The sequence below is a fragment of the Bacillus sp. NPDC094106 genome (assembly GCF_044764345.1).
In the GTDB taxonomy this organism is placed as follows: domain Bacteria; phylum Bacillota; class Bacilli; order Bacillales; family Bacillaceae_G; genus Bacillus_A.
Window position 1 is genome coordinate 171,748 of sequence record NZ_JBIWHY010000008.1, and the last position, 57,671, is coordinate 229,418.

A 57,671-nucleotide genomic window follows, 5' to 3' on the forward strand; every position below is an offset into this window, starting at 1 on the left:
TCGTATATGTCTTCGTGTTCAAGATGATGGAGACAGCAGGGAAATGATAAAAATTCCAGATGCATCTAAAATTAATGTGCCAGGTCGTGGATATCTACAAGTTGGGAACAATGAAATTTTAGAACTTTTTCAGTCTGCATGGAGTGGTGCACCTTATAATCCAGAAGAGAAAAAAGTTGTTCAACATGTTGACTTTACAAAAATAAAGTTAAATGGCGAACGAATAAAAAGTAAAAAGCGTTCAAAACCATTGACAAATGGTCCGAAACAATTACAAGCATTAATTGACTATATTCAATTAAAGGCAGAACAAGAAAATATAAATCCGCTTCCGGGTCCATGGTTACCTCCGCTTCCGGAAACTTTACTATTGGACAGGTTTTATTCTATAACCGATTGGAATAAAAGTCAGTGGGAGATGGGAGAGCACGAGAAATATCAACCGATTGTAGGATTGATTGATGATGTTGCAAATCAGGCACAATATCCACTGAAGTTAAATTTATTGGAAGGGCATATGAATGTATATGGTATGCCGGGTACGGGGAAAACAACATTTATTCAAACAGTTATTATGTCTCTAGCATTATCTCATTCACCAGAAGAAGTGAATTTTTATATTGTTGATTTTAGTAGAATGTTTTTAGATTTTGCTACATTACCTCATGTAGGCGGAGTAGTACAAGAAGGTGAGCCAGAGAAAATAAAACGATTATTTAGCTTTATTAAGAAAGAGCTGTTGCATAGGAAAGAAAAGTTCGCAACCCTAGGAGCAAAATCTTTTGAAACGTATAAACGTCTTTCTGGAGAAGTATTACCAGCTATGGTTATCATAATTGATGGATATGCCCGATTTAAAAATGAACATGAAAAAGAAAATGATTTATTAGAGCAACTTCTACGGGAAGCAGCTACTTATGGTTTGTATTTTCATATCATGTTGAACCAAACGAGTGATATGTTTGATCGATATCGAAATAATATCTCACTAACAGTTTCATTTGAATTACAAGATTCTTCGGAATACCAGTTCTTAGTTGGAAAGTCAAGTTTTCCATTAACTGATGTACCGCCTGGACGTGGACTTGTGAAAGGACAACCACCTGAATTATTCCAAGCTGCTTTGCCTTTTGTAGGAGAAAGTGAATTTGAATACACCGCTCAGCTGAAAAAAATAATGAAGAAAATGAGGGATGTTTGGACTGGAACCGATGCAAAACCAATTCCAATGGTACCCCAAGTGGTTTCATTGCGGAAGATGCTTGAAGATGAGCAAGGAGCTTGCATTGGAATAGAAACAAATGAAATTGAAGCTCATCGTATTGTACTAGAGGAAATGAATAATATCGTTATTGCTGGCAGAATGGAGAGCGGAAAAACATCATTTTTACAAACAATTCTTTTATCGATGGCTAATTATTATACATCCGAGCAACTTGAAATTTATACAGTTGATTTAACTGGAAAATCAATGGGTATAGCTACTATGAATTATATACCGCATGTGAAACAATCAGTTATAGATGGACAGCAATTTACAAAAATGTTGGAAGAGCTTCTGGAAAGAGTAAATGAGCGTAAAGATATGGTTCCACAATTAGGAGAGGTAATTTCTGATTCGCCTAACAATTCGCGTATTGTAATTATGATTGATGATCTAGAACAAGTATTAAGTTATGTATCAATGGAGTTCCAAACGAAAGGCATATTAGAGAAATTAGTAGAGCAGGCGAGAAATAAAGGTGTGCATTTTATTGTAGCTGGTACGACTTCTAATTTAAATAGCTATGGACATGAACAGTGGTTTAGTCATATTAGGAAGAGAAGTGTCGGGTACTTATTAGGTACAACAGACAATAGTGAGTTATATTTCTTTAACGCGAGATTACATCACACTGAAATGGATCAAGAATTAGCAGCCGGTGAAGGGTATTTTATTAAGAGAAAGCCAGTGAAGGTGAAAATTGCATATGAACCGCTTAATGTAGTAGCTGAAATGATGAAATCTCTACAATAAACTATAATTCTATAATTTTAAAAAGGTGAAATTAAGAGAATTTTTATATTTTTTGTAAAAAACTATTTATTTTTATATAGAATTTAATATATAATTTTATTGTTCACAATTTTCCTGAAAACGAAAGGGGATTAAAAAGTATGCATATTAAAATTACACCAGAACAAATGAAAGACATCGCTAATCATTTCACTAGAGCATCTCAAGAAGCTCAAGCACAAATTCGTGATTTAGACAACCAAATTAACTTCTTAGGTGAAAATTGGGCAGGTAATACACAACGTAAGTTCAGAGAAGAATTCGATAATTCTAAAATTAGTATGCAAGAGTATATTCGTATTATCGAGGGGATTGCTTCTGAACTGAATCGTATTGCTAATAAATTCGAAACAGTTGATAATACATATTGATTTGCAAAGGAAGAAAAGGCCAGGATTTGTGAGGGCACTGAAAAAGTTCCTTAAAAAAGAAAAAGAAGATAACTACCTACTTATATATATAGGGTTATCTTCTTTTTGATTTCTGTATATTGATGAAAGTTCTGTTGTTTACTCAAAGTAGACACTTTTTCAGCAGCCTTGGATCTGTTCCTGGCCTTTTCTTACAATAATAAGTACATGAGAGTAAGGGGATAGCATGGTTTTTCGACCGGAAGTAGGAGAAAGCATCACTTTAAATAGAAAACAATATCGATTTACGAAACATCCAGCTGTGTTTGGGATTGATATTCCTTATGGACAAGAAGGAAGGCAAGGAATTGTATATCAATTACAAAATGATCAAACTGGTGAAAAGATTGCTTTAAAAGTTTTCAAAAATCGGTATCGAGAGGAAAAACATAAATTAGAATTTTTGAATACACTTTCAAAAATGACAGGGTTTCAAGTAGGATCTCGGTATATTGTAACAAAAAGCGAACATGCCGAGGTAATTGAAATATCAGAGGATCTTGTAAATGCAATTGTTATGCCTTGGATTCATGGACCAACGTGGGCTGATATATTACAAGAACAAAGGCCCCTTGGAAAACAAGATTGTTTTAAGCTTATGAAAGCCTTTTTGAAAATATTAAAAAAAATGGAAGATGAGCAGCTTGCTCATAACGATTTGTCTTCCAGCAATATTCTTATTCCATATTTAACTGAAGAACAAATGATAGATCAATACATCATTGAGTTGGTAGATATTGAGCAAATGTATGGACCTAAAATAGAGCGACCTTCCCTATTACCAGCAGGATCAGCCGGATATGCACCAATATACTTACAAAAAGGAGTGTGGCAAAAAGAAGCTGATCGCTTCTCTGGAGCTATTTTACTATCTGAAATGTTAGCTTGGTGTGATGAAGATATTCGGAAGCAAAAATGGGCAGATGCAAGTTATTTTAAAGCAGAGGAAATGCAAACGTCATGTGAAAGGTATAATTTGCTGTTACACTCTTTGCAAACCAATTGGGGGACTCGTGTTACAAGCTTATTGCAGCAGGCATGGGAAAGTAATCGTTTTGAAGAATGTCCAAGTTTTACAGAGTGGCATGAAGTCTTAAGTGATTTAGAGGAAGTTATTGAACACGATAAAGAAACAAGTCAGCAAGTATCAAACTCTGTTTTTTTATCGAAATGTTTGGAAATTGCACGATTATTTGAAGAAAAAGGAATGCCCCAAGCAGCTTTATATGAGTACACAGCGATTAGTAGCCTTGAACATGTAACGAAAGCTTTAAAAGAAGAGCTAAAAACACTAATAGAATCGTTGCAAGAACAGCCGCATCAAGATAATAAAAAATCCATATTACAATGCTATTTGGAATTAGCGACTCAATTGGAGCTGGAAAATCATACAAGTATGGCTTGTTTTGCTTATAAACGGATCATGCAATTTCCAAACCTTGATCAAGCACTTGTAAGTGAAATACAGCAAATCATTAAAGAATTAGAGTCTAAAGAGGAAAACGGTTCCGAACAATTAGCAGCTAGTCTACATGAAAAGGTGCCAAATAGTATTTTGCAAAATAGAAAGAAGAAAAATAATCAAGTAGATTATGACATTGATGATGAGATTTTAAATGCTAAACCATCTAATCAGCCCTTAACGTTAGCTACATATGAACAAGAAACAGAACCATCTTCTTTTGTAAAGTGGTGGAGAAAGAATAAACGTAACATTATTATTGTTGGCTCCACTTTTTTGGTAATTGGAGGCGGTGGGTTTGCCTATTACCTATATTCAACAAATACAAAGTATCAAGCCTATATGGAGAATGGGCGCAAGGCATATGCAAGTAGTAACTATAAAGTAGCGGAAGAGAATGTTGTGAAAGCTCTTACGGTAAAAGAGAAGGGAGAAGCATATTTACAGCTAGCAACCATTTATATCGCAGAGGGAAAAAATAAAATAGCAATTGATTACTTAACAAAATTAGTGAAAGATCGGGAAATTGATGAAACAAATAAAGAGATGCTGTATTTATTAGCTTCTGCAAATTTCCGCATTAAAAATTATAAAGAAGCAGTACCGTATTATGAAAAGGTAATAAATGAAAAAGGACAAGACATTGGAGCTTATGAAAGTGATGCAATGAGAGATCTGGCTGTTAGCCTTATGAAAATTGGAGAGTTTGAAAAAGCAGAAGATACCATCGTTAAGATGAAGACAGAAACAACCAAGGAAAAAGCAACAGTGTCTTATTTAAAAGGACAATTATGTGAAGTTACAGGACAACTAGATAAAGCGGAAAAATTTTTAAAAGAAGCAATTCAATTGGATCAAAAGAAAACGACGTATTATATTGAACTATCAAACCTATATGTTTTATGGAATAAGACGAATTTAATTGATAGTTCAAAAAAGGAAAAAAACTATCAAGAAGCAATTCAATATTTAGATTCAGCCATAACAAAAAACAAACAAGATGTTGAGTTATTAAATCAACTGGGTACCGTATATTATGAATTTGGACAGTTTTATGAAACTCGTGATGCTGGAAAAGGTGGAGAAGTGTATAAACAGGCTTTACACGTTTATAACGAATTACTGAATCTAGGAATTCGCGATAGTAACGTTCTTGTAAACTTAGGGATATTACACGATAAAACAGGGCAGGGAACAGAAGCAGATCGTTATTTTGCGGAAGCATTAGCAAAGAATGATGAAGACCCGCATGTCAATTTTATATACGGGATGTTTAAGATCAAACAGAAACAATATGAAGACGCTAGCCGTTTTTTAAAGAAAACCGTTCAAGCGAATGAAAATGAAGCAGAAGTAAAAGCTGCGCAGGAAAAACTAGCGGAACTTAAAAGTAATGGTTGGATTCAATAAGTAAAGGGAGAGATACGGGAAATGGATAGTAAGACAGGGAAGAAAGTTGCCATCTCAGCTATGGCGTGTGCGTTATTAGGAACATCAGGTTATATCGTATATGATAAAGGCTTTGCAAAAGAGAATAAGGAACCAGTAAAACTTGCGAGTAATACAGAGAAAAAAGAAGATCGGATAACTGGAAATAATAATGGATTTCCTTCTATGTTTTCGAATAGCTCAGAAGAAGCAGGGAAAAAAGAAAACAAGGCTGATGGGGAAAAAGGAAAAGTAAATTTAACTGACCTTTTGAGTAATAATAAATCCCCAATTACACCAATTGTGTATAATCCGAACGAAATACAAGTAGAAAAGAAAGAGCCTGAAATAAAATTGGACGGTAATACGAAACCGGGAGAGAATCCTATGCCGGCTGTGGTAACACCTACACCGATACCGATGAATACTGGAGATAATAAAGGCGTGGATAATAAACCTGGTGAGATTGTAACTCCACCTATTGAAGGAGAGAAACCACCAATTGTTATACCTAATGGAAATGAGGGTCAGAATGGTGGGAACCAAGGTGGAAACAATGGTCATACTGGAGGAAATGGAAACAGCACTGGAAATCAGGAAGAGAATGGCGGAAAAGATGAGGATACACCAAACCATGGAGATGCAAGACCAGCTAAACCAGATGTCATAATAAGTATTTCCCCATATACAGGAGATAAAATGATATCTTGGTACATAAAAGAAACAAATGAAACATATAGCACGGTGTTCTTTAGTGATTTTTATGATCAGGAACAAAAAGAAGAGCAATTAAAGAATTTATCAAACAGTACGGAACAAAAAGATTTAGTATTGCTTTCGCAAACGAATACAATTTCTAGCTCAAAATTAAAAGCACAAGCATTATTAGGAAAGCAAAATTTAGACCAAATTTTAACTAGGAAGCATTCAGATGAAAATATGTTATTCTACATTCGAAATCAAATGAATGTATTAAACAGTAATATGGCTACTGCACCAGAGCTGGATCGATTTGTTAATAATAAAGAAGAAGAAATCAAGCAGTTATCTGTAGATATATTTAATGCTGCGCAAATGGATGAACGTGCTTGGAGATCAAATCCTGCTAGCGCAAGTTCTTTCAATAAAGCTTTAAGTAAATATTATTTATTAACATCCTTATTAAAAGGTGTTGATCCACAGGTTGAAAAAGAGTCGAAAGAACGTATCCAAAGTATGTTCGATATGATAATTGAACGTGAAATGAAAGAAATGGCAGGAAGAGACGTACAGAAAGAATCAGCAATAAAAACGGAAAAAACAAATAAAGAGCAGACTGTGAGCCAAGAAAATAAAAAAGAACAGGCTGCAAAACAAGAAGATAAAAAGAAAGATGAGCAAGAAAAAGATATAAAAGCTGCACAATCGAGTACAGTTGAGGATGCAATTGTGACGATCAAGGAATATATAGATAATGAGCAAAAAAGAGATTATAAGAAAGCCATTACGTTGGCTGATCAATGGATTGACTATACAGCTCACACAGATGAACAAATGGCGCAGCTACAAGAGCTATTAGGAAAGGCAGTAAATGCTTTAGTTATCCAATCTAATGAAGTCGCAAATCCACTAGATGCGCTTCAAAATTATCACTTCCTTACAAATGTGAATCATTTGTCAAGCGATCAAAAAAATAAAGCAAATGAACAGGCTATGGCACTTGTGTTTGAAGTAAAGGCAAATGATGCCGCTGCAGAAAATGCTTATTATGATGCGGTTATGTATATGGCAAATTCTATCCGCAATAATAATTCATCTGAGCGTGCAATGATAAATTTAGTGAATTATACAAAAACATTGCGAGGCCAGGCTGATGGAGCTTGGGATGAAATACACGGGACATCAGATTGGAAGGAAAAAGGGGAACAAAAAGTATTTCCTGCATATCGATTAATCTCTCAACTTTCGGATATCGATAGTCGAATTGGGAAAGATGAGCGGATGATTCCTCAAATACAATATGCTACTGGAAAGATGGAAGGCATTGAACTATTGACTTATGCGCTTCAAGTATATACAAAACCAAACGAAGAGTATAATGCTTTGTATTATTTCGGCCAAGCTTATGCTCGTGGGGAATATGATTTTGCTAGCTATGAAAAATTGTTAAATAAACTAATGGAAAAAGCAGAAGTTGATGAAGCAAAACAATATACAGAAGCATTAAAGTTGTATCAACTAATCTATCAAACACCAGGTTCAACAGATCAACATATGAAATATAAAAATAAAGAATCATTAAAACAACGTATTGAATATTTAAATGATTATTATATAGCAAATGAAATGTATAAGAAGTATGAACAATCGAAAAACAACGAGGAACTTGCTACAGCAATTGCGCATTTACATCGTGCAATTGCGACAGGACATCCAGATAAGACTTTACTACGAAACATGTCACAAACATTATTAGATAATGCAAATGTTAGTTTTAAAGCGAGCCACCATGATCAAGCATATAACTATTACGCTTTCTTAGCTGATGGAAAGAATTATCCAAATATCCCATCAGATATTCGTGAAAAAGCAGTTGAAGGATTAAAACAGTACAAATAGAATGCTGGAAGTTCACCATTTTTTAGATGGTGAACTTCTAAATGAAAATGAAGGAATGTTTTATACATCAATTAAAATACTGACTTTAGGTGGGAGAGAGTATCTGGCCATGCATAGAAGCGGTCAGGGCCTTTTTCTGCCACATACGAAGTAAAAACAGAAAGAACAAACGAGTGTAGGTTACTTTGTATTCTGCATAGCAGGGATTTAGATGTCGAAAAATTAAAATGGATTTATGTAGAAGGAGGTTTACGATGGATATAAGTCGTTTTACCGCGTTAGCTAACATGTATAGTGAAGCTGCAAGTAAAGTAATTGAATCCCAAAACCAGTTAAAGGCATCAGTTGAATCAAATGGAGAGAAGTGGGTCGGAGAAAAAAGAGAAAAGTTTGATCAAAAATATCAAGAGATTCAATTAGCATATAGTAATTATGCGCAAGAATTAATGAATACAAGCGCTGCATTGCGAAGTGCTGCGATCCAAATAGAAAAAATATATAACGAATTAGTACACGGAAAATAAAGGTGTTAACTGGGGAGGGAAATGAATATGGGAAGAGATATTTCGATTGATGTAAATAGTGTTCAAACGATGGCAAATGATTTTGTTAAAGAAATGACGTACATAGAAAATCTATCAAAGAATTTAAGAAGTCAAATGAATGAAGTTGTTTCAATGGCATATTACAGTCCGTATTTTCAAAATTGCATAACCGGGTTAGTTTCCCAAAATGCCACTACACATCAGGCAGAAAATAACTTAGTAAATAAAATATCAAAAACAGAATCATATGCTAGAAAGACAGCTGATCAATTTGAAGAAGCAGATAGTATGTTGGCGAAGTTATTGAAATTTAATGAACTATGGGGAAATTTCACTGCAGCTGGTACTACATCTTTACTAACGCTAGCAGCATCAAGGACGGGGTTTCCTAAGTTTGTGAAAGAAGGTGTAAAATGGAGTGTGCAATATCAGGATGATTATATGCGAGCAATAAGTAAAATTGAAAATTCTAGATTTAAAAATTATGTTCGTTTTTGGTTGAATCCCTTAAGTTTAGGAAAAAAGTATAAAGATTATCATGTAGGAGATTTCATTGCAAAAAACCTAACGAATTTTTATCCAAAGGTAATTGTCGACTATAGTAATGCAGCTGAGAACGTTAAAAAGGGTTATAAAAGTGATGGATTCAAAAGTACAATGAAAACAGCAATGAAAACCGATGCGGAAAGTCTTTTGAAAACTGGAGCTAAATTTGCAAAATCTAATGCTATTTCTGGAGTATTGGTTACGGCCGCAGGAGAAACGGTTGGATTAGGAATGAATGTTTTTGACAACTACCGAAAATATGGTGGAAATGAAGCTGTATTAAAACGAGAAAATGCAAAAGCGGTTGGAAGAGCGGTAAATAATACAATTGTCGGTGGTGGCGTTATTGCAGCTGGTGGAGTAATTGGAGGAACGATTGGGACATTTATTGGGGGACCAGTTGGTACAGTAGTTGGAGCGGCAGCAGGATCTTTTCTTGCAGGATTTGTATCGGATAAAATTGCCTCAAAAACAGCTGGATTTGCTGAAAATATGGCTTTGAAATTTAAAGAACCAATCCATTCAGCTATTGAAATGACAGGTTCTACATTGAAAAAAGCAGGGGATTTTGTAAATAAAGTGGAAGATTCAGCTAAGTCTTTAGTAAATAAGGGGAAAAATTTCTTTAAGAAATTTGCATTTTAATATCAAAAATGAACAAGAACGGGATGGGATAGTATATGAAAGCCATATCATTAACAGTTGATGAACTAATATATTGTTTTTACAGTGAAGGGTTATTTGAAAATGGGATAGCATTAAAACAAACTTTTTTTGGAGATATGTCAGATGAATGTTTAGAAGTTGTATTTCAAGCGGCTTGTCGATCATTATTGTCGAAAGATTACATTAGTTATGAAAACCATAAGTTTAAGGTGAAAGAGAAAATTGCAAAAATTATTTCGTCTTTACACTATTCAGAGTCTTCTTTGAAAATATCCAAATTTGTAGACAGCGAAAATCAAGAAACTACGTCCATTCATATTGGTGAAAATGGGATGATTCAGCACACATTGCTATATGATAGTCAAATCCATACGTTTTCTATTATAGGTGAAGACGAAGTCCAATCAATAGTTGGGGAGTATTTAAACGTTACAACACATGATGTTCAAGAAGAATCCATTTTAACCTTCACAGAAGAAGAATTCGATGAAATGTTGAATATAGTGGATCGTGATCCACAATCTTTATATGGATTTCTACAACGCTTTGGCAAAGATATGAGATACATAGCAGCATTTTCAACAGACGTTTGTAAAAATAAAGGGTTTATGAATAGTATAGTCGTTTTTGAATTTAACGAAAAGAGAGAGCCGGTAGTAAAAAATGCATACTTTTTTGTTGAAGGAAGCGAAAATACTTGGATTATTACAAAAAACAATGTAGATCAGAAATTTGAAGTGAGAGAGTGTAATCAAAATGTAATTGGTACATATGTAAAGAAAGACATGGATATGTATAAACGCAATGTAGTGCAGTCAAAATAGAGAGGATTAGGAAATGAACGATAAATCGATAAAAAAAACGAATAATGGCATTGAGGTTACATTTAGTAATTTTGATGCAGGATGTGCTATTATTTGTGGTTTCATTATGGTAGCAGTGGGAATTTATCTTTTTATAGGCCCTTCAGATGAGCATTGGTTGTTAAGAATTCCTTATTTTATTATGGGGATCATTACATTATCCTTCTTTGGAAGTATTTTAATGAAAATTTTAACGGTTGTGATTAGAAGAAAGACATTACTTACAATAACTTCAAATGGAATTGTTTGTAAAAAAAGAGTCGTATATTTTTCAGAAATTGAAAATATGTATATTGGTTGGCATAATAAAAGGCTACGAGGATTAGTTTTTAAAGATTTAATTATTTATACAAAAAGTGGAGAAAAGTTCTTTGTTTGTACATATAACATAAGTGATACTGAGATTCAGGCAGCTATAGAGCAATATGTGCTACCTTATGTAGATAAATATTGTCTCGCAAGATGGGAAAATCAAATGGGGAATCCTACTAAATATATGAAAAAAGAAGATTAAATAATAGAGAGGAAGCTACTATTCATTTTTTCTTTTTATAGAAATTTTAGTGTTTTTTGCCGGGAGTGCTTTAATGGATGCTAAATCTTCATATTACAAGATAAGGGGGGATTGTATATGCTTGATGAGTTATTAGAAAGTATGTTTGATGCCGAAAATGATTCGAAATATTATACTATTGCAGGTATATTAGGTAATGAGGGGTTTTGTGAGAAAAAGGTGACGATTCAAAAGGGAATGCTTTCATTTTATACAAAGGAATTTTCGGTTGATCAAGAAATAGAAGGAAAACATTTTCAAGCTCGAAGTTATGAACATGCAGTAATACTTTCATGGGTAACAAGTCAAAATGAAGTAACAGGTATGTGCATTCATGAAAAAGAAATAGATCGCGTATCAAGAAAAGTGATTAAGGTGAAGGGAAAAGATGCTTATATTATTAATACGAAAAGAAGTGATTATTGCATTATTAAACAAGAATGATTTAACAAATCGATGGAAAAGGTAGGTGAGAAAAGTGAAGTATCTAGAATCGGTAACAAATACAGTATTAGCACAAGTGGTAAGAGTACTTGACTGGAATATTGATAAATATAGTCATGGGAAAATATATATGGATTTAGGGAAATATGATATGCGGCAGTCAATCATTGCATTACAGGAAGGTTGTTACGATGCCAAAAACGGGAATTTTCAAGTAGAAAATGAAACGTACGTTTCGTCGTTTTATGTGCAATGTGATAAGAAAGAAGAAGGTGCACTTATTTTTTCTTATTTAGTAGAAAATGACGTTGTAACTGGTAAATATATAGAGGGAAAATCGATTAAACAATTATATAGAGAGATAATGGAGATAAATGGGGTTAAGGGTTATTTAATTAACACGCATGACAAAGATTATTTTCTTATTAAATAATGATAGCGTATTTTATGATTTAAGTATAATGGAATATCCTATGTACTTATTGAAAAAGAAATTGAAAAGTATGTGTTTATATATACATCAATTAAAAAAACGACATTCGCCCCTCTTTTTAGGAGGGAGAGAGCATCTGGCCATGCATAGAAGCGGTCAGGGCCTTTTTCTGCCACATGCGAAGTAAGAACAGAAAGAGCAAACGAGTGGAGGTTACTTTTTATTCTGCATAGCAGGGATTTAGATGTTGAAAAATTAAAATGTATATAGATGTGAAAATCATGAAACGTTTTTGAAGTATATGATCCGAAATTTGTAAATTATAAAAGCAGGGAAATGAATATACGTGAAATAAGCCAAGGTTAAGGTACCTTAGCTTATTTCCATGTATAAAGAAGTGCTTATTAAAATGTGCAGTTTGCAGTTAGAGGAATGAATCATCCTGCTCCAGGTGATAAATAAAGCTGATACAGGGGGAGTTGCTGCCCTATGTGTATAGCAACTATTAATAAGAAAAATGATTATTCATTCTCAACATATTAAATGTAGCTTATTCATATAAATAGTAGAGTGTTTAGGAGATAAGGGGGGACTCTTATGTCTACAGATCAACCTGCTCCTGGCGACTTTGTTATGGACCCTCAACGTGCTATGCTCTTACCTCCAGAATTGAAAGCAGCACCATCCGAATCATTAACAGAACAACTATTTATTGAAAGGTCTTTAACTGAAAATCGATTTTGGTTACGAATTATGATGGAACACTCTCGTTTTATTGCTTCTTTGCTTGATCAATCCGAGCGAAATTTGGAGATGATTTTGAGGTTTTACTCAATCAAGCTCGGGATGTTGAGTCAATGTTATATAAGAAAGAACCAACATACCCGATTATTGGGAAAATGAATAAAGATAGTGAAAATGCGACTGTTGAATTAAGAAACTTCAAAAAGGCAGGTTTAGAGCGCATTCAAACATGTCAAATTCGAAATGTAATTAATCTATTATTAGCTGATCATGTTACACGAGCAGCTGAACATTTTTTATTTATGATTCACGTTTTAGAACAACGGTTAAAACAAAAATAAGCGGAACAATCTACTCAATAGTTAAATATAGTAGAGAAAAGCCTTTTATACGTTTTTTATTACACCTGGGTGAGGTGCTTTTTTCGTGTAAATAACATGTACACTGCAACTCAATAATTTTGATATTAATAAAATTTAAATTCCTGAAAAAACTTCAAAAAGAACATTAGTTCGTGTATAATAAATACGAACTAATGTTCTTTTTTGTTTGAGCATAATTTGTTTGCAAAAGTTACGCAGTGTTAATACAAACGCACCATATGTTCAAATCTATACAACAGATATGGAAGACATTCATTAGTCTTATGTTAAGGAATGTTGTTTATATAATAGTGAGTACTGCAAGATAGAGAAACAAACGAGTAAGGGGACATAGATCATGAGTAATGCAAAAATGCCAAAAGAAAAAGAAATGGTAACATGGACTCCGTTTGCAGGGATACCAGAACGATTTATTAGTATACGAAAGATACTAGAGGAACAAATGAAAGTGCCACGACCAATATTAACTCAAGATGCGAAAGATAGAATTGAAGATAAGTTGTTAACTTCGTTGTTATCGGAAGAAGAAATATTGATTACATATTATGAAGATGGTTATGTGCTTACAAATTATATAACTGTGATACATATCAATCCTATGAAGCAGACTGTAACTTGTACGGATGCATTTTATCATATAAGCACTTTGAAATTTATTGATATAATTGATATCAAGTAAAAAAGCGGTTTCCTTTCGTTATGATGTAAATCGAAGTTTTGGCATCAGAAGCTTATTAGGCATCCTGTTGTTTTTTTCTTTTGATTATTTCTTATTCTATTAATTTATATAGAAAAAAAGAGAAAGCTTTGTTACTATAACAAGCATAGTCCTGTTTGTTTATTATAGGGAATAAGCAAAGAAGAGGACGCCAACAAGGGAGGAACAACATGAAACGTGTTGCATGGTTTACGGATAGTACAACTGCTAGCTTTACAACAACTGGGGATAATTTTGTCATACCCATCCAAATTGCAATTAATGGAACAGCCTACAGAGACTGTGAAGAAGGTGTACTTGAACATGTTTATTCTGCATTAAAAGAAGGAGTAACTGTAACAACGTCACAACCCAATTTAGGTGAGATGGTCGCACTATTTACTAGATGTAAAGAAGAATATGAAGAAGGCTTCGCGGTCACAATTAGTGGGAAGGTAAGCGGAACCTATCAAAATATGATACTCGCAGCAGAAATGGCGGAGTTTCCTTTAACTATAATAGATAGCGAAACAGCAAGTTATCCAATGGATGAACTTTTATTAAAAGCTCAAATGTTATACCGTAAGGGAATGACTTTACAACGTATACAAGAAGAAATACAACACGTTGAACGAAGTCCATACTATGTATTTCCAAAAGATCTAAAAGGATTATATGCTAGTGGGCGTGTGAAGGGCGTGCAATTTATATTAGGTAGCATACTGAGTGTAAACCCAATTCTAGAAGTACAAAACGGCGAAGTCGTGATGAAAAAGAAAGTTCGAAAAATACAAAAATGCAAAGAATATGTGCAAAATGAACTTGAGAAAGAAAAACCAAACATGGTACATGTGTTTCATGCTAATGATGAAGCTGGTGCAAAAGAGTGGATTGTGGACTTGAAAAAAGCATTTCCTGAAATGACTTTTTCACTCTACCCACTTCCTATATCTTTTGCTGTTCATGCAGGAGCCGGAACAATTGCAATCAGTTTTTCGAAAAGTAGAACCTGTGAATAATTCACAGGTTTTTTTGATGGTCAAATTCTTACTTTAGAAGTGAATCAGGGAATGAGAAATGGTTATAGTGAATAGGAATGTTCCAAAGCTTTTCATGATGTTTACCTTAGAGTTAAAATGAAAAATTCATTTAATGTTTCAGTGTGATAAATGGATAAAATAATTGATAAGCGTAAATGCAGTGAATAAAAGAGAAGGGTTAACTATACATGTAAATTTCGCATACTCTAAAATGAATATCCATAATATGTACAAATCGATTTTGTATGTGAGGGAGAGAAGTGATTATGAGAAGCATGTTTTTTATAGCAAAAACCGTATTCCTTCGATAACCTATTCTGCGGCACAAGGGATGGTTCAGACTGTTCAACAAGCAATACAAGCGCAGATTTTAGCGATGCAAGCACAAGAAATGTAGTTTTATGATTCAACTACACAACAGTATTATCCTATGTATGTTACACAGAGCGGAGTGCATTTTTCAACAATTCCATTCGGCTCTGTGTACAATTTATAAAGCATTTTTTGATTCCGTTAGCAGTAATTCATTAAGCAGTTCCGAATTGGTTTTGATCCGCAAGATCAGAATCAAATGTGTTTGTTGCACTAACACCATTAAAAGTGTTAACAATAAAAGCGACATTAGAGGCTCCTGAACCATTGTAAGCCTTTGTATTTTCCTTTGGAGAAACATTGTAAAAGTCACCTAAGTTAAAAGAACCATTACTGCTTTGTACAACTAGATTGGCTACAACTGATGGCATAATTTTCACCTACTTTATAAGTATATATACATCAATTAAAAAAACGACATAAACCCTCTTTTTCAGGTGAGAGAGAGCATCTGGCCATGCATAGAAGCGGTCAGGGCCTTTTTCTGCCACATACGAAGTAAAAACAGAAAGAGCAAATAAGTGAAGGTTACTTTTTATTCTGCATAGCAGGGATTTAGATGTCGGAAAATTAAAATGGATTTATATAGTTGTTAAAATTACAATATGATTTTATATTTCAAAAGGTTCATTGGATGAATATTACATTATAAAGTGAAGAGGGCTGCTCGTTAGTATGGTATAAATTCATGGAGAAATGTTAAAATTTTTTCATGAATTTATCGTAGGATATTTTGTTTTTTAAATGTTAAAATAGAATGAACAAGGTAACAATTATTGATTGAACATATAGTGTGAGATATTCTATTCATACAATCAAGAGTAAGATAAAGGTCACTTACTAAGGGTTAAAAAAATTAAATTTCACTGATAAATGTATGCCTAATAATAAAGTAAGGGAGGAACTAATGATATGAATAATGTTATGAAACAAGTAGATTTAACAGATTCTAAATCAAGTAATCTCGTTGCTTTTATTCATACAAACCATGTTACATTGGTTGAAGAAGCGTTTTGTCCCAATAAAATAGAATTAAATTTTAATGAAATTGCGATTTTATCCGCTATAAAAATAGCGAATATTACGAAAGTCTTAATTAGAGAAGAACTAGAAGCGATGTTTCACGATACAGGCGTATTATTAGTAAAACATGATTATGCTAGAAACAGTAGTAAATCTGTAGCACTGCAATTTGATCAATTTAGAAGATTGCAAAATGAAATTGAGGGGTTGAACAAGAGCATGAAATAAAACAAAGGCTTTATGAAAGGAGTTTAATTGTTATATGCTAAAGGGATGGTTTGGAAAAAATTCTGAGAAATCTAACTGTAAACATAAATACAATTTTGTTAGGATGCAGGACTGTGAGGATTTTAAAAGAGGACAGTTAGGTGCTGCTTACATTTATCAGTGTGAAAAGTGCGGGAAAGAAAAGGTTACATATAAAAATAATAACGATATCAACACTGATTTTTGGAATATATAGGTGTGAATATCACGAAAAATCCTGGTTTGGAATCTAAAGGAAGAGATAGGTTATATAGATGAAGTTGATATAAGGGTACTGGATTATGTATAAATAGATGCGGAAAGGTTGGGTGTTATTACCAAAAGGGTGATGAACCTTTCGGCATACTATTATAAATCCTTTGCTTCTATCATAGTGTTTGTTCTTGAATGCTCTATCACAATTTGAACATGTAACATGAACAGAGAAAGAAATATAAAGATTATGCACCATTTTAATAGGACAAGCATATATTGAAATATGAAAAAAGCGTAAGTCGCTTATTTCATACTCATTGAAAAACTCCTTATCCAAAAAGAGCACCTTGCAGGTGTTCTTTTTATCATTTTAACCGAGAAAAACCCTTCCTCTAAACGAAGTGAAGGTGGAGGTAATTCAATTGAGTTCTTTGTTTTGAAAAATAGTGAAGAGGTTATGATGCACAAAATTACATACAGAAAATAAAATGGAGAAATACGGGTGTTATCGTAAGGTGGCAAGATAAGAATTCGAAACAGTAGAACAAAGCATTTGGTTTTGTAATGGTTTTAAATAGGAGCATGGCAGACCTTTAATCTGAAATGAATAATTGGCATTTTAATATAGGTGATGAAAAATATGAACCTAAGGAATTTAAAAGTCACAGGGGCATGGTTTCAAGTTGGTGGTAATCTTATAGCGGCTATTGGTACAACGAGAGGGTTTGTAGGAGAGGAAGACGCTGAATCAGCACTTGTTATTGTTGGTAGTTCATTACAAGCTCTTGGGTATATATTGCAACTGGTAAAACCAGATTGTGTGGTAGAAAACATAGAGGAAAAAAAGGATATCAGAAGTGAAGAGGAAAACATAAAAAAAAGAAGTGAATCTTTAGAAAAAACGGGGATTGAGATGTTAGCTTTAGGAAATGTTTCAAATGTAATCGGAACATTTTTTAATCGACAAAGGAAAATGAAAGAGAATGATTATCTTATTATTACGGGAAATAGTTTGCAGTCTGTTGGTGCGTTTCTTGGAGTGGAAGCAGCACTACTCAATAAAATTACTGATATTCCATGGCTAATTGTATTTGGAAATTCACTGCAAAGTTTAGGGGCTGGGATGCAAGCCTATCAAGGGATACACAACATATCGAAAGGAGAAAAAGAAGAAATAGATAAGAAAAATCTTACAGACAAGGAGAAGGAAGAAGAAAGAGAAGATGAGAGATTAACTGGACTGATCGGTATTTGGATACAGGCAATTGGAACGTTAATCTCAGCAATCGGATTAACGGAAATTGAAACGGAAAACAAAAGGGATAATTTAGAAATCGATAAAGGTAGTTAAAAGGTTTATTTTTTTAGATGGGACAAGGAATATAGAAAGAAATGCTTTTCGTGTTTATTATCATCATCAAAAAATAGTATTAGATCATTATACGTTGTAGGTTTTCCTTCTTTTCTGTCGAATATGTAATAAAAGGGAGGTAGTGGAAATGGCACAGTTTGAATTAGAGAAAGTCACTTATTTAGGAGAGAGAAAAGAGGAAATAGATTTTCATGTAGCTTATGTAAGTATTGATAACTATTTAGACTGGAAAGTCATTATACGTGGAACTACTGATCAAAATAAAATTTTTATTGAAATAATGAAGAAGAATGAGCAACCAGTATTTGAATTTCTTACGACTGAAGGGGAAATTTTTCAAGGTAGAACAAAGATAGTGAGGTTTATTCATAAATTAATTGATACAGAAATAGATTTGTTCGGTATAGGAAAGTTGAATGGCTATGAGATAAGAAGCGTCCAATAGGATGCTTCTTATCTCTTTTATATACATCCATTTTAATTTTTCAACATAGCTAAAAAATGACTTCTAAATAATAGGAGTCATTTTTTATTTCTATAGTAAAAGAATAGCCTCATGTGTATTTTTACTTGGAGATTTTTGTAGTAGGCTTGAAATTATAAAACAAAACGCCTATTCATATATAGTTTGAGCTATATACATATCGTTAGATGGTAATCCATTAAGTAAAGCATTACCATTGTTTTACCCATTGGAATAAACAACAAGACAAGCTTTGAATGTTATCTTAAGAAAGGAGAAGATAAAGTATGAAGAAACATATTATTGATATCTCTAAGTGGAACGCGAATATTAATTGGGATGTAGCGGCGCCACAAATTGCTCTTGCGATCTGCCGGGTACAGTATGGCTCAAGAACAGTAGATGAGCAGTATAAAAGCTATGTCGCGAATTTGGAGCAACGCGGTGTCTTGCATGCTGCATATGCGTATGGCTGTTATGTTTCGGTTAAAGATGCAATTGTAGAAGCGAAAGATTTTATGGCAAGAACAAGTCCTAATGCTAAGTTTCTTGTACTAGATGTAGAAGACGATACACTTAAAAGCTGTGGTCCTAATAAGTTGGCTGAAGCATCTCAAGTGTTTATTAATACTTGTCAAGCGGCGGGGTGGAAAGTAGGGTTATATGTAGGTCACCACATGTACAACAAGTATGGATTAAGTGGAGTGAAAGCGGATTTTCTTTGGATTCCTCGTTATGGCAGAAACAAACCAGCTTATGTATGCGACATATGGCAATACACTGATTCGGGGAATGTGGCTGGCATTGGAAAATGCGATTTGAATTATCTTATAGGCGATAAAAGTTTATCATGGTTTATTGGAGGAGAAAATGCATTGGCGAATGATGGGAGAAGAAAAGTAAAAACAGGCGGTTTAGGACTTGAAGCGGTCAAAGAGGTTTCTGGGATTTTATTAGAGCAGAATATAAAAGGTTCTATCATTTTCGAAGGTGAAAATTCTACACCGTACGTACTAACTGAGAAGATGAGTGATCCAGAATTAGATCAATTCACTGCTTGGCTAGACGAAAAAAGATGGTATTACGAATATATTCCATATTAATGAAAAGAAGACATTATGTTGAATCGCATAATGTCTTCTTTTTGTACACATTGCCTGATTGTATGAATAGTGGTTATGTTAAATTTTAGTGTGACGATAAGAATTTTTAATGTAAGTATCGTGATAGTAGCTTTTTGATGGAGCGTTTAGTAATCCTTTGTAAATACTTTCTGGTACATCATAGAAATCGTATGTGCTATTTCTAAACTTAATTCGTAAAATCATAGATGATGGATTATAACCTACAGCGACTAAGTTCTTGGAAATGACTGGATATAGGGTCATGTTTGTTCATCTCCCCTCTTTAAATATACTTAGAAGTTTATGAGGTGAAATCCTGCTATTTTGTAGAATTATAATACTTAGATGATGTATAGTAAGTATGATTACCAGTTGTTGAATTTACTTTTTTGTAAGTTCACACGAAGTTCATATTGTTGTGCTATTTTTATGTCACCTTTGATTTGCTAGCATGATTTAAATGGAGAAGTTTGACCAAATGTAAAAAAGGTATATTATTTATACGGGGGTATTCTATTTTGGAAAACTTGAAAATCGACCTGTTCTATTCTATGTGTTAAAGGAGAGCATTATTAGAAGAACAGAAGAGAAAAATGGTTTGTCTGAAAGTATTGCATTATTTGTACAATCTGCAAGTTAAGAAAGTAACGAGTAGTACTTTGGGATTTGGTTTTTGATGAACTATTTTTATCGATGATAGGTGTATTTACTAAAGAAAGAGCAATATTGCATTTTCAAGTAAATCAATGGGAGAATTGAAAGGCAGGAGAAAGCAACATGTCAGAAAATTATCGTTCTCGAGAAGAGCGAAGACAAGTTCAAAAGAAAAAACAGCCAACTGTTACAAAAGGAAAAACAAAAGAAAAAGCAAAATCAAAAGGTAAAACATCGTTTTTTCGTAAATTTTTGATTGGTTGTTTAATACTTGGAATCGTGGCGCTCGTAGGAGGAGTAACTACTTTTTTCATTATGATTAAGGATGCTCCTAAACTTGAGAAGTCAAAGCTTGTCAATCCGTTATCAGCAAAAATCTATGATAAAGATGGCAAACTGATATATGAGTATGGGAAAGAGAAACGGACAGAAATTACGTATGATCAAGTACCGAAGTTGGTAGAAAACGCATTTTTAGCTACAGAAGATGCACGCTTTTATGAACATAGTGGAGTCGACTTTAAAGGTACTGCACGTGCCGTTTTAGTCAGTCTTACTGGGAATTATGGATCACAAGGTGGAAGTACAATCACGCAACAGGTTATCAAAAACTATTTCTTATCTATGGATAAAACAGCTAAACGGAAAGCGCAAGAAATATATTTAGCCTATAAGTTAGAACAACAATATTCAAAACACGAAATATTAGAGATGTATTTGAATAAGATTAACTTAGGAAATCGTTCGTATGGTATTGCAACAGCAGCGGAAAATTACTACGGGAAAGAATTAAAAGATTTAACTTTACCAGAGGCTGCGATGCTTGCAGGATTACCAAAAGGACCTAGCATTTATGATCCAACAAAACCAGAAAATGTAGAGAGAGCAACAGAACGTAGAAACGTTGTGCTTCATCTAATGAATCGACATGGTTATATTTCTAAGGAACAAATGGAAGAGGCATCAAAAGTGCCTGTAACAGATGGACTTCTTCCAGCTAAACAGGTAACAGAAATGCCATATCCTGCATTTATAGATGCAGTGATGAAAGAAGTAGAAAAAGAATTACCAGATGTAAATATTGGATCAGATGGTTTATCAATATACACGACGTTAGATCCAAAAGCACAAGAATTTGCTGATAAGATTTTAAATGAAAATATTATTGGTTACCCAAATGATCAATTCCAAGGTGCTTTCACATTTATGGATACAAAAACGGGAGAAGTTCGTGCTGTAGGTAGTGGTCGTGGTGAAAATAAAGCTACATTTAAAGGACACAATATGGCTATCGAGCTAGAGCGTTCAGTAGGTTCAACAATGAAGCCAATCTTTGATTATGGTCCAGCAATTGAATATTTAAAATGGCCAACTTATCATCAATTAGATGATTCACCATATAAGTATTCAACAGGTCAACAAGTTCAAAATGCTGATAAGTCGTATAAAGGTATGATGACAATGCGTGATGCTCTTAAGATGTCTCGCAACATACCGGCGATTAAAACAGCGAAGGAAGTTGGATTAAGTAAAGCGCAAGGCTTTGCAGAAAGTTTAGGAATTCCATTTGATAAAGCAGCAGTGGAATCGAATGCGATTGGTAGTAATGAAGCTTCACCAACTGAAGTTGCAGGAGCATATGCAGCATTTGGTAATGGCGGGAAATATATAAAGCCGCACTTTGTTAGAAAAGTAGTTTATCCGGATGGAAAATCAAAAAGCTTTGAACCAAAAGCAAAAGTTGTTATGCAAGATTATACAGCATACATGATTACTGATATGTTGCGTTCAGTTGTTAGTTCAGGTACAGGTACAGCAGCAAATGTAAGCTCTTTAGATGTTGCGGGTAAAACAGGAACAACGAATTATTCACCTGAGGATATAGCAAAATATCATATACCATCTAATGCATCACGTGATAGTTGGTTTGCAGGTTATACACCGCAATATACAATGGCGGTGTGGACTGGATATATGAAAAATAGCTCTGAAAATTATATTAGTAGTAAGAATACAAAAATTTCTCAACTTATATTTAAAGAAATGATGGGTAAATTTGGAACAAGTAGTGCTAAGTTCAAAATGCCAAGTAGTGTTGTTCAAGAGGGTAGTGAATTGCGTGTGAAAGGTGCAAAATCAGATTCTTCTCCAAATCCGAGCACGTCAAATTCAAACTCAAGTGATCAGAAGCAAAATGATGATCAAAATAAACAACAAGAACAACAACAAACAGATGAACAGAAAAAACAACAAGAACAACAAAATGAAGAAAATAAGAAAAATGATCAAAATCAAGACAATGCAACAAATAATCAAAATGGAAATGGCCCAGGAAGTACAACTCCACCAAGCGGCGGCACCGGAAATGGCCAAGGAGGCACAACTCCACCAAGCGGTGGCACCGGAAATGGCCAAGGAGGTACAACTCCACCAAGCGGTGGCACTGGAAATGGCCAGGGAGGCACAACCCCACCAAGCGGCGGTACCGGAAATGGCCAAGGAGGTACAACCCCACCAAGCGGTGGCACCGGAAATGGTCAAGGAGGTACAACCCCGCCAAGCGGCGGCACTGGAAATGGCCAAGGAGGTACAACCCCACCAAGCAGTGGAAACGGAAATGGTCAAGGGGAGACAACACCAAATCAATAAAGAGTTTCCTAAAAGTCTATAGCATATAGAAATGTATTCAAAAACACCTATGATACCGTATATGAATCGGTAACGTAGGTGTTTTTTATGCAGTGAAAAGCCTCTGTGTTATTACTATATGTTAAAAGTCCCATAAAAATTTTGAAAATAAATTGAAGGGAAATGATAGAAAATTTGGGAGGGAGCATATGGAGAAGGAGTAGGATAACCTGGACCATAATAGGGAGTGCCACTAGGAGGCGTGCCGTGCTGCCAAAAGGAAGGGACTGCTGCACCGGGCAGTTGATAGTGCTGCCAAGTTGTAGGAAGTTCAATGCCAACATCAGAACTTCCTGCGTGGACTGGGGCAACATGTACAGAAGGAGCTACAGGAGCTGCAACGGCAATTCTTGTAGGGAATACATACATAAAAGATCACTCCTAAATTGCATTATAGAGCAGTATATTCTTGCACAAGCTGTAAAGGTGTACATAAGTTTTTAAAGAATAAAAAGTGGATGTAAACAAGAAAAAGGAAGAACAAAAAATGAGTTCTTCCTTACTTAGGCGAATTTAAATAGTGTAGCAGCTCTATTAACACCAAGCATCATGGTCACCGATTGCTAAAGCGCTAAAAGAAATTGGACCTACTATTGCAGCTTCTGCATCCGGTGTAATATTTTCAGCAGTTAGCGTGTAAACATGCTTTCCGGATTTTAGATTTTTGTCAATTGCTTGGAAAGTTATAGCATAAAATTGTTCTGAACCAGTTGATTCGATTCCAACTTGTGTATTGAAAATCTGAGTTGTATCACGCCAAATACGAAACACGATTTGAGCGATATTTGTGATTCCTTCAACTCCAACTGTTGCAATTAATTCGACTGTATTGTCCCGAGAATCTCTATGAGGGATATTTACTCGTAACTGAGCAACTTTATTTTTTTGAGGAGTATGCAAAATTAGTGTTGCTTGTCCTGCATCTGTTTTATTACGTGGTTGAGTAGCTTGAAAATCAATAATATGAGTCACAATTTTCACCTCCTATTTTTGATATATAATATGAGGTTACATAGAAAAGAGCTTGGATATTTTTATTAATTTTAAGCTGTAAAGAGCATTTTATTAAGGAAGTGGGTTTGAAGCGTGCCATTCAAATTGAAATTGAATCTAGAGCTATGAAGTGATCTAAAGAAGAAGTGAATCTATAGACTGACAATTTTGTTTGGTTTGTTGTTAGATATGGTGGAAATAGCACAATTCAATCCGGCTATTCTTTAGGATTAGCTTTTGAGATGCCGGAAGATATAGCAGCATCTATATAAATCCATTTTAATTTTTCGACATCTAAACCTCTGCTATGCAGCATAAAAAGTAACCTACACTCGTTTACTCTTTCTATTTTCACTTCGCATGTGGCAGAAAAAGGCTCTGATCGCTTCTATGCATGGCCAGATGTTTTATGACGTTTTTTTAATTGATGCATATATACTAAACGGGACAGGGACGGCATCTAATTTTTTGTTGATGCGGATGATATTTACTAGTTTCAAGACTATGATTTAGTTGTGAGTTATCAAATAGAAATGGATGAAATTGAATTTAATTATGTAAAATAATAACTTTATTAAAAATAAAAATATCTTATATAAAAATTGTATCGTATTAATAGCGATATATAAAATATGTGTAAGTGAGTTGTGTACATGTACAACTCGCTTTTTTTATGTTCTGGAAAAAATCAATAAATAAATGGAATAAATTGTTTATTTCGTAAGCTTTACAGGGAATTTTGTTGAAAATTAATATATTTCGGTTCAAAAGAAAAGAGAGAATATCGAACTTTTTGATGAAAAAATTTATACGTTATTCTTAAAAAATAATTTTGTTACAGCAGGAAAAGTATAGGAAACTTATCATTATAAAATAAATTGAAATCTTCTAAAAACTCTGATACATTGAAATAGAAATGTAGTTTCACAATATTGTAAATGCTTACAGTTATGTGCACGAAGATCTATTAGGATTGGAGGAAATGATAATGAAAGCTGAAGAAAAATTTTCCCCGGGATTAGATGGTGTAGTCGCAGCGGAGACGAAAATTTCGTTTCTTGACACAGTAAAAGGTGAAATTGTTATTCAAGGATATGACTTAATTGAGCTATCAAAGACAAAAGAGTATTTAGACATTGTGCACCTTTTATTAGAGGAACACCTACCAAGTGAGGATGAAAAGATAACACTTGAAAAGAAATTGAAGGAAGAATATGAAGTGCCAGAAGGTGTGTTCAATGTTTTAAAAGCATTGCCAAAAGAAACACATCCTATGGATGGATTACGTACAGGTGTATCTGCATTAGCTGGTTACGATAACGATATTGAAAATCGTTCGTTAGAAGTAAATAAAGATCGTGGTTATAAACTGCTAAGCAAAGTGCCAAATATTGTGGCAAACAGTTATCATATTTTAAATAATGAAGAGCCTGTTCAACCACTTAAAGAATTATCGTATAGTGCGAATTTCTTCTACATGTTAACTGGTAAAAAACCAACTGAGCTGGAAGAAAAAATATTCGATCGCTCTCTTGTTTTATATAGTGAACATGAAATGCCGAACTCTACATTTACAGCTCGCGTTATAGCATCTACGCAATCGGATTTATACGGTGCTTTAACAGGGGCAGTTGCATCTTTAAAAGGAAGCTTACATGGCGGCGCAAATGAAGCGGTTATGTATATGCTGTTAGAAGCAGGAAATGTTGAGAAATTTGAAGAGTTACTGCATAAGAAATTACATAACAAAGAGAAAATCATGGGATTTGGGCATCGCGTCTACATGAAGAAGATGGATCCAAGAGCGCTTATGATGAAAGAAGCATTAAAACAGCTATGTGATGTGAAAGGCGATTATACACTATATGAAATGTGTGAAGCTGGAGAAAAGATTATGGAGAAGGAAAAAGGAATCTATCCAAACTTAGATTATTATGCTGCTCCAGTCTATTGGATGTTAGGCATTCCAATTCAACTATATACACCAATCTTTTTCAGTTCAAGAACGGTAGGCTTATGTGCGCATGTGATTGAACAACATACAAATAATCGATTGTTCCGCCCACGTGTAAATTATATCGGCGAGCGACATGTGCTTAGCAAATAAAAACAACTGGGGAGTTGTTAAGGCCGCCCGCCAGGTGGGTGTTTGACCGACACCCATTCTTAATAATAACGAATTTTCGACAGAAAGGGAAGGATAGCATGATTAAAACAAATGAAATTAAACAAAAAGATGCAATTTTAGAAGAGATTACGGATTATGTATTAAATAAAGAGGTAACAAGCTCGGAAGCATTCAGTACAGCACGCTATGTGTTACTTGATACGCTTGGATGTGGAATTTTAGCACTGCAATATCCAGAGTGTACGAAATTACTAGGACCTGTCGTACCAGGAACTGTTGTGCCAAATGGTACACGTGTACCGGGAACATCATTTGTACTTGATCCAGTACGCGGTGCTTTTAATATTGGCTGTATGATTCGTTGGTTAGATTATAACGATACATGGCTTGCAGCAGAATGGGGACATCCGTCTGATAATTTAGGTGGCATTTTAGCTGTTGCAGATTATGTGAGCCGCGTTCGTATTTCAGAGGGGAAAGAACCATTAAAAGTACGAGATGTACTTGAAATGATGATTAAAGCGCATGAAATCCAAGGTGTACTTGCATTAGAAAATAGTTTAAACCGCGTTGGTCTTGATCATGTGTTATACGTAAAAGTAGCGACAACAGCAGTTGTTACGAAAATGCTTGGTGGTACACGTGAAGAAATCTTTAATGCATTGTCTCATGCATGGATTGATAATTCTAGTCTTCGTACATATCGTCATGCTCCAAATACAGGTTCACGTAAGTCATGGGCAGCTGGGGATGCAACAAGCCGTGGTGTTCATCTTGCACTTACTGCATTAAAAGGTGAAATGGGTTACCCAACAGCATTATCTGCACCAGGATGGGGATTCCAAGATGTATTGTTTAACAAGCAAGAACTAAAATTAGCAAGACCTTTAGATTCTTATGTAATGGAAAATGTATTGTTTAAAGTGTCATATCCAGCAGAATTCCATGCTCAAACAGCTGCAGAATGTGCAGTGAGATTACATCCAGAAGTGAAAGAGCGATTAGATGAAATTGATCGTATTACAATTACGACACATGAATCAGCAGTTCGTATTATTGATAAAGAGGGTCCATTAAATAACCCAGCTGACCGTGATCACTGTTTACAATACATTACTGCAATCGGTTTATTAAAAGGTGATATCGTTGCAGATGACTATGAAGATGAAGTTGCATCAGATTCTCGCGTAGATGAATTACGCAACAAAATGGTTGTTGTAGAAAATAAACAGTATAGTTTGGATTACCTTGATCCGAACAAGCGCTCAATCGCCAACGCTGTTCAAGTTCATTTTAAAGATGGCACAGTAACAGAAAATGTAGAGTGTGAATATCCATTAGGTCACCGTTTCCGTAGAGATGAAGCAATTCCAAAGATTGTTCAAAAGTTCTCTGCAAATATGGCCGTTCATTATTCTAATAAGCAACAAGAAAAAATTCATGAAGCTTGTTTGAATGAAGAAAAATTAGAAACTATGAATGTAAATGAATTTGTAGATCTTTTCTTAATTTAAGTATAGGGGGAATAAAAATGGCTTGGGTTGTGAATAAACAGTCAACACAAGAAGAGCTTGCTAATCGATTCCGAGCTTTAGTAGAAGCACCTGGAATTTTACAAATCCCTGGTGCACATGATGCAATGGCTGCTCTTGTTGCAAAAAATACTGGATTTTCGGCTCTTTATTTATCGGGAGCTGCGTATACAGCAAGTAAGGGTTTACCGGATTTAGGTATTGTAACGTCTACTGAAGTAGCTGAAAGAGCAAGAGACCTTGTTAGGGCAACTGACTTGCCTCTTCTTGTCGATATTGATACAGGATTTGGTGGAGTGCTAAATGTAGCGAGAACAGCTGTAGAGATGGTGGAAGCAAATGTAGCTGCTGTCCAAATTGAAGATCAACAATTACCGAAGAAATGTGGACATTTAAACGGAAAAAAACTTGTTTCTACTGAGGAATTGGTACAGAAGATTAAAGCGATTAAAGAAGTAGCACCAACACTTGTTGTTGTAGCACGTACAGATGCTCGCGGCGTAGAAGGATTGGATGCAGCGATTGAAAGAGCAATTGCTTATGTAAAAGCAGGTGCGGACGCTGTTTTCCCTGAAGCACTTCAATCTGAGGAAGAATTCCGTTTATTTAACAGTAAAGTAAATGTTCCGCTGCTTGCGAACATGACTGAATTTGGAAAAACACCATATTATAGTGCAGAAGAATTTGCGAATATGGGCTTCCAAATGGTAATTTATCCAGTTACATCACTTCGCGTTGCAGCAAAAGCATATGAGCGTGTGTTCACACTTATTAAAGAAACAGGCTCACAAAAAGAAGGTCTATCTAATATGCAAACGAGAAGTGAATTGTATGAAACAATTTCGTATCATGATTTTGAAGAATTAGATAACGGAATTGCAAAAACAGTTTTATCTGAAGATCAATAAAACAAAGGGAAAAGGCGATGATGATACATCTTTGGCAAAACAACTGCTTGATGTGGAGAGTCATCGCCTTTTCATATTTCCTAATTGCTTGCAAAAGAGGTGGAAACATATGAACTCTATAGAAGATTACTCTGTAGGAAGATGGCTGAATGAAGACTTTCAGTTTGTGAAAATGAGTAATACGATTGCAGAGGCGATCAATCTACTTATCGTATCAAAAACGAATGAACTGCCTGTACTAGAGGGAAAACGAATGATCGGCATTGTAAAATTATTAGATTGTGTTCAGTGGATGAAAGAAAAAAGAGATGAGAGTACCTCAGTTCATATCATCATAGATCGATTCTTTCATAAGGGAAATGGAACAAAAACAATGGAAGTCGTTCAGCATCTACCATTTTATGTGATCAATGAAAAAAGCGGAGTGCTAGAAGGTATTATAGGTCAAAATGAGCTTTTCGCTTTTCAGGAATTTATAAAACAACAATTAGAAGAATCGCAACATGTCATGGAATGGTTACGACTTTCATTTGATACTGCGTATGAAGGCATCGCGATTGTGGATGAAAACGGCGTTATTCAAATGTTTAATGATATGTATAGTCGCTTTGTTGGTGTAACGAAAGAAGAAGCAATTGGACAGCTCGCCGAAAATGTAATTGAGAATACGAGGCTTCCAGTTGTATTGAAAACAGGGGTACCAGAAAGAAATCAAGTACATCGTTTGCAAGGACAAAATTTAGTTGTGCATCGGATGCCGATTTGGAAGCAAGGAAGAGTGATAGGTGCTGTAGGCATGCTTATTCATGAAGGGATTTCAGATATTTATAAAATACTAGAGAGGTTTGATCAAAAAGGTGGTGGTGTCAAACCGTCATTTTCTAAGCCGAAAAAGAAGCAAATACGGTTTGAAGATATTCTCGGAGAAAGCCAGGCGATTTCTGAAACGAAAAAAATGGCTCGAAAAGCAGCGGGGTCCAAAGCTTCTGTGTTAATTACTGGAGAAAGTGGTGTCGGTAAAGAGCAATTTGCACGTGCTATACATGATACAGGTATGACGAAACACGGTCCATTTATTAGTGTGAACTGTGCTGCTATTCCAGATAATTTACTAGAATCCGAACTGTTTGGTTATGCAGAAGGTGCTTTTACAGGTGCGAAAAAGAATGGGAAGGCAGGGAAATTTGAACTTGCGAATCATGGTACATTATTTTTAGACGAGATTGGTGATATGTCCTTATTAACGCAGGTGAAAATTTTACGTGTTTTACAAGAAAGAGAGATAGAAAGAATAGGTGGTACCCATCCAATCTCTGTTGATTTCCGGTTAATCGCAGCGACAAATAAAGATTTAAAACAAATGGTTAGAGAAGGTACATTTAGAGAGGATCTATATCATCGTCTTCATGTTATTCCGATTCATATTCCACCGCTTCGCTTTCGAAAACAAGACATCCCACTCATTGTCGAAGAACATGTACAAAAACTGTGTCAAATGTATGATGTTGAAGAAAAGACACTTGATAAAGAAGTATTACGTCTTATGTTTCATTACAATTGGCCAGGTAATGTTCGTGAATTAATCAATGTGTTAGAAAGGCTATTTGCACTATCAGATGATGCACATATACGAGCTAAAGATTTGCCAGAAGAATTCTATAATCGGGATATGGAACAGAAGAAATTAGTACCTATGATTCAGTCTTTACCAGCAAAACAAGAAGCCATGAGGGTGGTGCGTGAAGAAGAAGAACGAGGGTTAATCGAACGCGTTTTAAAAGAAGCAAAAGGGAATAAGTCAAAAGCAGCAGCATTATTAGGGATTTCTAGGGCAACCTTGTATAACAAATTGTCACGATTTAAAATCTAAACAAATTGTTATACCCGGTGTAAAACTGTCTAGACAGTTTTACGTTTTCTTTTCATGTTGCCCGTGTTTTATCAAGTTTTTAGTTTGGCATAGATCTTGCATATAAAGAAAATGAGGACCGAAATGATAGGGGGATACAGATGGAGAAAACAAAGTTGCAATGGGACGAATTTTTTTCGCTGAATAAGGAGCTTAATACTACCTTTTTTACACCTGAGGATTTCTCCGGTGATGAAGATTTAATTGCAAAAACAACGGAACAATTTGTGAAGCAAGAAATTGTTCCTCACATTGAAAATATCGAGCAGCACAATTATGAAGTTTCTCGCAGGTTGTTTGAAAAGGCTGGAGAACTTGGATTGTTAAGTATAGAGGTTCCAGAAGAATATGGTGGATTTGAATTAGGAAAAGCGGTGTCTGGACTTGTGGCGGAAAAGATGGGGTATGCAGGAGCGTTTAGTGTTTCCTTTAATATTCATGCCGGAGTAGGAACATTACCATATATATACTATGGAACAAAAGAGCAAAAGGAAAAATACTTACCTAAGATTGCATCAGGCGAATGGATTGGTGCTTATGCATTAACGGAGCCTAACGCTGGTTCTGATGCATTAAGCGCAAAAACAAGTGCTGTATTAAATGAGGATGGAACAGCCTGGACATTAAATGGTGAAAAGCAGTGGATTACAAATGCTCACATGGCTGATGTATATGTTGTTTTTGCGAAAACAAATAAAGGAATGACAGCGTTTATTGTCGAAAGAACATGTAAAGGTGTTTCAATCGGCCTAGAAGAAAAGAAAATGGGCATTAAAGGCTCTTCGACTGCAACACTTATTTTAGAAGATGTCGTAATTTCTTCTGAAAATGTTTTGGGGGAAGTTGGAAAGGGACATCACGTAGCTCTTAATATTCTCAATTTTGCGAGATTGAAACTGGCTTTTGGAAATATTGGCACAGCAAAGCAAGCAATTGGGCTATCTGTTCAATACGGAAAGGAACGAAAGCAGTTTCAAACAGAATTAGTGGATTTCACCATGATTCAAGAGAAAATTGCAAATATGATTATTGCTACATACGGTGCGGAGAGTGCAGCTTATCGAACAGCAGGCGTGATTGATGAAGCAATTCATGAGAGTGATGAAAGCATCATGCAGAAAATGTCTCAATTTGCAATAGAATGTGCTATTAACAAAGTGAATGCTTCAGAAACGCTTGGACATATTGTAGATGAAGCTGTACAAATTCACGGTGGTTATGGTTATATGCAAGAATATGAAGTAGAACGATTATATCGTGACGCTAGAATTAGCCGTATATTTGAAGGAACGAATGAAATTAACCGATTAACCGTTGCGAAAATGTTAATGAAACAAATGAAGCAAATAGGGGATCAAGTGGACGAGGGCACATTTGAAAATATAGAACGAAATCTTCGCTATATTTTATTATCGAAACAATTATTGAAACAATCTTTGAAAACGCTATCTAAAACTCCTGAATTAAAAATTGAACAAGAACAAGAATATTCACGCGTATTAGCAGACATGTTGAAAGATGTGTATGTAATGGAATCAGCATTTTTACGTACGAAGAAAGCGGTAAATAAAAATGGTGAGGAAAAAGAACGTATAAAACAGGTCATAACGGATGTTCTTTGTGAAGAAGGATATCGTAAAGTAGAATCAGCGGCAATTGTTCTTCTTTCTGCAGCAGTGCAAGAAGAGCAAAATAGAAACGTTATTCTAGATGAAATCCGTCAATTGTCAGTGCCTCTATATACGAACGTATTTACGAAAAAGAGAGAAATTGCGAAAGCGATTATAAATCGTGGAAAATATATTGTTTAATAGGAGGAGAACAATATGAAAAAGGTTGGTTTTATTGGTTTAGGTAATATGGGTCTTCCGATGTCTAAAAATTTAGTCAAATCAAATTACACGGTGTATGGAGTTGATTTGAATAAAGATGCTGAAGCTTCCTTCGAGAAAGAAGGGGGAATTATCGGTTTATCAATTGCAAAATTAGCAGAGACATGTGATTTGATTCTTACAAGTTTACCATCCTCACGAGCTGTTGAAGCTGTTTATTTTGGAGAAGAAGGATTGATTGAGAACAGTCATCCGAATGCTGTACTAATTGATACAAGTACAGTAGCGCCACAGTTGAATAAAAAAATAGCTGAATTTTCGAATAGTAAAAAAATAGACTTCATAGCAGCACCAGTTAGTGGTGGTGTGATTGGGGCGGAAAATCGAACACTAACTTTTATGGTTGGTGGATCGAAAGAAGTGTATGACAAAGGCTTACCAGTGATGGAAGTATTAGGAGCAAATGTTTTTCATGTCAGTGAGCAAATTGATAGTGGTACAACTGTAAAGCTCATTAATAACTTACTAATTGGTTTTTACACAGCGGGTGTTAGTGAAGCTTTGACATTAGCAAAGAAAAACAATATGGACTTAGATAAAATGTTCGATATTTTAAATGTTAGTTACGGTCAAAGTAGAATCTACGAGCGTAATTATAAAAGCTTTATTGCACTAGAAAACTATGAACCAGGTTTTACTGTAAATCTATTAAAGAAAGATTTAGGATTTGCAGTTGATTTAGCGAAAGAAAATGAGCTTCACTTACCAGTAAGTGAAATGCTATTGGATTTGTATGATGAAGCGGGTAAAGCAGGATATGGTGAAAAAGACATGGCTGCTTTATATAAGAAGGTAAGTGAGCAATTGATCTCTAGTCATGAATAATGACTATATATACATCAATTAAAAAATCGACATAAAACCCCTCTTTTTAGGTGGGAGGGAGCATCTGGCCATGCATAGAAGCGGTTTAGATGCCGGAAAATTAAAATGAATTTATATAGGTGTAGAGCTTAGCATACTTTCATTACTATTTTATAAAACAAAAAGGGGCGAATATAATGATTACAACAGAAATTAAACGAGTGAAAAATCATATTAATGGTGAATGGGTAGAATCTACTGGTACGGAAGTTGAAGCTGTTCCGAATCCTGCAACAGGAAAAATAATTGCTTATGTTCCGCTTTCTCCAAAAGAAGATGTGGATCGTGCTGTGGAAGCTGCAAAAGCAGCTTATGAAACATGGTCTAAAGTGCCGGTTCCAAATCGTTCAAGACAATTATATAAATACTTACAACTTTTACAAGAAAACAAAGACGAGCTTGCTAAAATTATTACATTAGAAAATGGGAAAACATTAAAAGATGCAAGTGGTGAAGTGCAGCGCGGGATTGAAGCTGTAGAACTTGCGACATCAACACCAAACTTAATGATGGGGCAAGCACTTCCGAATATTGCAGGTGGAATTGATGGTTCAATTTGGCGCTACCCAATTGGAGTTGTCGCTGGTATTACACCATTTAACTTCCCAATGATGATTCCGCTATGGATGTTCCCATTAGCAATCGCTTGCGGTAATACATTCGTATTAAAAACATCTGAAAGAACACCTCTTTTAGCAGAGAGACTAGTAGAGTTATTTTATGAAGCAGGTTTCCCAAAAGGGGTTTTAAACTTAGTACAAGGCGGAAAAGATGTTGTAAATAGCATTCTAGAAAATAAAGATATTCAAGCTGTCTCATTTGTTGGATCTGAGCCAGTGGCACGCTATGTATATGAAACAGGAACAAAACATGGAAAACGAGTACAAGCACTTGCAGGAGCGAAAAATCATGCGATTGTTATGCCAGATTGCAATCTTGAAAAGACAGTACAAGGTGTTATCGGCTCTGCATTTGCGAGCAGCGGCGAACGCTGCATGGCATGCTCTGTTGTAGCGGTTGTGGATGAAATTGCTGATGAATTCATTGATGTTCTTGTGTCAGAAACGCGTAAATTAAAAGTCGGTGATGGCTTCCACGAAGATAATTATGTAGGTCCATTAATTCGTGAATCCCATAAAGAGCGTGTGCTAGGTTATATTAATAGCGGTGTAGCAGATGGAGCTACTTTATTAGTAGATGGTCGTAAAATTAATGAAGAAGCCCGCGAAGGGTATTTCGTTGGAGCGACAATCTTTGATGACGTAAATCAAGATATGAAAATTTGGCAAGATGAAATCTTTGCTCCGGTATTAAGTATTGTGAGAGTAAAAGATTTAGAAGAAGGGATTAAGCTTACAAACCAATCAAAATTTGCAAATGGAGCTGTTATTTATACATCAAGTGGTAAACATGCACAAACATTCCGTGATAACATTGATGCAGGAATGATTGGTGTAAACGTAAACGTTCCAGCACCGATGGCATTCTTCGCATTTGCAGGAAATAAAGCATCCTTCTATGGTGATCTTGGAACAAATGGAAAAGATGGCGTTCAATTTTATACACGTAAAAAAGTTGTGACAGAGCGCTGGTTTTAATAGATAAATAAAACATATATGTAACTTGTTACATGTACAAAAAGTACACCACTCATTAGAGAGAGGTGTACTTTTTATCGTTAACTGTTTTTTTCGAAAGCTAATTTGATACCAAATCCAATTAAAACAATGCCAGTAAGTCCTTGAATGTATCTTTGTGTAGCAGGCTTTTTCATAAAGACGCTTATTTTATCAATTAAAAATATATAAAAGGCAAACCATATCACTGTTAAAATGAGATAGGTAAGACCCATAATCAAAAACTGAACAAGCGTATTATGATTAGGCGTTAAAAATTGCGGTAAAAAGGTCAAAAAGAATACAGCGACTTTAGGATTTAAAAGGTTAGTAAGAAAACCTTGTCGGAAACAAGATGTGTTTTCATCAGCATGTTTCATCGGTAGATCATTCGTAGTTATGCTGTTTTTGTTTTTTAAAGACAAAAGTGCTTTAATGCCTAAATAGATTAGATAAATAGCACCAACATATTTGAAAATAGAAAATAGGAAAGCAGATTTAACAATAAGAGCTGAAAGACCAATTACAGCAGCTAAAGTATGAATTAAAAGAGCAATACATGTACCGAAGACTGTTTTTACACCTCCGATTTTTCCTGCGGTGAGTGTATTTTTTGTAGCCATTGCAGTATCGGGACCAGGTAAAATAATAAGACAAATAGACATGATAATAAAAAGAAAATAGTTTTCCATAATCACTCCGCCTTTCTTTATGTAATTTTTCGAAAATTAAATTTAAATTAGTTTAACACAATTTAATTAGAAGTGGAAATGGTTTTTCGTTTACAGCGAAGATACATATGTAAAAGGCTAGATGAAGAAGCAAACAGAGTGCTTTCATCTAGCCTTTTTATCCCGCTATTTACGGGCAGTAATACTGCCCGTAAAGGCTCGATTGGTTCAACTAATAATCCGTGGGGATGAAGAAAACCCCCACGGATTAAAGTTTCACTTTATTATGCATTAAGTAGATTGAAGAAGCGATTTACCTCTTCATCTGAAACATCACTTAATTGTTTATATTTATATTGTGGATTTTGATCTTTGTCGACTACGACTGAACGTACTCCTTCAAAGAAATCTTCGTGTCTCATGAAATTTTTAGCGAGTATGAGATCTGTTGCAAAGCATTCTTCTATGGATTTGTTTTTTCCATCACTTAATTGTTTTAATGTTACTTTTAATGAAAATGGAGATTTTGATAGTAATGTTTCTCTCGTTTTTAAAGCAAAGGCCCCATTATCTTTTTCTAATGAGTGGATGATCTCTTCAATTGTATGGAATGAAAAATGTTTATCAATTTCTTCTAATAAGGAAGCAAGTTCACTTTCTGTATTAGGAGTAGTTGCAAATTTATGAATGATTTCTTTTAAAGTAGTATGTACATCTTGACCGTTCCAGTTAACATTTTCAATTTCTGTAAGGAAAACAGGTAATGTATCAGATGTCATATAATAATCAGCAGCACTTATATACAATACATCAGCAGCCTGTAACACAGATGCTGTTAAAGCGACATAACGACCAGTTTGTCCGGGCGCTTTATTTAAGAAATAAGCGGCACCGACATCTGGGAAAAATCCAATGTTCATTTCAGGCATTGCCCATTTTGTGCGCTCTGTTACAATTCTATGTTTTGCACCATTCGTAAGGCCGACGCCACCACCCATTACAATTCCATCTAGACAAGCGATAATTGGTTTTGAGTATTGATAAATAAACGTATCGATTTCGTATTCTTCTTCAAAAAACTGTTCCGCATGTTGTAATGCAGCTTCATTAGAGCGTGCTTCATATAATGTTTTAATATCACCACCAGCGCAAAATCCTTTTGTACCAGCACCTTTTAAAACGATAATTGCAATGCGGTCATCTTCTTCCCATTCTTTTAGTTTTTGACCAATCGGTTTTAACATATCATAAGATAAAGAATTAAGTGCCTTCGGACGGTTTAAAGTGATTGATGCAACGCCGTTTTCATTAATGGAAAATAAAACATTTTCAGTCATTTTGAATCCTCCTCTTATATATCTTCTCGTTCTTATTTCTCGATAAAAGCTGAAATGTCCTTTATAATTTATTTAATATTGCAAGTAACGTGCCAGTTTTAATGTCTGTAATGAAAAAGAAATATCGGGAATAAAGTGTCTAACTGTCTAAACAAGTGTACATTTAGACATAATACTAGGATTTTTTTAGCATATTGCCATATTTTGACGAGTTATATTTGCAGGATTCTAACATATGAAAAGGAATATTACAACATTAATCATTGAGAGTGTATATATGTATGACCCCGTCGCTTGGAAGAAAATATATAAATCTATTTTAATTTTTCGACATCTAAATCCCTGTTATGCAAAATAAAAAGTAACCTACACTGGTTTGCTTTTACTTCACATGTGGCAGAAACAGGCCCTGACCGCTTCTATGCATGGCCAGATGCTCTCTCCCACCTAAAAAAAGGGTTTTTTATGTCGTTTTTTTAATTGATGTATATAGTTGAATGTAGATAAGAATCATATTTTATTATATTCGCTGAATTATCAAACTTTTAACAACGCGCGAGTTTGTATATAATAAGGAATAGAGAAAGGGGAGATCGGAATGCCAGGGCCATTGCTATTATCGGTTATTATTTTGTCTTCTCTCATGATAGGAATTACACAGTATTTTCATCATACAGATACGACAGAAGAAATTAAAGATAAAGTACGTCTCGTATTTCCGGTTTTTATATTATCTATTTCACTTTGTTTTATTTTAAATAAAGATGGGTATATTGTGGCCGTATTTTCATTTTTGATAGCGATTATTTTAATCACTGTATTGTACTATATAATGAAAGATTATTTACAAAAATAAGAGTGCCGGAAAGGGCATTTTTATTTTTGTAAATACTATTAATTTCACATACCGTATTGAAATAAGAAAAATTAAAAAAGCAAATGAATAGAAATGTATATTCTTCATCATGTATTTACTTGTCAATCTAGGATAGCCACTATACTATTAAAGTGTAGAGAATAGAGAAAAAGGGGTTGTATCTATATGAAATTTGAGATGCACACAAAGATTATTTCAAATGAAAAAGAAACGAGATTACATATAGAAGAAAATGTATTTCAATTAATTTTAGATGGTTATCACTTATTTGCTGTGAATGAAATGTTGCCTTTATATAAATCAGATCAAGAAAGAATAGGTAGTGTAATCGTTCAAAAGTTAGAGTGGGAAAATGAGAAAACGACGCTTAACTATCAACTAGTTTCATTACAGTCAGTGAATTAAAAGAGAGAAAGGAAGGAAAAGATGAAGTTTTTTCATACAGCGGATTGGCATTTAGGAAAACTTGTTCACGGTGTATATATGACGGAAGATCAACGAATTGTTTTAGATCAGTTCGTTCAAGCTGTGGAAGAAGAAAGACCAGATGCCGTAATTATTGCAGGTGATTTATACGACCGAGCAATCCCTCCAACAGAAGCAGTAGACTTATTAAATGATGTATTACAAAAAATAGTAATAGATTTACAAACGCCGGTAATCGCCGTAGCGGGGAATCATGATAGTCCAGATCGCATTCATTTTGGCAGTAGTTTAATGAAGAAACAAGGGTTACATATTGTTGGACAATTTCAATTTCCTTATAAACCAGTTGTTTTACATGATGAATATGGGGAAGTGCATTTTCATTTAGTTCCATATGCCGATCCAAGTATTGTCAGACATGTTATGAAAAATGAAGATATTCGCTCACATGATGATGCGATGCGTATTTTCATGAATGAACTTTCAGAGACAATGAATCAAGAAGCAAGACATGTATTTGTAGGACATGCATTTGTTACTTCTTCAGGTGAAGCAGAAGAAAATACGAGTGATGCAGAACGTCCGCTTTCAATCGGCGGTGCTGAATACGTGAACAGCCATTATTTTGACAAGTTTCATTACACAGCGCTTGGTCATTTACATCAAGCGCATTTTGTACGTAATGAAACAATTCGTTATTCAGGATCACCACTTGCGTATTCTATTTCTGAAGAACGGCATAAAAAAGGATACTACGTTGTTGAACTAGACGAAGCGGGGCAAACGACAATAGAAAAACGTTTATTTATACCTCGTCGTCAAATGCGAACAGTAGAAGCGAAAATAGATGATTTATTGCAGCATCCAACAAGTGAAGATTATGTTTTCGTCAAATTATTAGATGAAAATCCCGTACTGCAGCCGATGGAAAAAATTCGTTCTGTATATCCGAATGCAATGCATGTTGAACGCTCTATTCAAAGACGAGAATTTACAGAAGCAAATGAAGTTACTGTTTCTAGACATAAAACAGATGACTTATCTCTTTTGAAAGCTTTTTATAAAGAAATGAAGGGCTCAAATTTATCAGAAGAGAAAGAACGTCTTTTCTTAGAAGTATTACAAACAGTGCAGGAACAGGAAGGTGAACGAGGATGAGACCACTTCAGCTTATTATGACAGCGTTTGGTCCCTATAAACAGCGAGAGGTCATTGATTTTAGTGATCTAGGAGATCATCGTATTTTTGCTATTTCAGGAAATACAGGAGCAGGGAAGACGACGATATTCGATGCGATTTGTTATGTATTATATGGAGAAGCGAGTGGAGAAGAACGTAGTGATACGAGTATGCTTCGCAGCCAATTTGCTGATGATAATGTATATACGAGTGTAGAATTAACCTTTCAATTGAAAGGAAAACAATATGAAATAAAGCGGCAGCTGGGTCATAAAAAGCAAGGAAATAAAACAGTTACAGGGCATGCTGTTGAATTATATGAAGTGATAGGTGATGAGAAGGTTCCATGTGTAGACCGTTTTCATGTGACGGATGTGAACAAAAAGGTCGAAGAGCTAATTGGACTTAGCAAACATCAATTTAGTCAAATTGTTATGCTTCCACAAGGAGAGTTTCGAAAACTATTAACATCTGAAACAGAAAATAAAGAAGAAATCTTACGCCGTATTTTTAAAACAGATCGTTATAAATTAATGCGTGAATTATTAGATCAAAAACGGAAACAGTGGAAAGAGGTCTTACAAGAAAAGCAAAAAGAAAGAGAACTGCATTTTCGTAATGTCTTTAAATTACCGGTTCGAGACGGTTCGTTATTAGAGATATTGGTGCAGCAGGAACATGTGAATACGCATCAAGTAGTCGAAGCGCTTGAACAAGAAACGAATTGCTATGAAGCAGAAGTTGAACAATTGCAAACGCAGCAAGCATTACAAACGCAGCAATTAAAAGAAGTAGAAGTTCATTTTCATGCAGCGAAATCTATTAATGAAAAGTTTCAAGCCCTGCAGCAAAAAGAAGAACAACAAACAGCCCTACAAGCAAATCGAGAACAAATAGAAACAGAGGAACAACGCTTTAAACGTGCAGAACAAGCGAAACGATTATTGCCGTTTGAACAATGGTATGAAGAAGCGGTGCAAAGCAAGCAGAATGCGGAGCAATTACTGAAACAAATATCTGTTAAGAGAGAAAAGACAGCTGAAGCCTTTGGACTTGCACAGGAGAAATATGAAGAAGTAAAGAGCAAAGAACCTGTACGTGAAGAAGGGAAGAAACATGTACAAAGATTAGAAGAATTACAGCCGATCATCGCTTCATTAGCAGAGAAAAAATCAAAATTGCAAAAGGCAGAACTTCAAAGTGAGAAATTGAAAGAAGTCATTCGTAAGTTTGAGCAACAGCTGGAAGGACAGATGTCACAAAAACAACAAATAGCTGGAGAACTACAGCAGTTAGAAGTAGCACTTGAGCAATATGTAGTAAAAGTAGAAGAACTAACAAATATGCGAGAAGATGCCAAAGTACTAAAGCAAGCATATGACGTTTGGCAAGAAAAACAAAAGTATGAACAGGAAAAAGAAACTGCATCTCAAAGGATGGGAGTCGCAGTTAAAGCGTATGAAGATATGGAACGCCGCTGGCTAAATGAACAAGCTGGAGTGTTAGCTCTTCATCTTCATGACGGAGAATCTTGCCCGGTATGTGGTAGCACGACTCATCCAAAGAAAGCTACGGAACGAGGAGATTCCATCGATGAAAAACAATTAAATGAGCTAAGAGAAACTAAAAACGTTGCTGAAAAACTAAATGTTAAATTGGAAGAAAAATGTAATTTCTATCGCCTGCAATATGAACAAGTGATAGAAGAAGTTATAAAACGTGGTTATCGCTCAGAAGAATTAGTTGAAACATATCGCGCATTGGTGCAAAAAGGAAAGCAGCTAGCAGCCGAGGTAAGCACATTAAAAGCAAGTGAAGAAACACGTAAACAATTCGCATCAAATCTTAAAGGGTTAGAAGTACAAATAGAAGAGTTACAGAAGCAAAAACGTGAAGCTGAAGCGATGCAGCACCGCACTGAAATGGAGTGTATGCAGCTTCGTACGTCGTATGAACATGACCAGCAGAGCATACCTGGGAATTTGCAAACATTAGAAGCTTGGAAACAGCAGTTTGACAATGCTGTTATGGAAATGCGCTATATGGAAGATGAGTGGAAAAAAGTGCAAGAAGCTTATCAACATTGGCAAAATGAAAATATACGGGTACAAGCTGAGTATGATGGGGCTGTGAAACAAGTAAGCGGTGCAAAAGAGAAACAGGACGAGACTTTTGTACGATTTACGAAAGAGCTTGAACAAGGCGGTTTTGTGGACCAAAACGCATATAAAGAGGCGAAACGAACGGATGCAGAAATAGAAGAATTACAACAAAAAATTCAAAGCTACTATTCATCCCTTGAAGTATTAGAAAAACAAATTGAAGAATTAACAAATGAATTACGTGATAAAGAATGGACAGATATCACGTCGCTAGAAGAACAAATGAAAGAGTTAGAGATTCAGCTTGATATTACAAAAGAAAAACGTCAGCGTGCACAAAATGCAGTTGCATATATTTCTGATTTACATGAAAATATTAGACGAATTGATGAACAAATTCATGAAGAAGAAAAAGCTTTCCAAGAACTTGTTGATTTATATGAAGTCATGAAAGGGGATAACGAAAGCCGTATTTCCTTTGAACGTTACATTTTAATTGAGTATCTAGAACAAATTGTTCAAATTGCTAACGAAAGACTTCGCAAATTATCAAACGGACAATTTTATTTAAAACGAAGTGAACGAGTTGAAAAACGAAATCGTCAAAGTGGATTAGGATTAGATGTATATGATGCATACACAGGTCAAACACGTGATGTAAAAACATTGTCCGGCGGAGAGAAATTTAATGCTTCGCTTTGTCTAGCACTTGGTATGGCAGACGTAATCCAGGCTTATGAAGGCGGTATTTCTATTGAAACCATGTTTATCGATGAAGGATTTGGGTCATTAGACGAAGAGTCATTAACAAAAGCAGTCGATGCATTAATAGACTTACAAAAGTCAGGACGATTTATCGGGGTTATTTCGCACGTACAAGAGTTGAAAAATGCAATGCCAGCTGTACTAGAAGTAACAAAACAGAAGGACGGTTGTAGTCAGACTCGGTTTGTGGTGAAATAGTGATTCAAATCAACGAATTTTAGTCAGTGGTCACATTTTTCGAACACCTCATCAAGCTTTTCTGCTACTGCATGAGCATAGATATTTAGTGTGGTCTGGATTTGTGAATGCCCCAAACGCTCAGATAGTAGCTTGATGTTTACATTTTGTTGTATCAGCATCGTAGCATGACTATGCCTTAAATCGTGGAATCTTGTCCGAGGCAATCTGAGTTTTTCAGTAATATTATGAAATGACCTGTGGATGCTACGTTGATCTAAAGGTTTACCAAATTTTGAAGGGAGAACTAAATCTATATAGTCATTACCAATTTTAGATTTTTTATAAATTGTCTATGAGATTTTAGTTCTTCCATCAAAATATTTGGAATGTGTAGTCAGTGCGACTATAACGACCTTTTGTTTTAAAGAGGTAACATCTCGTCTACATCAACTTCTGTTTCATGTCTCCTCACATAAGCATACATATTACATACTTCATTATCCTTCACAGCTTTCAATACCCCGTCTAACTCAACTAAGCTTTCGTTTTTGTAATGTTCTAATACTTTGTATCCATCCTTCTTCAACTTTGAAGCTTCTTTAGATAACACATCTAAAACATATGTCATAGCTCCACTGCTACTATAACCATTTACTACATACTGATCAACTAACTCCATCTGACCATTCTTTTCTCGCATAACAGAAGCAACAACTACATTTTTCATATAAACACTCCTACTACATAATATTTTCGTATTCTTTATTAATAATAAAAACCTATTATCTGCATAATAACATTTAGTGAACTTTAATACATCTTCTCATTTATTGAAATAAAAAGCCGACCAGTTTGTTTTTGTTCACCATTTACTATATTGGCATTAAAATACACTTTAATGATATTATATTAATATATGAATTTAAGGGAGGTAAATGAAAATGTCAGATAATAATACTCAAAATGAACTGCAATTAATTCAGAGGAACTTTGAGAATCGAGTTTCTAACACAGCATTAGAATTAGCTAAAGCAGAATCTAAGTTACCTATGGATCAGTCAATTATAGAAGCAGTTGAAAAGGGAATCAGTGTAGATACAGTGGAACTTTCAAAGAAAGTGGAACAAATGTTAGATATCGATGAAAAACAATCAAATGAGCAAATAGCTATTAAATTATTAGAAGATATTTCTTCACATAGTGACAGCAAATTTATGCGAAAATTAGCATCAAGTATGTTAAAAGAGAAATGGTGGGAGAAATAATGTTAAAGAAAATAACGAGCTTTATTTTTAAATTACTTAATAAAATATTGAGTAATGATAAAGTAAAGAAAATATTATGGGAACTATTGATGGAGATTATCGAGATTACAAGGAAAAGCTGGAAAGAAAATAAGAAAAAGGAAGCGTAGAATAAGCAAGTAGTATACATATAAGAAAAGACCGCCTATTACGGGCGGCTTCTTTGCGTTTATTTCGCTAGTTTATCCATTACGTCTTTATATTTTGCGAATTCTTCGTCTTTCATCTCGCCATTCATTTGTAAAAGGAAGTTACCCTTTGCGTATGTATGCGAGAATAGCATAGGAGCACTGTTTCCTAGCTCATCGTAGTATTTCTTTGCCTTCTCTAAGTCTTCTTTTTTAGTAAACTCAAATAGTCTTCCGCCGTTATCTTCGCCGAGAGCTGGCACCAAGATGCGTTTACCTTCTTTACGCGTGTTACCGAACTCCTTCTGCGGTAAATCAGTTGGATTTTCAGCTTGTAATCCAGCGTTTTTAAATTCAGTGATAATAGAATCTACAGTTACCTTTGTTTCTTTCTTTTCTTTTTTCGCTTCTTGCTTCGGCTCAGCGGATGATTTTTCGCCACCACTACCACATGCAGTTAGAGAAGCTAGCGATAAACATAATGCCCCAACAATTAATACCTTTTTCACGTTAAATCCTCCCTAAAATATATTACGCATTTAATTATAACAATAAATGTATATATTTTCCTGGAGATATTTTAAAAAGTATCGTTTTCATCATATGTATTTCTCATAGTTCCCTAAGTGGGTCTCCGTTGCTCTAACTCCAATTATTTAATGCTATTTTCGAAAGAATTGTTACTATCTTGACCATACTGATAAAAGGTTGACTTTCAACTAGTACATTGAAGTTAAAGGATGATTAACATGAAAGATGAATTAAGTATAAATATCTATTTAGATGAAACTGATACTCCGTTTTCAAGATATTATAGCTCAGAAGATGTTCACTTAAGCTCTGACCTTGAAGATTTCATTTTGTCAAAGCTACACAGTGGTAAAAGAAAGGAAGTAGAAATATTTTTTTTAGGTCAGAATGATTTTGACGAAAAGTCACTGAAGACTGCCACATTTAACACTTTTTCTAACTTCTTGAATGAAGAGGAATATACATATGTTAGAAATGTTAAAAAGGCTATTATTTTGTTTGTGCTTGGTATTATTGTTGGGGTGATATTCTTGAAGCTTTCAAGTAATCATGCCTATATTTCAGGAGTATTAAGCATTGTGAGTTGGGTTTTTATTTGGTCAGGTACAGAGGTTTATTTTTTTGAAAATCAGCAAATCAAAAAAAATATTAGAAAATGTAAGAACATTCTAGATGCTAATGTGCACAAAAAATAGGAGGTTTAGTTCAATAAAACATACAAAAGGGAGAAGGATTTTGTCCTTTTTCTTTTGCTTGCTAACAAAGCCCTATAAAAAGGTGAATGCAAGATTCCTTTTTATAGTGAAAAATATAAATTTTAGAATTCTGTGATAGTATGTAATAAGAAGGAGGGGGGAAAGTATGAAAAGGAAAGTCTATAGTCCTAAAGCATATAGAGCTGTATCTGTAAGCTATATAGGACTTGCAATAACTATTTTTGCTATGTTTATGTTTAATTTTCTAACGAAAGGAGATTATTCTCTTATTTTGGGTATAATCCCCATAATCATAGCTTCCTTATTTGTTGGGGTTTATTATCATAAATTAAGCATAAATACTAAGGAAACATAAAATCATTCATTAAGAAACATAATCCAACGCCTCTAAAGATAGAGGCGTTTTTTATATAGAAGGACAGATTCCTTGATTAAAAATGAGCATTAGATGAGATAAGGTTTACAGTGGTTAATGGGAAAAATATAATAAATTTAAAACAAGAGTCGATATAGTATTTGTAAAAATAAAAGAGACTAGCAAGCTGCCAGTCTCTTTTATTGTGCTATAGAACGGAATTAATGTACATCTTTCATAATATATCTTTTCTTATTTTACAGCTTCTTTTAGTTCTTTCCCTGCTTTAAATGCAGGAACTTTCCCAGCTGCAATTTGGATTTCTTCACCTGTTTGAGGATTTCGCCCTGTACGAGCTGCTCTTTCACGCACTTCAAACGTTCCGAATCCGATAAGCTGTACTTTGTCACCAGTTTGTAAAGCATTCGTAATTGTATCAAATACAGATTGGACAGCTGCTGAAGCTTCCTTTTGTGAGATATCGGCTGTTTGGGCCACATTTTTAATTAATTCAGTTTTGTTCATTCTTTTCACCTCATAATAAATTATTTTACATGGGTCTGGTAGTATAATGAATAATAGAATAAAGCATGATTCGCTCATATAACAAATTGGTAGAATTACATTGTTACTTAATTTCGGTGAAAGAGGTTAAATCCCTGCAAAATATGGAGGAATTTATTTTCGTTGTATGAGAAGGGCGATATATAAAATTGAGGAGGAGTTCATAATTATGATTATGCGTACCAAAAAGGAAGAATTAATACTAATTCGACAACATGATCATGGATTTCTAGCAGGGGAGATTGCAAAAAATATGAAAGGGGATTTATTTGAGGGTGGATTCTATTTAAAAGAGTGTATTGCTGCGATTTATGAGCATGATAGGGGCTGGATTGGTTTAGATAAAACGCCCATTTGGAATGACGCTAGGGGTGTACCATATACTTTTATGGATTGTCCGAGTTCGTTACGCTTTGTTTTTTATACTTTAGGGCTTAACGAGATTGAAAATTCAAACCCTTATGGTGCTGTACTTTGCAGTAAGCATTTTATATCATTTCCTCTTAATCAAGAAGATAAGGAAATGGTGGAATTTTATAAGCAGGAATTGAATCGTCAAAAGAGAATTTTGAAAACGCTAACAAAAGAACAGCATACTATGTTTGATATGCACTATAAACTCTTGAAATTTTGTGATGAGTTATCATTATATGCTTGTATGAATGAACCTGGTGTAAAGAAACTAGAAGAAGTGGATTTATTTAAAAAAGGATTTGAAGGAACTGAAGTGTTCAATAGAGATATAAATAAACCATTACAAGCTAAATGGATAGATAAGAAAAAAATTCAAATTACGCCATTTCCTTTTGAGACAGAATTTAAAGCATACGTAAGATACAAATCTATAAAAAAGAAAACGATAGAAAAAATAGGGATTGTTAAAGCCGATGAACAAGAGGGATTTCAGAAACAAGAATTATATTTTGTAAGGTGAAAAGTAGTTGTGAAAGAAGGAGCATCAATAGAAAGAATAGAAGCTTACTATTTGAATGTATAAGTAAAGCTATATGGGGGGAAGTGAGAATATGCAGAAGGAATATTTTAGTGAACATTTTGAAGTTGAAAAATTAGAAGATGGTATTTATGTTGCCATTGCGAAAGAAGGGGGTGGCTCCTTAGCTAATGCAGGTTTTATTGATATGGGGAATCAGACCATCATTTTTGATACATTTCAAACACAACAAGCAGCAGTGGATTTAAAAAAGGTAGCAGAAGAAATAACGAGACATTCTATATCGTGGGTTATTAATAGCCACTGGCATGGAGACCATATTCGGGGAAATCAAGTCTTTGAAAGTTGTAATATCATATCTAGTCATAAAACATATGAGCAAATGGCAGAAATTCATCCTTCCAGAATTGATAAACAAAAACAAGACATAGAAGGTTTACATAAATATATACATTCCCTACAAGATCAATTTAATCAAACAAATGATGAAGACTTACGAAAACAAATTTTATTATTTTAAGCGAGAAGACCCCCGCCTCAAGCGCGAAAGCGGTAGGCGGGGGTCTTCTCGCTATTTTTTGTTTTTTTAACAATTAACTTGAAACATATGTTCTTATTTGGTATATTTTCCATATACCAAATAAGAAGGGAGCGTGTCCAATGAAAAAAGCGTATTTTTCAAATCGAATTTATAAGAGCGGATTACATCCAAAATATGTGGAAGCCATAGGATATACTCTTTTCATATGGAATCGTGCCAAACATTCTGCCTTTCAAACACAAGTATTAGAAAAGCGTTCGGGTACTTCTAAACGCTCTCAAAGTGTGCATATGACTATCAAATCACGTTTTTCCCTGAATGACTATTATGCAAATAGTGCTGTACAGGAAGCAAATGCCCTCCTTTCTTCCCAGACAGAATTACAGAAATTATACATAGAGAATAAAAAAGAACAAATTCATGCGGTGAAGAAGAAAATCAAACAAACGAAATCCAACTTGACTGTATTACGTAAAATAAAACAATCTTTCATCATGGGAAAGCCAACGTTTAACAAAACATCAAAAGAACAACAAATGGGACGATATTTTGTGGTTCAATTTAAAAAGCGAACGGACCTCTACTATTATGCCTACCAATTTGAGCACACTTATATAGATCCGGAAATCAAACATTTGCAATCGAAGCTAAGGAAGTTTAGATTTCGATTCGATCGATTACAAAAACAACTCGATAGCTTAACAAATAAAGTTTCTTCAGCTGTCTTTGGAAGTAAGAAATTATTTCAAGCACAACATACTGTAGAAAAGTATAAGGAAGATCATCAGCTTTGGAAACATGATTTTACACAAGCTCGTTATCAAAACATGTTGATTTCAGGTCGAAAAGATGCGAAATCAGGAAACTTTGTTTTTACCTACAATCCAGACATACAATCTCTTCGCTTCATCACACCAAATGGCATAACCATTGAAATCTCTCATCTTACCTTTCCTTATGGACAAAACCAAGTAAATCATGCGGTTCAAACACAATGGGACTGTACAAATAAAAAGAAAGCTGGAAAACCGATTGGTTGGGCAATAGAAGACCATGGTGCGTACTATATTTTTAAATGCGTAATCGATGGGGAGGAAAATTCCCATCAAAACTTCAGTAAATCCGACGGTGTCATTGGGGTAGACTGCAATGTTGACCATTTTGCATGGGCAAATATCAATAAAAAAGGACAACTTATCAAAATAGGTACATTCTCCTTTGATCTAGAAGGAAAGACATCCGGACAAATCACGAAAATCATCGAAGCAGAAACGATTGCATTAGTAGATGTAGCTGTAAAAACAAAGAAACCCCTTGTAGTTGAAACATTAAAGCTAACAAAAGCAAAGGTGAAGAACCCATATGGCAACAAAAAAGCAAACCGGATCATCAGCATGTTTGCCTATCGAAAAATGATTTCAGCTATTCAAAGTCGGGCTAAGAAAATGGGTGTCGCTGTATGTGAGGTGAATCCAGCGTACACTTCTCAAATCGGTAAAATGAAATATATGAAACGCTTTGGTATTAGTATTCATCAAGCAGCATCTTATGTCATTGCCAGAAGAGCAATGGGCTTTAAAGAAAAACTTCCACCCGTGTTGCATTCTCTACTACCGGAGAAGATGGTAGGTCTACATCACTGGGCGCAGTGGAAGTATTGGTCTAGAATCCTATCTGATTTGCGCGTTCATGCCTTCTATCAGATGGAGTTTTCGAATGACGACAAGATTCGTTCCATCAACGAACTTTTTCCTCCCGGTGCTCTTACAGACTGGGAGGAAAAAGGTTTGTCTCAGTTTGAAAACAGAAGAATCATACTTTGTTGAATGGGTATGGTCGGCTAAGTGTTTTGTCTTAGTTGTCCCTATGGGGAATCCCCTTCCTTAAACATTCCTTAGAATGTTAGGTAGGGGTAGTTCAATATTCACGATAACAATCCGAGCTCTTTTGCATGTATTGGAGGAAGACTTAATTGTTGAACGAAAAATAAATGAAGTGGGATGTTCTCTTTTATTTCAACCCATTCGTGATAACAGGAAAATAATGCTTGAATATCATTATTAAAATATTGTTCTACTAGTATACGAATCAATTTCGTACTTCGCCAATAATCATAAAAAGCTCCCGCATATAATCCATTTTCCGCAGACTTGCCGAACTCATTTAAAGGGTAATTACTAAATTCAGCTTGATATATGTTAATTAATTCATCTTCTACCTGCATAATTGTTTTAAATTGTTCATGTGACATCATTAGTTTTCTTGGCAAATAAAAGCATACGCCTTCTTCAAACCACATCGATTCTTCATCAATTTCATCAAAATCGCTATGGAATTCTTCAGCGTGATGTACAAATTCATGTGCAGCAATAGTTGCGATGTCGAGTATATTAAGTTGCTTATAATATTGCTGAGCTTTTTCAAGTTCTTTTCCGTCAGTCACAGATAAATAGATATTTTTCCATACATCAATAAGTGGTGTAATATGAATTAAATCACGTGAAGTGTAAGCTGGCATAGGAATATTTGAATAAACTTGTGTTGCAGATTCTAAATCGTGAAATACGATTCCCTTTGGTGGCGAGAGGATTGTAACCTTTTCTTGCAATAAAGGTATGAAGCTTTGTAATTCGTTTAGTAGTTTCAAACCTTCTGCTTCAATCTTTTGAATATGAGTTGAATCAGTTACTGAGAATGCGAGTTTCATTTTTAACATACTCCTTTTATTGGGTTATTTAATAAGTATGTTACAAGTGTAACACGATTAGGATATTTTTTTAGTTTCTATTCTGAATCTTTTGACTGTAAATCAATTTCTCTATAACATGGAAATAACACTTTATAGAGAAATGAGCTGATCGATTGTCAATTATTAAGAAAACAGGTTGTTTTTGCCCTATAGATGATACTGGATATATAATTTTATTATGTAAACAAATAGGTTCCATTTTTTAAGTTGTAGGTGAAGAAGTAACAAGCATTGCAAGAGGGACATGGAATGTATAGTAAGGGGGAGCAGCATGTTATTAAAAATGATATTTTGTCAGGTAGAAAAAGAGAAAAAGGGTTTGTTTTCAGAGGCGCAAGAGAAATGGAGAGGTTTACAAAATCTAGAGGGATTTCATGGACAATTTGGAGGCTGGAATGAAGATGAGGCCTGTGTATTTACTGTATGGGAAAACATGAATACATATCAAAAATTCATGAATGAAATGCATGATCCAATTTTTCATAATAGTAATCAAAAGGATACGTATTTATCTTGTAAAATAGAGTTATTTCAAACGTTATTTGATATGAAAGCTACTCCATTTACGAATGCACTTGCAAAAAATCTATTTGTCAGAGTAGCAGTTTGTGATGTGAAAAGAGGCAGGGAAGAGAACTTTTTACATATACAAGAAACAATTTGGAATAAAGGAATGGAAAAATCAGAAGGAATGTTAGGCGGCGTTGTGGGAAGATCTCTTAAAAACGCCAATCGCTATGTCGTCCTTTCTTTTTGGGAGAATGAAATGTCACATCAGCGTTATGTGGAAGGAATTTTTCCTGGATTATATGAGTTAGCTAATGTAACCGAGGATGTTGAAAATATAAATGGAAAGCAAATTGCGTGTATAAAAGAATGGTCTGTATATTAATTATAAAAAAAGTGAATAAATGATGTATATCTAGGATAAATGATTTTAGTAGTTATAGTTGTATGAAGTGTTAGTTTAAAAGTAGAAGGCATGCAGTGAATGTCTTATTGATATGTAGTTCAATAAGACGAATTCTTTTCTTTTAAACATGAAAATTATAGAAGACGTCAGATACCCTTTCATGTTAATATATTTAAGTTATATTAGGAGGCTTACCCTTTTGTTATTGTACGGTAGAAGCAGTGTGAGCTTGAAATTTTTAAAGAAAAGGATGTGCCTAACTTGCGTATAAATAAATTTATTAGTGAATCTGGAAAAGCATCTAGACGCGGAGCAGATAAGTTAATTAATGAAAGAAGAGTAATTATTAACGGAAAAGTTGCAAAAATAGGTGACCAAGTACAACCAGGTGATGACGTGCGAGTAAATGGAGAGCAGCTTCGAATTGCTCGAGACCATGTGTATATTGCTTTAAATAAACCAGTAGGTATTACATGTACAAGTGAAAAGGCAGTTAAAGGTAACATTATCGATTTAGTGAATCATCCTTTACGCATTCATCACGTTGGACGTCTTGATAAAGATTCAGACGGTTTAATTTTGTTAACGAATGATGGCGATATTATTAATGAAATTTTACGTGCTGAAAATAAACATGAAAAAGAATATATTGTTTCAGTAGATAAACCGATTACGCCTGAATTTTTAAAACAAATGGCAGCGGGTGTTAAAATCTTAGGAACAAAAACACTTCCTTGTGAAATAACACAGTTATCAAAATATGAATTCCAAATTATTTTAACACAAGGATTGAATCGCCAAATTCGTCGTATGTGTGAAGCTTTAGGTTATCAAGTTTACACATTAAAACGTACGCGAATTATGAATATCCAGTTGAATAATTTACCAGTTGGACAGTGGAGAGATTTAACGAAGAAAGAGAAAAAAAGATTATTTGCAGACTTAAACTACGAACCACAAGATTGGTAAAAAAGATAGGGGAAATCAAAAAACATGAAAATTGTTTTTGGTTTCCCTTTTTTGATTGAACAAAAAATATTTTTTAACACTTGCAAAAATAAATGGAATAGGATATATTAAATAATAATTAATGGATGTTATTATAAAAAGCAAAGAAAAGGACACGAGTTATTTTAAACGGTTGTACAGAGAGGGAAGGAATGCTGAGAACTTCCTAACGCAGTGAAATAACTTACCACCTTAGAGCTGCACTGGGGAAATCATAGTATCTAGTGCCGTGTAAGCGACGTTACCGCAAAAGAAGCCATTGTATGTTTTAGTATGATGGGAATCTGGGTGGAACCACGGATATAAGCATATTCGTCCCTATTATTAGGGATGAGTATGCTTTTTTGTTTTTTAATTTCATTTCATGATAAGCAAAGAAAAGGACACGAGTTATTTTAAACGGTTATACAGAGAAGGAAGAAAATGCTGAGAACTTCCTAACGCAGTGAAATAACTTACCACCTTAGAGCTGCACTGGGGAAATCATAGTATCTAGTGCCGTGTAAGCGACGTTACCGTAAAAGAAGCCATTGTATGTTTTAGTATGATGGGAATCTGGGTGGAACCACGGATATAAGCATATTCGTCCCTATTATTAGGGATGAGTATGCTTTTTTGTTTTTTAATTTCATTTCATGATAAGCAAAGAAAAGGACACGAGTTATTTTAAACGGTTATACAGAGAAGGAAGAAAATGCTGAGAACTTCCTAGCGCAGTGAAATAACTTACCACCTTAGAGCTGTACTGGGGAAATCATAGTATCTAGTGCCGTGTAAGCGACGTTACCGCAAAAGAAGCCATTGTATGTTTTAGTATGATGGGAATCTGGGTGGAACCACGGATATAAGCATATTCGTCCCTATTATTAGGGATGAGTATGCTTTTTTGTTTTTTAATTTCATTTCATGATAAGCAAAGAAAAGGACACGAGTTATTTTAAACGGTTATACAGAGAAGGAAGAAAATGCTGAGAACTTCCTAGCGCAGTGAAATAACTTACCACCTTAGAGCTGTACTGGGGAAATCATAGTATCTAGTGCCGTGTAAGCGACGTTACCGCAAAAGAAGCCATTGTATTTTTTTATATGATGGGAATCTGGGTGGAACCACGGGTAAAAGCACGCTCGTCCCTATTATTAGGGATGAGTGTGCTTTTTTATTTATGAAATGGAGCGATTAAAATGAGAGAACAGATGATTAAAATTATTTTTCCAGATGGAAGTGTAAAAGAATATGTAAAAGGAATTACTCTAGAAGAGATTGCGGCCTCAATTAGCCCTAGTCTAAAAAAGAAAGCAGTAGCAGGAAAGGTGAATGACCAATTATTTGATTTACGCCGAAACATCGAACAGAATGCGGAAATTCAAATTATAACTATGGATTCAGAGGAAGGAATAGAAGTTGCAAGACATACTTCTGCACATATATTAGCGCAGGCTGTTAAAAGAATATATGGTGATGTAAAACTTGGTGTAGGGCCTGTTATTGAAAATGGATTTTATTATGATATGGATCTTTCAAGTAGTATAGCGGTAGAAGACTTACCTAAAATTGAAAATGAAATGCGAAATATTATAAACGAAAACTTAAAAATAGAGCGAGTTGAAATCACTAGAAAGGAAGCGGAAAAGCTTTTTCAAGATATAAATGATGATTTAAAGTTGGAACTTTTAGAAGTGATTCCTGAGAATGAAGTTGTCACAATTTATAAACAAGGAGAATTTGTTGATTTATGCCGTGGGCCGCATTTACCGTCAACTGGCTACTTGAAAGCATTTCAATTAACACATGTTTCTGGTGCGTATTGGCGGGGGGATAGTAATAATCAAGTGCTTCAGCGTATATATGGTGTTGCATTTTCTTCTCAAAAAGAGTTAGAAAACTATTTACAGTTTGTAGAAGAAGCGGCCAAGAGAAATCACCGTAAGCTAGGGAACGAACTTGAATTATTTATGTTTTCAGAAGAAGCACCAGGGATGCCTTTTTATTTACCGAAAGGACAAATCATTCGAAATGAATTAGAGTCTTTTTTAAGAGAAATACAACAAAAATACGATTATCAAGAAGTCCGCACTCCTATTATGATGAATCAAGAGCTATGGGAAAAATCAGGACATTGGGATCATTATAAAGATAATATGTATTTTTCAGAGGTAGACCATAAAAGTTTTGCATTAAAGCCGATGAATTGTCCTGGACATATGCTTATATTTAAAAATAAACTACGCTCGTACCGGGATTTGCCAATCCGGATGTGTGAATTTGGTCAAGTACATCGCCACGAATTCAGCGGTGCATTGAACGGATTATTAAGAGTACGTACATTTTGTCAGGATGATGCACATTTATATGTAACACCTGAACAAATAGAGAGTGAAATAAAGTCAGTGTTAAAGCAAATTGATTATGTCTATAGAACATTCGGTTTTGAATATGAAATCGAACTTTCAACTAGACCGGAAGATTCCATGGGAGATGATGAGCTATGGAGCCAAGCTGAATCGGCTCTTGAAAATGTACTGAAATCATTGAATTATAACTATAAAGTGAATGAAGGGGATGGCGCATTTTACGGACCGAAAATTGATTTTCATATTAAAGATGCTTTAAAAAGAAGCCATCAATGTGGCACAATTCAGCTTGATTTCCAAATGCCAGAGAAATTTGATTTACATTATATTGACGAAAGCAATGAGAAAAGAAGACCAGTTGTGATTCACCGCGCTGTATTAGGTTCTTTTGATCGCTTCTTAGGAATATTAATTGAACACTTTGGAGGAGCATTTCCAACATGGTTGGCTCCCGTTCAAGTAAAGGTAATTCCTGTTTCCACTTTAGTACATGAACAATATACAAAAGAAATTGAAGAAAAGTTAAAACGGGCTGGTATTCGCGTCGAACGAGATATGCGTAGTGAAAAACTAGGTTATAAAATACGAGAAGCACAGCTGAAAAAGATTCCGTACATCCTTGTCATTGGAGATAAAGAAATGGAGAATGGATCTGTAAATGTACGTAAACATGGAGAAGAGAAATCTGAAGTTGTTTCACTAGATAAATTTATGGAAAGCGTACAGGATGAAATTTATAATAAAGGTTCTAAATAACAAATAGTAAATGTTGCTGCACACCACCTTTCATAAGTGGTGTGCTTTTTACTGCAATAAAAAATGACTTACAGTCGTTCTTTGAATCGATAGAGTAATGGAAGGGAAAGATTGGATGCTGGTCGAATAAATATGTTATGACTTCCGAGAAATGACTGAATACAAAACATTTTGTCGAAAGAAAGGGTATCGAATATGAAAGAAATGCTACAGTTATTTCGTAACAAAATTTATGCAAGATTTTTTCTAGCAAATATTTTAGAGCGGCTTGGTTCTATGATCGCAGGAATATCTTTAATGTTTTATTTGTTAGATCAATATGGGAAACAGCCTATTTACGCAACGACAACACAGATTATGATGGCATTACCTTCACTTGTTTTTTTCTTAATGGTGGGTACAGTAGTGGATCGGTTTGATCGACAGCGTATTTGTACGATAAGTAATATATGTTGCTCTCTCTGTAATATTGGAATTCTAATTTCGCTTTATTACGGAATAATCATACTTGTATTTATCTCTCTATTTTTGGAAAATGCTTGTATTCAGTTTTTCTCTCCATCGGAGCAAGCGATGATACAAGGCGTTGTTCATTCTGATCAATATGGTGCAGCAGCAGGAATTAACCAAATGGTAAATAGTTTGTATGCTTTATTTGGAGTAGGGATAGCGACAATGGTGTACTGGACGTTTGGAATTTACGGCAGTATTCTAGTGAATACTTTAACGTTTATGGCAAGTGGTCTTTTAATTCAAACCATTTCAATTCAGGAGAGCGTACGGTTACCGAACGGTAGAACAGAGTGGAAACAAGTGAACATTAAGATGTTATTGACGGAATTTAAAGAAGGATTGCGGTATATTTATCAAAACGATACGCTTAAAAAGCTACTTCTAGGCTTTATCATTTTAACCGAGAAGACCCCTTCCTCTAAACGAAGTGAAGGTGGGGATGAATCGGTTTTTTCTTTTTTAAGAAAATTACATTTTTTCAGAACGTACGTTTTATTTTGTTGTATAATGGTCTTATCAAACAAAATGAGGTGAGAACAGGTGAAGAAAGCATATTTTTCGAAGCGAATCTATAAGACAGATATACCGCATGAAATGGTAGATGTATTGACACAGACAATAGAAATATTTAATACAGCGAAACGATATGCGTTTCAAATGATCGTCCGAGAAAAACGGTGGAACCGTAAGTTGCATACAGATAGTCTTCATCTTGTTCTCAAGCGGAAATATCAATTGAATGATTATTATGCAAACAGTGCGGTGCAAGAAGCAAGGGCATTGTTTACAGGTATAATGGAGTTACAGAACATATATGAGAAACAAACACAAGAAAAGCTCAAGAAAATCAAACAGAAGTTGAAGCAAGAACGGACAAAACGGACAAAGCTTCGTAAAATCAAACAAAGTTGTGTGAAAGGAAAGATTACGTTCCCAAAAAACTCCCGCTTTTCGAAGCACAACCAGATTATTTCTTTGTCTCGTAAAGAGGATACATTGATTTGGCTGAATGAATATCTGTTTGAACACCAGTATTTAGATGTTCAAATCAAAAGGATCCAGGCAAAAATCGACCATTTGACTCATCGACAATATCGTTTAAAGCAGAAGATTGAATCGTATCAAAATCATATTCCGAGTGCGGTGTTTGGGAGTAAAAAACTGTTTCGGTCTCAATTTACAATCGATGAGTTCGTGCAGAACCATGACAAATGGAAAACCTTATTTTCTCGTGCTCGAAATAAACAACTCATTTTATCTGGTCGTAAAGATGCCAAACAGGGAAATTTTGTGTTTCAGTATGTTGTTGAGAATCAGGAATTATGGATGACAACAAGTGCAGGGAAATTCGTTATGTTTCCAGCTGTCACATTCCCGTATGGACAAGAAATCGTGGAAGAAGCCATCTCAAACCAATTACAGTGTAAGAATAAGAAAACGCACAGCAAACCGATTGCGTGGTCTGTTGAAGACTATGGTGAGTATTACATTGTAAAGTGTTTAGTCGATGTACCGGAAAACCCTCACACGAATTACAGTAAAGCGGATGGTGTCATTGGTGTGGATTGTAACCTAGACCACTTTGCATGGGCGAATGTAACAGAGGATGGGAATTACAAAGGGAGTGGTTCTTTCTGCTTTTCAGTTATTGGAAAAACAACTGGACAAATCACAAAGATAATCGAAGCAGAAGTCATTGGCTTAGTTGATTTAGCGGTGCGGTATCATAAGCCGATTATCATAGAAAAGTTAGATACCACACGATCCAAGACAGGAGATCGGTACGGAAATAAGCGAGCGAATAAAATGAAAAGTCTGTTCGCTTATGAGAAGATGACAAGCGCGATCCTGAATCGCGCGGATAAAATGGGCGTGGCTGTCTTT

The 57,671-nt window shown here is 34.8% G+C and carries 53 protein-coding genes, 1 pseudogene and 3 other annotated features (2 of these 57 only partly in view); of the genes and pseudogenes, 43 read left to right on the forward strand and 11 right to left on the reverse strand.

Annotated features, from left to right (window positions below; all coding sequences use genetic code 11):
* The 14 genes and pseudogenes from essC to ACIQ7L_RS14305 all read left to right on the forward strand — a co-directional run.
* On the forward strand, nt 1–2,017 hold the 3' portion of the coding sequence (gene essC / locus ACIQ7L_RS14240) for a type VII secretion protein EssC (RefSeq protein WP_400570029.1). It extends 1,961 nt beyond the left edge of the window; 2,017 of the gene's 3,978 nt are visible here — the last part of the coding sequence; the start codon falls outside the window, past its left edge; its stop codon occupies nt 2,015–2,017.
* Between the two features lie 140 nt (nt 2,018–2,157).
* Nucleotides 2,158–2,427, forward strand: coding sequence for a WXG100 family type VII secretion target (locus ACIQ7L_RS14245; protein ID WP_097898674.1), 270 nt, complete (start codon nt 2,158–2,160; stop codon nt 2,425–2,427).
* 226 nt (nt 2,428–2,653) lie between these two features.
* Nucleotides 2,654–5,338: a tetratricopeptide repeat protein gene (locus tag ACIQ7L_RS14250; protein ID WP_400570031.1), complete on the forward strand. Its 2,685-nt coding sequence runs from the start codon at nt 2,654–2,656 to the stop codon at nt 5,336–5,338.
* A 21-nt stretch (nt 5,339–5,359) separates the two neighbouring features.
* Nucleotides 5,360–7,954 (forward strand): hypothetical protein, encoded by a 2,595-nt coding sequence (locus ACIQ7L_RS14255; RefSeq protein ID WP_400570033.1) that lies wholly within the window; start codon nt 5,360–5,362, stop codon nt 7,952–7,954.
* Nucleotides 7,955–8,208: 254 nt separating this feature from the next.
* The gene (locus ACIQ7L_RS14260) at nt 8,209–8,478 is read left to right on the forward strand and encodes a WXG100 family type VII secretion target (RefSeq protein ID WP_170958134.1); all 270 of its coding nucleotides are present in this window, start codon (nt 8,209–8,211) and stop codon (nt 8,476–8,478) included.
* A 27-nt stretch (nt 8,479–8,505) separates the two neighbouring features.
* On the forward strand, nt 8,506–9,690 hold the full coding sequence (locus tag ACIQ7L_RS14265; RefSeq protein WP_400570036.1) for a hypothetical protein: 1,185 nt from the start codon (nt 8,506–8,508) through the stop codon (nt 9,688–9,690).
* 35 nt (nt 9,691–9,725) lie between these two features.
* The gene (locus ACIQ7L_RS14270; RefSeq protein ID WP_097899493.1) at nt 9,726–10,535 is read left to right on the forward strand and encodes a hypothetical protein; all 810 of its coding nucleotides are present in this window, start codon (nt 9,726–9,728) and stop codon (nt 10,533–10,535) included.
* 13 nt (nt 10,536–10,548) lie between these two features.
* Nucleotides 10,549–11,088, forward strand: a complete 540-nt coding sequence (locus ACIQ7L_RS14275) for a DUF5381 family protein (protein ID WP_400570039.1) — start codon at nt 10,549–10,551, stop codon at nt 11,086–11,088.
* Nucleotides 11,089–11,205: 117 nt separating this feature from the next.
* On the forward strand, nt 11,206–11,571 hold the full coding sequence (locus ACIQ7L_RS14280) for a hypothetical protein (protein ID WP_400570041.1): 366 nt from the start codon (nt 11,206–11,208) through the stop codon (nt 11,569–11,571).
* 34 nt (nt 11,572–11,605) lie between these two features.
* The gene (locus tag ACIQ7L_RS14285; protein WP_400570043.1) at nt 11,606–12,004 is read left to right on the forward strand and encodes a hypothetical protein; all 399 of its coding nucleotides are present in this window, start codon (nt 11,606–11,608) and stop codon (nt 12,002–12,004) included.
* Between the two features lie 597 nt (nt 12,005–12,601).
* Nucleotides 12,602–13,089 (forward strand): annotated as a pseudogene (locus tag ACIQ7L_RS14290) (DUF2935 domain-containing protein).
* A 379-nt stretch (nt 13,090–13,468) separates the two neighbouring features.
* A complete protein-coding gene (locus ACIQ7L_RS14295) occupies nt 13,469–13,810 on the forward strand; it encodes a YolD-like family protein (RefSeq protein ID WP_400570045.1) in 342 nt (113 codons plus the stop codon).
* A gap of 209 nt (nt 13,811–14,019) precedes the next feature.
* Nucleotides 14,020–14,847, forward strand: a complete 828-nt coding sequence (locus tag ACIQ7L_RS14300; protein WP_400570047.1) for a DegV family protein — start codon at nt 14,020–14,022, stop codon at nt 14,845–14,847.
* Nucleotides 14,848–15,028: 181 nt separating this feature from the next.
* Complete coding sequence (locus ACIQ7L_RS14305) at nt 15,029–15,265, forward strand: hypothetical protein (protein ID WP_400570049.1); 237 nt, start codon at nt 15,029–15,031, stop codon at nt 15,263–15,265.
* A gap of 130 nt (nt 15,266–15,395) precedes the next feature.
* Here ACIQ7L_RS14305 and ACIQ7L_RS14310 read toward each other — a convergent pair whose 3' ends face one another.
* The gene (locus ACIQ7L_RS14310; protein WP_097899500.1) at nt 15,396–15,611 is read right to left on the reverse strand and encodes a spore germination protein; all 216 of its coding nucleotides are present in this window, start codon (nt 15,609–15,611) and stop codon (nt 15,396–15,398) included.
* Between the two features lie 541 nt (nt 15,612–16,152).
* Between ACIQ7L_RS14310 and ACIQ7L_RS14315 the strand changes: the two genes are divergently transcribed.
* From ACIQ7L_RS14315 to ACIQ7L_RS14335, 5 genes are all read left to right on the forward strand, one after another.
* A complete protein-coding gene (locus tag ACIQ7L_RS14315) occupies nt 16,153–16,491 on the forward strand; it encodes a hypothetical protein (RefSeq protein WP_400570051.1) in 339 nt (112 codons plus the stop codon).
* Between the two features lie 34 nt (nt 16,492–16,525).
* Nucleotides 16,526–16,726, forward strand: coding sequence for a hypothetical protein (locus ACIQ7L_RS14320; RefSeq protein ID WP_400570053.1), 201 nt, complete (start codon nt 16,526–16,528; stop codon nt 16,724–16,726).
* A gap of 639 nt (nt 16,727–17,365) precedes the next feature.
* Nucleotides 17,366–18,076: a DUF6944 family repetitive protein gene (locus tag ACIQ7L_RS14325; protein WP_400570055.1), complete on the forward strand. Its 711-nt coding sequence runs from the start codon at nt 17,366–17,368 to the stop codon at nt 18,074–18,076.
* 148 nt (nt 18,077–18,224) lie between these two features.
* On the forward strand, nt 18,225–18,542 hold the full coding sequence (locus ACIQ7L_RS14330) for a hypothetical protein (RefSeq protein WP_400570057.1): 318 nt from the start codon (nt 18,225–18,227) through the stop codon (nt 18,540–18,542).
* Nucleotides 18,543–18,847: 305 nt separating this feature from the next.
* A complete protein-coding gene (locus tag ACIQ7L_RS14335) occupies nt 18,848–19,663 on the forward strand; it encodes a GH25 family lysozyme (RefSeq protein ID WP_400570059.1) in 816 nt (271 codons plus the stop codon).
* Between the two features lie 78 nt (nt 19,664–19,741).
* On the opposite strand, the gene ACIQ7L_RS14340 is transcribed toward ACIQ7L_RS14335, so the two are convergent.
* Nucleotides 19,742–19,948: a KTSC domain-containing protein gene (locus ACIQ7L_RS14340; protein ID WP_400570061.1), complete on the reverse strand. Its 207-nt coding sequence runs from the start codon at nt 19,946–19,948 to the stop codon at nt 19,742–19,744.
* Between the two features lie 513 nt (nt 19,949–20,461).
* On the opposite strand from ACIQ7L_RS14340, the gene ACIQ7L_RS14345 reads away from it, so the two are divergent.
* On the forward strand, nt 20,462–22,987 hold the full coding sequence (locus ACIQ7L_RS14345) for a transglycosylase domain-containing protein (protein ID WP_400570063.1): 2,526 nt from the start codon (nt 20,462–20,464) through the stop codon (nt 22,985–22,987).
* Nucleotides 22,988–23,101: 114 nt separating this feature from the next.
* On the opposite strand, the gene ACIQ7L_RS14350 is transcribed toward ACIQ7L_RS14345, so the two are convergent.
* Both ACIQ7L_RS14350 and ACIQ7L_RS14355 read right to left on the reverse strand, forming a co-directional pair.
* Nucleotides 23,102–23,395 carry a hypothetical protein gene (locus ACIQ7L_RS14350; RefSeq protein WP_400570065.1) on the reverse strand — a complete coding sequence of 98 codons (294 nt, stop codon included), beginning with the start codon at nt 23,393–23,395 and terminating at the stop codon, nt 23,102–23,104.
* Between the two features lie 165 nt (nt 23,396–23,560).
* Nucleotides 23,561–23,998 carry an exosporium protein C gene (locus tag ACIQ7L_RS14355; protein ID WP_400570067.1) on the reverse strand — a complete coding sequence of 146 codons (438 nt, stop codon included), beginning with the start codon at nt 23,996–23,998 and terminating at the stop codon, nt 23,561–23,563.
* Between the two features lie 1,009 nt (nt 23,999–25,007).
* Between ACIQ7L_RS14355 and mmgD the strand changes: the two genes are divergently transcribed.
* The 7 genes from mmgD to ACIQ7L_RS14390 all read left to right on the forward strand — a co-directional run bounded on the left by mmgD (nt 25,008) and on the right by ACIQ7L_RS14390 (nt 34,850).
* Nucleotides 25,008–26,126 (forward strand): citrate synthase, encoded by a 1,119-nt coding sequence (gene mmgD / locus ACIQ7L_RS14360; protein WP_400570069.1) that lies wholly within the window; start codon nt 25,008–25,010, stop codon nt 26,124–26,126.
* A 98-nt stretch (nt 26,127–26,224) separates the two neighbouring features.
* Nucleotides 26,225–27,661, forward strand: coding sequence for a 2-methylcitrate dehydratase (gene prpD, locus ACIQ7L_RS14365; RefSeq protein WP_097899512.1), 1,437 nt, complete (start codon nt 26,225–26,227; stop codon nt 27,659–27,661).
* 17 nt (nt 27,662–27,678) lie between these two features.
* Nucleotides 27,679–28,587 (forward strand): methylisocitrate lyase, encoded by a 909-nt coding sequence (gene prpB, locus ACIQ7L_RS14370; protein WP_097899513.1) that lies wholly within the window; start codon nt 27,679–27,681, stop codon nt 28,585–28,587.
* Nucleotides 28,588–28,696: 109 nt separating this feature from the next.
* Nucleotides 28,697–30,457 carry a sigma 54-interacting transcriptional regulator gene (locus ACIQ7L_RS14375; protein WP_400570071.1) on the forward strand — a complete coding sequence of 587 codons (1,761 nt, stop codon included), beginning with the start codon at nt 28,697–28,699 and terminating at the stop codon, nt 30,455–30,457.
* Nucleotides 30,458–30,597: 140 nt separating this feature from the next.
* Nucleotides 30,598–32,307, forward strand: coding sequence for an acyl-CoA dehydrogenase family protein (locus ACIQ7L_RS14380; RefSeq protein WP_400570072.1), 1,710 nt, complete (start codon nt 30,598–30,600; stop codon nt 32,305–32,307).
* Between the two features lie 15 nt (nt 32,308–32,322).
* Complete coding sequence (locus tag ACIQ7L_RS14385) at nt 32,323–33,213, forward strand: NAD(P)-dependent oxidoreductase (protein WP_400570074.1); 891 nt, start codon at nt 32,323–32,325, stop codon at nt 33,211–33,213.
* A 176-nt stretch (nt 33,214–33,389) separates the two neighbouring features.
* The gene (locus ACIQ7L_RS14390; protein ID WP_400570076.1) at nt 33,390–34,850 is read left to right on the forward strand and encodes a CoA-acylating methylmalonate-semialdehyde dehydrogenase; all 1,461 of its coding nucleotides are present in this window, start codon (nt 33,390–33,392) and stop codon (nt 34,848–34,850) included.
* Between the two features lie 80 nt (nt 34,851–34,930).
* On the opposite strand, the gene ACIQ7L_RS14395 is transcribed toward ACIQ7L_RS14390, so the two are convergent.
* Both ACIQ7L_RS14395 and ACIQ7L_RS14400 read right to left on the reverse strand, forming a co-directional pair.
* Nucleotides 34,931–35,560: a LysE family translocator gene (locus ACIQ7L_RS14395; RefSeq protein WP_400570078.1), complete on the reverse strand. Its 630-nt coding sequence runs from the start codon at nt 35,558–35,560 to the stop codon at nt 34,931–34,933.
* Between the two features lie 263 nt (nt 35,561–35,823).
* The gene (locus tag ACIQ7L_RS14400) at nt 35,824–36,876 is read right to left on the reverse strand and encodes an enoyl-CoA hydratase/isomerase family protein (protein WP_400570080.1); all 1,053 of its coding nucleotides are present in this window, start codon (nt 36,874–36,876) and stop codon (nt 35,824–35,826) included.
* Nucleotides 36,877–37,474: 598 nt separating this feature from the next.
* Here ACIQ7L_RS14400 and ACIQ7L_RS14405 point away from each other — a divergent pair.
* From ACIQ7L_RS14405 to ACIQ7L_RS14420, 4 genes are all read left to right on the forward strand, one after another.
* The gene (locus tag ACIQ7L_RS14405) at nt 37,475–37,732 is read left to right on the forward strand and encodes a hypothetical protein (RefSeq protein ID WP_400570081.1); all 258 of its coding nucleotides are present in this window, start codon (nt 37,475–37,477) and stop codon (nt 37,730–37,732) included.
* Between the two features lie 186 nt (nt 37,733–37,918).
* Nucleotides 37,919–38,158, forward strand: a complete 240-nt coding sequence (locus tag ACIQ7L_RS14410; protein WP_400570083.1) for a DUF2584 family protein — start codon at nt 37,919–37,921, stop codon at nt 38,156–38,158.
* Between the two features lie 21 nt (nt 38,159–38,179).
* A complete protein-coding gene (locus ACIQ7L_RS14415; protein ID WP_400570085.1) occupies nt 38,180–39,337 on the forward strand; it encodes an exonuclease SbcCD subunit D in 1,158 nt (385 codons plus the stop codon).
* Nucleotides 39,334–42,423 carry an AAA family ATPase gene (locus ACIQ7L_RS14420; protein WP_400570087.1) on the forward strand — a complete coding sequence of 1,030 codons (3,090 nt, stop codon included), beginning with the start codon at nt 39,334–39,336 and terminating at the stop codon, nt 42,421–42,423. The genes ACIQ7L_RS14415 and ACIQ7L_RS14420 overlap by 4 nt, the downstream gene beginning before the upstream one ends.
* 23 nt (nt 42,424–42,446) lie before the next feature.
* On the opposite strand, the gene ACIQ7L_RS14425 is transcribed toward ACIQ7L_RS14420, so the two are convergent.
* Together ACIQ7L_RS14425 and ACIQ7L_RS14430 are read right to left on the reverse strand one after the other, a co-directional pair.
* Nucleotides 42,447–42,752, reverse strand: coding sequence for a tyrosine-type recombinase/integrase (locus ACIQ7L_RS14425; RefSeq protein ID WP_400570151.1), 306 nt, complete (start codon nt 42,750–42,752; stop codon nt 42,447–42,449).
* Between the two features lie 74 nt (nt 42,753–42,826).
* The gene (locus ACIQ7L_RS14430; protein WP_400570089.1) at nt 42,827–43,132 is read right to left on the reverse strand and encodes a hypothetical protein; all 306 of its coding nucleotides are present in this window, start codon (nt 43,130–43,132) and stop codon (nt 42,827–42,829) included.
* Nucleotides 43,133–43,346: 214 nt separating this feature from the next.
* Between ACIQ7L_RS14430 and ACIQ7L_RS14435 the strand changes: the two genes are divergently transcribed.
* Both ACIQ7L_RS14435 and ACIQ7L_RS14440 read left to right on the forward strand, forming a co-directional pair.
* Complete coding sequence (locus tag ACIQ7L_RS14435) at nt 43,347–43,670, forward strand: hypothetical protein (protein WP_400570091.1); 324 nt, start codon at nt 43,347–43,349, stop codon at nt 43,668–43,670.
* The gene (locus ACIQ7L_RS14440) at nt 43,670–43,819 is read left to right on the forward strand and encodes a hypothetical protein (protein WP_154724618.1); all 150 of its coding nucleotides are present in this window, start codon (nt 43,670–43,672) and stop codon (nt 43,817–43,819) included. Before ACIQ7L_RS14435 ends, ACIQ7L_RS14440 begins: the two co-directional genes overlap by 1 nt.
* Before the next feature lie 59 nt (nt 43,820–43,878).
* Here ACIQ7L_RS14440 and ACIQ7L_RS14445 read toward each other — a convergent pair whose 3' ends face one another.
* A complete protein-coding gene (locus ACIQ7L_RS14445; RefSeq protein WP_400570093.1) occupies nt 43,879–44,346 on the reverse strand; it encodes a stress protein in 468 nt (155 codons plus the stop codon).
* 240 nt (nt 44,347–44,586) lie between these two features.
* Between ACIQ7L_RS14445 and ACIQ7L_RS14450 the strand changes: the two genes are divergently transcribed.
* Together ACIQ7L_RS14450 and ACIQ7L_RS14455 are read left to right on the forward strand one after the other, a co-directional pair.
* The gene (locus tag ACIQ7L_RS14450; protein WP_400570094.1) at nt 44,587–45,063 is read left to right on the forward strand and encodes a hypothetical protein; all 477 of its coding nucleotides are present in this window, start codon (nt 44,587–44,589) and stop codon (nt 45,061–45,063) included.
* Nucleotides 45,064–45,229: 166 nt separating this feature from the next.
* The gene (locus ACIQ7L_RS14455; protein WP_400570096.1) at nt 45,230–45,439 is read left to right on the forward strand and encodes a hypothetical protein; all 210 of its coding nucleotides are present in this window, start codon (nt 45,230–45,232) and stop codon (nt 45,437–45,439) included.
* Nucleotides 45,440–45,691: 252 nt separating this feature from the next.
* Here the strand turns inward: ACIQ7L_RS14455 and ACIQ7L_RS14460 are convergent, their stop codons facing one another.
* A complete protein-coding gene (locus ACIQ7L_RS14460; protein ID WP_097899135.1) occupies nt 45,692–45,964 on the reverse strand; it encodes an HU family DNA-binding protein in 273 nt (90 codons plus the stop codon).
* Nucleotides 45,965–46,172: 208 nt separating this feature from the next.
* On the opposite strand from ACIQ7L_RS14460, the gene ACIQ7L_RS14465 reads away from it, so the two are divergent.
* The 3 genes from ACIQ7L_RS14465 to ACIQ7L_RS14475 all read left to right on the forward strand — a co-directional run bounded on the left by ACIQ7L_RS14465 (nt 46,173) and on the right by ACIQ7L_RS14475 (nt 49,322).
* A complete protein-coding gene (locus ACIQ7L_RS14465) occupies nt 46,173–46,937 on the forward strand; it encodes a DUF3891 family protein (RefSeq protein ID WP_400570097.1) in 765 nt (254 codons plus the stop codon).
* A gap of 91 nt (nt 46,938–47,028) precedes the next feature.
* Nucleotides 47,029–47,475 carry an MBL fold metallo-hydrolase gene (locus ACIQ7L_RS14470; RefSeq protein ID WP_400570098.1) on the forward strand — a complete coding sequence of 149 codons (447 nt, stop codon included), beginning with the start codon at nt 47,029–47,031 and terminating at the stop codon, nt 47,473–47,475.
* 140 nt (nt 47,476–47,615) lie between these two features.
* Nucleotides 47,616–49,322, forward strand: a complete 1,707-nt coding sequence (locus ACIQ7L_RS14475) for an IS200/IS605 family accessory protein TnpB-related protein (protein WP_400570100.1) — start codon at nt 47,616–47,618, stop codon at nt 49,320–49,322.
* 98 nt (nt 49,323–49,420) lie between these two features.
* On the opposite strand, the gene ACIQ7L_RS14480 is transcribed toward ACIQ7L_RS14475, so the two are convergent.
* Nucleotides 49,421–50,203, reverse strand: coding sequence for a hypothetical protein (locus ACIQ7L_RS14480; RefSeq protein ID WP_400570102.1), 783 nt, complete (start codon nt 50,201–50,203; stop codon nt 49,421–49,423).
* Between the two features lie 313 nt (nt 50,204–50,516).
* Between ACIQ7L_RS14480 and ACIQ7L_RS14485 the strand changes: the two genes are divergently transcribed.
* The 5 genes from ACIQ7L_RS14485 to ACIQ7L_RS14505 form a co-directional block, all read left to right on the forward strand.
* Nucleotides 50,517–51,137 (forward strand): DUF4937 domain-containing protein, encoded by a 621-nt coding sequence (locus ACIQ7L_RS14485; RefSeq protein ID WP_400570104.1) that lies wholly within the window; start codon nt 50,517–50,519, stop codon nt 51,135–51,137.
* Between the two features lie 282 nt (nt 51,138–51,419).
* Nucleotides 51,420–52,127: a 23S rRNA pseudouridine(2604) synthase RluF gene (rluF, locus tag ACIQ7L_RS14490; protein ID WP_141523370.1), complete on the forward strand. Its 708-nt coding sequence runs from the start codon at nt 51,420–51,422 to the stop codon at nt 52,125–52,127.
* A gap of 134 nt (nt 52,128–52,261) precedes the next feature.
* Nucleotides 52,262–52,489, forward strand: a binding site (T-box leader).
* Between the two features lie 42 nt (nt 52,490–52,531).
* Nucleotides 52,532–52,760: a binding site (T-box leader), on the forward strand.
* Between the two features lie 313 nt (nt 52,761–53,073).
* Nucleotides 53,074–53,302 (forward strand) — a binding site (T-box leader).
* Nucleotides 53,303–53,348: 46 nt separating this feature from the next.
* Entirely contained in the window at nt 53,349–55,274 is a 1,926-nt protein-coding gene (thrS, locus tag ACIQ7L_RS14495) for a threonine--tRNA ligase (RefSeq protein WP_400570106.1), read from the forward strand.
* Nucleotides 55,275–55,469: 195 nt separating this feature from the next.
* Complete coding sequence (locus ACIQ7L_RS14500) at nt 55,470–56,321, forward strand: MFS transporter (RefSeq protein ID WP_400570108.1); 852 nt, start codon at nt 55,470–55,472, stop codon at nt 56,319–56,321.
* Between the two features lie 6 nt (nt 56,322–56,327).
* Nucleotides 56,328–57,671 carry the 5' portion of an IS200/IS605 family accessory protein TnpB-related protein gene (locus ACIQ7L_RS14505; protein ID WP_400570111.1) on the forward strand. The gene runs 330 nt beyond the window's last position, so 1,344 of the gene's 1,674 nt are visible here — the first part of the coding sequence; the start codon lies at nt 56,328–56,330; the stop codon falls past the right edge of the window.

What these genes read in the sequence shown, in the direction of transcription:
- ACIQ7L_RS14245 (WP_097898674.1), top strand. Translation starts at nt 2,158, where the DNA reads ATGCATATTAAAATTACACCAGAACAAATGAAAGACATCGCTAATCAT.
- ACIQ7L_RS14250 (WP_400570031.1), top strand. Translation starts at nt 2,654, where the DNA reads ATGGTTTTTCGACCGGAAGTAGGAGAAAGCATCACTTTAAATAGAAAA.
- ACIQ7L_RS14255 (WP_400570033.1), top strand. Translation starts at nt 5,360, where the DNA reads ATGGATAGTAAGACAGGGAAGAAAGTTGCCATCTCAGCTATGGCGTGT.
- ACIQ7L_RS14260 (WP_170958134.1), top strand. Translation starts at nt 8,209, where the DNA reads ATGGATATAAGTCGTTTTACCGCGTTAGCTAACATGTATAGTGAAGCT.
- ACIQ7L_RS14265 (WP_400570036.1), top strand. Translation starts at nt 8,506, where the DNA reads ATGGGAAGAGATATTTCGATTGATGTAAATAGTGTTCAAACGATGGCA.
- ACIQ7L_RS14270 (WP_097899493.1), top strand. Translation starts at nt 9,726, where the DNA reads ATGAAAGCCATATCATTAACAGTTGATGAACTAATATATTGTTTTTAC.
- ACIQ7L_RS14275 (WP_400570039.1), top strand. Translation starts at nt 10,549, where the DNA reads ATGAACGATAAATCGATAAAAAAAACGAATAATGGCATTGAGGTTACA.
- ACIQ7L_RS14280 (WP_400570041.1), top strand. Translation starts at nt 11,206, where the DNA reads ATGCTTGATGAGTTATTAGAAAGTATGTTTGATGCCGAAAATGATTCG.
- ACIQ7L_RS14295 (WP_400570045.1), top strand. Translation starts at nt 13,469, where the DNA reads ATGAGTAATGCAAAAATGCCAAAAGAAAAAGAAATGGTAACATGGACT.
- ACIQ7L_RS14300 (WP_400570047.1), top strand. Translation starts at nt 14,020, where the DNA reads ATGAAACGTGTTGCATGGTTTACGGATAGTACAACTGCTAGCTTTACA.
- ACIQ7L_RS14310 (WP_097899500.1), bottom strand. Translation starts at nt 15,611, where the DNA reads ATGCCATCAGTTGTAGCCAATCTAGTTGTACAAAGCAGTAATGGTTCT.
- ACIQ7L_RS14315 (WP_400570051.1), top strand. Translation starts at nt 16,153, where the DNA reads ATGAATAATGTTATGAAACAAGTAGATTTAACAGATTCTAAATCAAGT.
- ACIQ7L_RS14320 (WP_400570053.1), top strand. Translation starts at nt 16,526, where the DNA reads ATGCTAAAGGGATGGTTTGGAAAAAATTCTGAGAAATCTAACTGTAAA.
- ACIQ7L_RS14325 (WP_400570055.1), top strand. Translation starts at nt 17,366, where the DNA reads ATGAACCTAAGGAATTTAAAAGTCACAGGGGCATGGTTTCAAGTTGGT.
- ACIQ7L_RS14330 (WP_400570057.1), top strand. Translation starts at nt 18,225, where the DNA reads ATGGCACAGTTTGAATTAGAGAAAGTCACTTATTTAGGAGAGAGAAAA.
- ACIQ7L_RS14335 (WP_400570059.1), top strand. Translation starts at nt 18,848, where the DNA reads ATGAAGAAACATATTATTGATATCTCTAAGTGGAACGCGAATATTAAT.
- ACIQ7L_RS14340 (WP_400570061.1), bottom strand. Translation starts at nt 19,948, where the DNA reads ATGACCCTATATCCAGTCATTTCCAAGAACTTAGTCGCTGTAGGTTAT.
- ACIQ7L_RS14345 (WP_400570063.1), top strand. Translation starts at nt 20,462, where the DNA reads ATGTCAGAAAATTATCGTTCTCGAGAAGAGCGAAGACAAGTTCAAAAG.
- ACIQ7L_RS14350 (WP_400570065.1), bottom strand. Translation starts at nt 23,395, where the DNA reads ATGTATGTATTCCCTACAAGAATTGCCGTTGCAGCTCCTGTAGCTCCT.
- mmgD (WP_400570069.1), top strand. Translation starts at nt 25,008, where the DNA reads ATGAAAGCTGAAGAAAAATTTTCCCCGGGATTAGATGGTGTAGTCGCA.
- prpD (WP_097899512.1), top strand. Translation starts at nt 26,225, where the DNA reads ATGATTAAAACAAATGAAATTAAACAAAAAGATGCAATTTTAGAAGAG.
- prpB (WP_097899513.1), top strand. Translation starts at nt 27,679, where the DNA reads ATGGCTTGGGTTGTGAATAAACAGTCAACACAAGAAGAGCTTGCTAAT.
- ACIQ7L_RS14375 (WP_400570071.1), top strand. Translation starts at nt 28,697, where the DNA reads ATGAACTCTATAGAAGATTACTCTGTAGGAAGATGGCTGAATGAAGAC.
- ACIQ7L_RS14380 (WP_400570072.1), top strand. Translation starts at nt 30,598, where the DNA reads ATGGAGAAAACAAAGTTGCAATGGGACGAATTTTTTTCGCTGAATAAG.
- ACIQ7L_RS14385 (WP_400570074.1), top strand. Translation starts at nt 32,323, where the DNA reads ATGAAAAAGGTTGGTTTTATTGGTTTAGGTAATATGGGTCTTCCGATG.
- ACIQ7L_RS14390 (WP_400570076.1), top strand. Translation starts at nt 33,390, where the DNA reads ATGATTACAACAGAAATTAAACGAGTGAAAAATCATATTAATGGTGAA.
- ACIQ7L_RS14395 (WP_400570078.1), bottom strand. Translation starts at nt 35,560, where the DNA reads ATGGAAAACTATTTTCTTTTTATTATCATGTCTATTTGTCTTATTATT.
- ACIQ7L_RS14400 (WP_400570080.1), bottom strand. Translation starts at nt 36,876, where the DNA reads ATGACTGAAAATGTTTTATTTTCCATTAATGAAAACGGCGTTGCATCA.
- ACIQ7L_RS14405 (WP_400570081.1), top strand. Translation starts at nt 37,475, where the DNA reads ATGCCAGGGCCATTGCTATTATCGGTTATTATTTTGTCTTCTCTCATG.
- ACIQ7L_RS14410 (WP_400570083.1), top strand. Translation starts at nt 37,919, where the DNA reads ATGAAATTTGAGATGCACACAAAGATTATTTCAAATGAAAAAGAAACG.
- ACIQ7L_RS14415 (WP_400570085.1), top strand. Translation starts at nt 38,180, where the DNA reads ATGAAGTTTTTTCATACAGCGGATTGGCATTTAGGAAAACTTGTTCAC.
- ACIQ7L_RS14420 (WP_400570087.1), top strand. Translation starts at nt 39,334, where the DNA reads ATGAGACCACTTCAGCTTATTATGACAGCGTTTGGTCCCTATAAACAG.
- ACIQ7L_RS14430 (WP_400570089.1), bottom strand. Translation starts at nt 43,132, where the DNA reads ATGAAAAATGTAGTTGTTGCTTCTGTTATGCGAGAAAAGAATGGTCAG.
- ACIQ7L_RS14435 (WP_400570091.1), top strand. Translation starts at nt 43,347, where the DNA reads ATGTCAGATAATAATACTCAAAATGAACTGCAATTAATTCAGAGGAAC.
- ACIQ7L_RS14440 (WP_154724618.1), top strand. Translation starts at nt 43,670, where the DNA reads ATGTTAAAGAAAATAACGAGCTTTATTTTTAAATTACTTAATAAAATA.
- ACIQ7L_RS14450 (WP_400570094.1), top strand. Translation starts at nt 44,587, where the DNA reads ATGAAAGATGAATTAAGTATAAATATCTATTTAGATGAAACTGATACT.
- ACIQ7L_RS14455 (WP_400570096.1), top strand. Translation starts at nt 45,230, where the DNA reads ATGAAAAGGAAAGTCTATAGTCCTAAAGCATATAGAGCTGTATCTGTA.
- ACIQ7L_RS14460 (WP_097899135.1), bottom strand. Translation starts at nt 45,964, where the DNA reads ATGAACAAAACTGAATTAATTAAAAATGTGGCCCAAACAGCCGATATC.
- ACIQ7L_RS14465 (WP_400570097.1), top strand. Translation starts at nt 46,173, where the DNA reads ATGATTATGCGTACCAAAAAGGAAGAATTAATACTAATTCGACAACAT.
- ACIQ7L_RS14470 (WP_400570098.1), top strand. Translation starts at nt 47,029, where the DNA reads ATGCAGAAGGAATATTTTAGTGAACATTTTGAAGTTGAAAAATTAGAA.
- ACIQ7L_RS14475 (WP_400570100.1), top strand. Translation starts at nt 47,616, where the DNA reads ATGAAAAAAGCGTATTTTTCAAATCGAATTTATAAGAGCGGATTACAT.
- ACIQ7L_RS14480 (WP_400570102.1), bottom strand. Translation starts at nt 50,203, where the DNA reads ATGAAACTCGCATTCTCAGTAACTGATTCAACTCATATTCAAAAGATT.
- ACIQ7L_RS14485 (WP_400570104.1), top strand. Translation starts at nt 50,517, where the DNA reads ATGTTATTAAAAATGATATTTTGTCAGGTAGAAAAAGAGAAAAAGGGT.
- thrS (WP_400570106.1), top strand. Translation starts at nt 53,349, where the DNA reads ATGAGAGAACAGATGATTAAAATTATTTTTCCAGATGGAAGTGTAAAA.
- ACIQ7L_RS14500 (WP_400570108.1), top strand. Translation starts at nt 55,470, where the DNA reads ATGAAAGAAATGCTACAGTTATTTCGTAACAAAATTTATGCAAGATTT.